At 43.3% G+C, this 57,671-nt stretch carries 53 protein-coding genes, 1 tRNA gene, 1 other RNA gene and 2 other annotated features (1 of these 57 running past the window's edge); of the genes, 10 read left to right on the top strand and 45 right to left on the bottom strand.

All coding sequences use genetic code 11. The annotated features are described in order from the left end of the window. From leuS to G5A70_RS11620, 3 genes are all read right to left on the bottom strand, one after another. Window positions 1–529: the 5' portion of a leucine--tRNA ligase gene (gene leuS / locus G5A70_RS11630; protein WP_173749806.1), read on the bottom strand. Its footprint begins 1,886 nt before the window's first position; the window shows 529 of its 2,415 coding nt (coding positions 1–529); the start codon lies at window positions 527–529; its stop codon lies beyond the left edge, outside the window. Window positions 530–573: 44 nt separating this feature from the next. After that, window positions 574–827, bottom strand: a binding site (T-box leader). Between the two features lie 64 nt (window positions 828–891). After that, window positions 892–2,547 carry a CvpA family protein gene (locus tag G5A70_RS11625; protein ID WP_173749805.1) on the bottom strand — a complete coding sequence of 552 codons (1,656 nt, stop codon included), beginning with the start codon at window positions 2,545–2,547 and terminating at the stop codon, window positions 892–894. A gap of 214 nt (window positions 2,548–2,761) precedes the next feature. After that, window positions 2,762–4,849, bottom strand: coding sequence for an elongation factor G (locus G5A70_RS11620; protein ID WP_173749804.1), 2,088 nt, complete (start codon window positions 4,847–4,849; stop codon window positions 2,762–2,764). Between the two features lie 192 nt (window positions 4,850–5,041). Between G5A70_RS11620 and G5A70_RS11615 the strand changes: the two genes are divergently transcribed. Both G5A70_RS11615 and aroA read left to right on the top strand, forming a co-directional pair. Then, window positions 5,042–6,139: a prephenate dehydrogenase gene (locus G5A70_RS11615; protein ID WP_173749803.1), complete on the top strand. Its 1,098-nt coding sequence runs from the start codon at window positions 5,042–5,044 to the stop codon at window positions 6,137–6,139. Window positions 6,140–6,153: 14 nt separating this feature from the next. Beyond that, on the top strand, window positions 6,154–7,428 hold the full coding sequence (gene aroA / locus G5A70_RS11610) for a 3-phosphoshikimate 1-carboxyvinyltransferase (protein ID WP_173749802.1): 1,275 nt from the start codon (window positions 6,154–6,156) through the stop codon (window positions 7,426–7,428). Window positions 7,429–7,486: 58 nt separating this feature from the next. Here aroA and queA read toward each other — a convergent pair whose 3' ends face one another. The 16 genes from queA to G5A70_RS11530 all read right to left on the bottom strand — a co-directional run bounded on the left by queA (window position 7,487) and on the right by G5A70_RS11530 (window position 24,600). Further along, a complete protein-coding gene (gene queA / locus G5A70_RS11605) occupies window positions 7,487–8,512 on the bottom strand; it encodes a tRNA preQ1(34) S-adenosylmethionine ribosyltransferase-isomerase QueA (RefSeq protein WP_173749801.1) in 1,026 nt (341 codons plus the stop codon). A gap of 81 nt (window positions 8,513–8,593) precedes the next feature. Beyond that, on the bottom strand, window positions 8,594–9,205 hold the full coding sequence (locus G5A70_RS11600; RefSeq protein WP_173749800.1) for a histidine phosphatase family protein: 612 nt from the start codon (window positions 9,203–9,205) through the stop codon (window positions 8,594–8,596). A gap of 13 nt (window positions 9,206–9,218) precedes the next feature. Further along, on the bottom strand, window positions 9,219–11,636 hold the full coding sequence (gene pheT / locus G5A70_RS11595) for a phenylalanine--tRNA ligase subunit beta (RefSeq protein WP_173749799.1): 2,418 nt from the start codon (window positions 11,634–11,636) through the stop codon (window positions 9,219–9,221). 14 nt (window positions 11,637–11,650) lie between these two features. Continuing rightward, on the bottom strand, window positions 11,651–12,670 hold the full coding sequence (gene pheS, locus G5A70_RS11590; RefSeq protein ID WP_173749798.1) for a phenylalanine--tRNA ligase subunit alpha: 1,020 nt from the start codon (window positions 12,668–12,670) through the stop codon (window positions 11,651–11,653). A 59-nt stretch (window positions 12,671–12,729) separates the two neighbouring features. Further along, window positions 12,730–12,968: a binding site (T-box leader), on the bottom strand. Between the two features lie 29 nt (window positions 12,969–12,997). After that, the gene (locus G5A70_RS11585) at window positions 12,998–13,957 is read right to left on the bottom strand and encodes a YihY/virulence factor BrkB family protein (RefSeq protein WP_173749797.1); all 960 of its coding nucleotides are present in this window, start codon (window positions 13,955–13,957) and stop codon (window positions 12,998–13,000) included. Window positions 13,958–14,013: 56 nt separating this feature from the next. After that, window positions 14,014–15,462: a SpoIID/LytB domain-containing protein gene (locus tag G5A70_RS11580; protein ID WP_226853680.1), complete on the bottom strand. Its 1,449-nt coding sequence runs from the start codon at window positions 15,460–15,462 to the stop codon at window positions 14,014–14,016. Window positions 15,463–15,538: 76 nt separating this feature from the next. Next, entirely contained in the window at window positions 15,539–16,603 is a 1,065-nt protein-coding gene (locus G5A70_RS11575; protein ID WP_173749795.1) for an aldose epimerase family protein, read from the bottom strand. A 78-nt stretch (window positions 16,604–16,681) separates the two neighbouring features. Beyond that, window positions 16,682–16,865: non-coding RNA, 6S RNA (gene ssrS, locus G5A70_RS11570), on the bottom strand. Window positions 16,866–16,945: 80 nt separating this feature from the next. Next, entirely contained in the window at window positions 16,946–17,725 is a 780-nt protein-coding gene (locus tag G5A70_RS11565; protein ID WP_173749794.1) for an HD domain-containing protein, read from the bottom strand. A 28-nt stretch (window positions 17,726–17,753) separates the two neighbouring features. Beyond that, the gene (gene thrC / locus G5A70_RS11560; RefSeq protein ID WP_173749793.1) at window positions 17,754–19,241 is read right to left on the bottom strand and encodes a threonine synthase; all 1,488 of its coding nucleotides are present in this window, start codon (window positions 19,239–19,241) and stop codon (window positions 17,754–17,756) included. 14 nt (window positions 19,242–19,255) lie between these two features. Continuing rightward, a complete protein-coding gene (locus G5A70_RS11555; RefSeq protein WP_226853678.1) occupies window positions 19,256–20,101 on the bottom strand; it encodes a cell wall hydrolase in 846 nt (281 codons plus the stop codon). Window positions 20,102–20,243: 142 nt separating this feature from the next. After that, entirely contained in the window at window positions 20,244–21,899 is a 1,656-nt protein-coding gene (locus tag G5A70_RS11550; protein ID WP_173749792.1) for a 2-isopropylmalate synthase, read from the bottom strand. A gap of 109 nt (window positions 21,900–22,008) precedes the next feature. Further along, on the bottom strand, window positions 22,009–22,674 hold the full coding sequence (locus G5A70_RS11545) for a hypothetical protein (protein ID WP_173749791.1): 666 nt from the start codon (window positions 22,672–22,674) through the stop codon (window positions 22,009–22,011). A gap of 9 nt (window positions 22,675–22,683) precedes the next feature. Continuing rightward, complete coding sequence (locus G5A70_RS11540) at window positions 22,684–23,343, bottom strand: hypothetical protein (RefSeq protein WP_173749790.1); 660 nt, start codon at window positions 23,341–23,343, stop codon at window positions 22,684–22,686. Beyond that, complete coding sequence (locus G5A70_RS11535) at window positions 23,340–24,215, bottom strand: ATP-binding cassette domain-containing protein (protein ID WP_173749789.1); 876 nt, start codon at window positions 24,213–24,215, stop codon at window positions 23,340–23,342. Before G5A70_RS11535 ends, G5A70_RS11540 begins: the two co-directional genes overlap by 4 nt. Before the next feature lie 4 nt (window positions 24,216–24,219). Beyond that, window positions 24,220–24,600 (bottom strand): GntR family transcriptional regulator, encoded by a 381-nt coding sequence (locus G5A70_RS11530; protein WP_173749788.1) that lies wholly within the window; start codon window positions 24,598–24,600, stop codon window positions 24,220–24,222. Between the two features lie 223 nt (window positions 24,601–24,823). Between G5A70_RS11530 and G5A70_RS11525 the strand changes: the two genes are divergently transcribed. The 3 genes from G5A70_RS11525 (at window position 24,824) to G5A70_RS16150 (ending at window position 26,907) form a co-directional block, all read left to right on the top strand. Beyond that, the gene (locus G5A70_RS11525; RefSeq protein ID WP_173749787.1) at window positions 24,824–25,408 is read left to right on the top strand and encodes an HD domain-containing protein; all 585 of its coding nucleotides are present in this window, start codon (window positions 24,824–24,826) and stop codon (window positions 25,406–25,408) included. Window positions 25,409–25,764: 356 nt separating this feature from the next. Then, entirely contained in the window at window positions 25,765–26,139 is a 375-nt protein-coding gene (locus G5A70_RS11520; protein ID WP_319017074.1) for a hypothetical protein, read from the top strand. Between the two features lie 525 nt (window positions 26,140–26,664). Continuing rightward, window positions 26,665–26,907 carry a tyrosine-type recombinase/integrase gene (locus tag G5A70_RS16150; RefSeq protein WP_319017073.1) on the top strand — a complete coding sequence of 81 codons (243 nt, stop codon included), beginning with the start codon at window positions 26,665–26,667 and terminating at the stop codon, window positions 26,905–26,907. Between the two features lie 52 nt (window positions 26,908–26,959). On the opposite strand, the gene G5A70_RS11510 is transcribed toward G5A70_RS16150, so the two are convergent. From G5A70_RS11510 to leuC, 3 genes are all read right to left on the bottom strand, one after another. Beyond that, a tRNA-Pro gene (locus G5A70_RS11510) sits at window positions 26,960–27,033 on the bottom strand. Window positions 27,034–27,187: 154 nt separating this feature from the next. After that, a complete protein-coding gene (leuD, locus tag G5A70_RS11505) occupies window positions 27,188–27,676 on the bottom strand; it encodes a 3-isopropylmalate dehydratase small subunit (protein WP_173749784.1) in 489 nt (162 codons plus the stop codon). Window positions 27,677–27,689: 13 nt separating this feature from the next. After that, complete coding sequence (gene leuC / locus G5A70_RS11500; protein WP_173749783.1) at window positions 27,690–28,958, bottom strand: 3-isopropylmalate dehydratase large subunit; 1,269 nt, start codon at window positions 28,956–28,958, stop codon at window positions 27,690–27,692. A gap of 125 nt (window positions 28,959–29,083) precedes the next feature. Between leuC and G5A70_RS11495 the strand changes: the two genes are divergently transcribed. Then, the gene (locus G5A70_RS11495) at window positions 29,084–29,977 is read left to right on the top strand and encodes a LysR family transcriptional regulator (RefSeq protein WP_173749782.1); all 894 of its coding nucleotides are present in this window, start codon (window positions 29,084–29,086) and stop codon (window positions 29,975–29,977) included. 63 nt (window positions 29,978–30,040) lie between these two features. Here the strand turns inward: G5A70_RS11495 and G5A70_RS11490 are convergent, their stop codons facing one another. From G5A70_RS11490 to G5A70_RS11415, 16 genes are all read right to left on the bottom strand, one after another. After that, window positions 30,041–32,476: a beta-mannosidase gene (locus G5A70_RS11490; protein ID WP_173749781.1), complete on the bottom strand. Its 2,436-nt coding sequence runs from the start codon at window positions 32,474–32,476 to the stop codon at window positions 30,041–30,043. Window positions 32,477–32,506: 30 nt separating this feature from the next. Further along, window positions 32,507–35,608, bottom strand: a complete 3,102-nt coding sequence (locus G5A70_RS11485) for an alpha-mannosidase (protein ID WP_173749780.1) — start codon at window positions 35,606–35,608, stop codon at window positions 32,507–32,509. A gap of 90 nt (window positions 35,609–35,698) precedes the next feature. Next, window positions 35,699–37,147, bottom strand: coding sequence for an ABC transporter substrate-binding protein (locus tag G5A70_RS11480; protein WP_173749779.1), 1,449 nt, complete (start codon window positions 37,145–37,147; stop codon window positions 35,699–35,701). A gap of 41 nt (window positions 37,148–37,188) precedes the next feature. Beyond that, entirely contained in the window at window positions 37,189–38,118 is a 930-nt protein-coding gene (locus G5A70_RS11475; RefSeq protein WP_173749778.1) for a carbohydrate ABC transporter permease, read from the bottom strand. Window positions 38,119–38,129: 11 nt separating this feature from the next. Next, a complete protein-coding gene (locus tag G5A70_RS11470) occupies window positions 38,130–39,098 on the bottom strand; it encodes an ABC transporter permease (RefSeq protein WP_173749777.1) in 969 nt (322 codons plus the stop codon). Between the two features lie 27 nt (window positions 39,099–39,125). Continuing rightward, the gene (locus G5A70_RS11465; protein WP_173749776.1) at window positions 39,126–40,133 is read right to left on the bottom strand and encodes a LacI family DNA-binding transcriptional regulator; all 1,008 of its coding nucleotides are present in this window, start codon (window positions 40,131–40,133) and stop codon (window positions 39,126–39,128) included. Between the two features lie 342 nt (window positions 40,134–40,475). Then, window positions 40,476–41,489, bottom strand: coding sequence for a ketol-acid reductoisomerase (gene ilvC, locus G5A70_RS11460; protein WP_173749775.1), 1,014 nt, complete (start codon window positions 41,487–41,489; stop codon window positions 40,476–40,478). A 57-nt stretch (window positions 41,490–41,546) separates the two neighbouring features. Then, window positions 41,547–42,065, bottom strand: a complete 519-nt coding sequence (ilvN, locus tag G5A70_RS11455; protein ID WP_173749774.1) for an acetolactate synthase small subunit — start codon at window positions 42,063–42,065, stop codon at window positions 41,547–41,549. A gap of 207 nt (window positions 42,066–42,272) precedes the next feature. Beyond that, window positions 42,273–42,683, bottom strand: a complete 411-nt coding sequence (atpC, locus tag G5A70_RS11450) for an ATP synthase F1 subunit epsilon (RefSeq protein ID WP_173749773.1) — start codon at window positions 42,681–42,683, stop codon at window positions 42,273–42,275. 23 nt (window positions 42,684–42,706) lie between these two features. Then, window positions 42,707–44,095 carry a F0F1 ATP synthase subunit beta gene (gene atpD, locus G5A70_RS11445; protein WP_173749772.1) on the bottom strand — a complete coding sequence of 463 codons (1,389 nt, stop codon included), beginning with the start codon at window positions 44,093–44,095 and terminating at the stop codon, window positions 42,707–42,709. A 17-nt stretch (window positions 44,096–44,112) separates the two neighbouring features. Next, window positions 44,113–45,006, bottom strand: a complete 894-nt coding sequence (gene atpG / locus G5A70_RS11440) for an ATP synthase F1 subunit gamma (protein WP_173749771.1) — start codon at window positions 45,004–45,006, stop codon at window positions 44,113–44,115. 4 nt (window positions 45,007–45,010) lie between these two features. Further along, window positions 45,011–46,519, bottom strand: coding sequence for a F0F1 ATP synthase subunit alpha (gene atpA, locus G5A70_RS11435; RefSeq protein ID WP_173749770.1), 1,509 nt, complete (start codon window positions 46,517–46,519; stop codon window positions 45,011–45,013). 5 nt (window positions 46,520–46,524) lie between these two features. Beyond that, window positions 46,525–47,028: an ATP synthase F1 subunit delta gene (gene atpH, locus G5A70_RS11430; RefSeq protein ID WP_173749769.1), complete on the bottom strand. Its 504-nt coding sequence runs from the start codon at window positions 47,026–47,028 to the stop codon at window positions 46,525–46,527. After that, window positions 47,009–47,509 carry a F0F1 ATP synthase subunit B gene (gene atpF / locus G5A70_RS11425; RefSeq protein WP_173749768.1) on the bottom strand — a complete coding sequence of 167 codons (501 nt, stop codon included), beginning with the start codon at window positions 47,507–47,509 and terminating at the stop codon, window positions 47,009–47,011. Before atpF ends, atpH begins: the two co-directional genes overlap by 20 nt. A 33-nt stretch (window positions 47,510–47,542) precedes the next feature. Further along, on the bottom strand, window positions 47,543–47,755 hold the full coding sequence (gene atpE, locus G5A70_RS11420) for an ATP synthase F0 subunit C (protein WP_173749767.1): 213 nt from the start codon (window positions 47,753–47,755) through the stop codon (window positions 47,543–47,545). Between the two features lie 28 nt (window positions 47,756–47,783). Continuing rightward, a complete protein-coding gene (locus G5A70_RS11415) occupies window positions 47,784–48,452 on the bottom strand; it encodes a F0F1 ATP synthase subunit A (protein WP_330605628.1) in 669 nt (222 codons plus the stop codon). 529 nt (window positions 48,453–48,981) lie between these two features. Here G5A70_RS11415 and G5A70_RS11410 point away from each other — a divergent pair. Continuing rightward, on the top strand, window positions 48,982–49,875 hold the full coding sequence (locus tag G5A70_RS11410) for an NAD(P)/FAD-dependent oxidoreductase (protein ID WP_226853676.1): 894 nt from the start codon (window positions 48,982–48,984) through the stop codon (window positions 49,873–49,875). A 95-nt stretch (window positions 49,876–49,970) separates the two neighbouring features. Beyond that, entirely contained in the window at window positions 49,971–50,279 is a 309-nt protein-coding gene (gene trxA, locus G5A70_RS11405; protein ID WP_173749766.1) for a thioredoxin, read from the top strand. A gap of 56 nt (window positions 50,280–50,335) precedes the next feature. Here the strand turns inward: trxA and G5A70_RS11400 are convergent, their stop codons facing one another. Then, on the bottom strand, window positions 50,336–51,004 hold the full coding sequence (locus G5A70_RS11400; protein WP_173749765.1) for a Crp/Fnr family transcriptional regulator: 669 nt from the start codon (window positions 51,002–51,004) through the stop codon (window positions 50,336–50,338). 79 nt (window positions 51,005–51,083) lie between these two features. On the opposite strand from G5A70_RS11400, the gene G5A70_RS11395 reads away from it, so the two are divergent. After that, entirely contained in the window at window positions 51,084–51,800 is a 717-nt protein-coding gene (locus G5A70_RS11395) for a GDSL-type esterase/lipase family protein (RefSeq protein WP_173749764.1), read from the top strand. Window positions 51,801–51,810: 10 nt separating this feature from the next. Here G5A70_RS11395 and G5A70_RS11390 read toward each other — a convergent pair whose 3' ends face one another. From G5A70_RS11390 to G5A70_RS11375, 4 genes are all read right to left on the bottom strand, one after another. Next, the gene (locus G5A70_RS11390; protein WP_173749763.1) at window positions 51,811–52,299 is read right to left on the bottom strand and encodes a low molecular weight protein-tyrosine-phosphatase; all 489 of its coding nucleotides are present in this window, start codon (window positions 52,297–52,299) and stop codon (window positions 51,811–51,813) included. A 160-nt stretch (window positions 52,300–52,459) separates the two neighbouring features. Beyond that, the gene (locus tag G5A70_RS11385) at window positions 52,460–53,722 is read right to left on the bottom strand and encodes a tyrosine-type recombinase/integrase (RefSeq protein ID WP_101695363.1); all 1,263 of its coding nucleotides are present in this window, start codon (window positions 53,720–53,722) and stop codon (window positions 52,460–52,462) included. An 86-nt stretch (window positions 53,723–53,808) separates the two neighbouring features. Next, window positions 53,809–54,012, bottom strand: coding sequence for an excisionase (locus G5A70_RS11380; protein ID WP_009243293.1), 204 nt, complete (start codon window positions 54,010–54,012; stop codon window positions 53,809–53,811). Window positions 54,013–54,114: 102 nt separating this feature from the next. Then, window positions 54,115–54,489 (bottom strand): hypothetical protein, encoded by a 375-nt coding sequence (locus G5A70_RS11375; protein ID WP_173749762.1) that lies wholly within the window; start codon window positions 54,487–54,489, stop codon window positions 54,115–54,117. Window positions 54,490–54,528: 39 nt separating this feature from the next. On the opposite strand from G5A70_RS11375, the gene G5A70_RS11370 reads away from it, so the two are divergent. Further along, window positions 54,529–55,182 (top strand): AAA family ATPase, encoded by a 654-nt coding sequence (locus G5A70_RS11370; protein ID WP_330605627.1) that lies wholly within the window; start codon window positions 54,529–54,531, stop codon window positions 55,180–55,182. A 919-nt stretch (window positions 55,183–56,101) separates the two neighbouring features. On the opposite strand, the gene G5A70_RS11360 is transcribed toward G5A70_RS11370, so the two are convergent. Both G5A70_RS11360 and G5A70_RS11355 read right to left on the bottom strand, forming a co-directional pair. Further along, window positions 56,102–56,326: a DUF6718 family protein gene (locus tag G5A70_RS11360; RefSeq protein ID WP_173749760.1), complete on the bottom strand. Its 225-nt coding sequence runs from the start codon at window positions 56,324–56,326 to the stop codon at window positions 56,102–56,104. Next, entirely contained in the window at window positions 56,298–56,924 is a 627-nt protein-coding gene (locus G5A70_RS11355; protein ID WP_202031326.1) for a hypothetical protein, read from the bottom strand. Before G5A70_RS11355 ends, G5A70_RS11360 begins: the two co-directional genes overlap by 29 nt. Between the last annotated feature and the right edge of the window lie 747 nt (window positions 56,925–57,671).

The raw sequence follows: 57,671 nt of genomic DNA, 5'->3' as shown, positions 1-57,671 counted from the left end.
GTTCACATTTGCCGTTTACCACTTCCTCGTTGGCCAAACCTGTCTTACAGGAAGGACACCAGTTAATTGGGAATTCCTTTTCATAAGCCAGGCCTTCTTTAAACATTTTTACAAAAATCCACTGCGTCCATTTATAGAAAGCAGGGTCTGTAGTATTGACTTCTCTGTCCCAGTCATAAATAGCAGCAATGTCGTTAATCTGTCTTTTAATGTTTGCAATATTGTCTGCCGTAGATTTCGCCGGGTGGACTCCCATTTTAATGGCATAGTTTTCTGCCGGAAGACCGAAAGCATCCCAACCCATAGGGTGAATCAGGTAATATCCCTGCATCATTTTGAAGCGGCTCCACACGTCAGAGATTACATATCCTCTCCAGTGTCCTACATGAAGTCCGTTTCCTGACGGATATGGAAACATATCCAGACAATAATATTTTGGTTTGTTTCCGTCCTCTACGTTGACTGGGTGTTCCTCCCAGTTTTTACGCCATTTCTGTTCAATCGCCTTATAATTATAAGGTACTGCCATAATTTCTTCCTCCTTCACATCAAAAAATGCCCTTCCGTCTCCTCTTTAGAGACGAAAGGGCTAATATTCCGTGGTACCACTCTAATTCGCAGACTCTTTTGCGTCTGCGCACTCCTTTTTCTGTAACGGGAAATCCCGCCCGTATCTACTTGTGACTGTTTGGGTCTGTTCAATCCGGGAACTCCGAGGCGAGTTGGGAATCCTGCATACCTGCCTTGCACCACCCGGCAGCTCTCTTTCTCTTCGTTTTCCACGTTTCTATGCGGTGTTTCTTAATACTCCTCTTCAACGCTTTTCCTTATAAAGCTATTACACATTTTACCCAGTGATTGCCCCTTTGTCAACCCCTGCACGCCTTTTTTCTACTCCTGTTCCTCTTCTCCCATGGAAACAACGGAGCACACCGTATTTCCGGGCAGGAAACTAAGGCTTAGGGTATCTCCCGGATTATAAGCAATCACCTCCGGAAACTCGGTAACCGGAATATCAAAAATCAGCGTGCCTTCCAGTTTCTGAGCCCCTTCCTCTGGAGGAGTAAGGACCAAATCCGTATCATCAAAGGTCACATAAAAGTGTGAATTTCCGTCAAGAACAGCCTGGGCAATTTTTTCAATCTTTCCGGTAACTTTATATGCCTCCTCTGTCTTTCCCTTTGTACTTTCACCACCGTCTGCTTCCAGCAGTTTTTCATAATTTTTTTCACACTCTTCCACCGTATCTCCAATGGCCACCGTCTGATATTTCTGAACATTCACCATGGCATACTTTTTCACCAGGCCCGCTCCATCCTTTAAGGCTATAAAGTACGTCGGCTGGTCGGAAATGTTCAGAAGAAGCGGAAAAGCCGCCTCATATTTCAGGTTCTGCACCTGTCCTTCCGCAGAGTCCATGGCAGAACGCTCCTGAGCGCCGTCACACACATAATACCGGGTTTCCATCGTTCTCTGATTCATCAGCACAAAACCTACATTGGACTTGTCACCGCTGACCGAGGTCACGCCTGTGTACACCCACACATCATCCTCTAAGGCCAGGTAGTTAAATCCGTCTGTGGTTTTCAGACATCCCTTCTGTCCCAGAATGCTGTTAAAAAATCCGTTTTTCAGCATACCGTGGTAATTATACAGTTCCAGAAGAAGGTCCGAAGGATAGGCCCGGTCCACCCACTGAGGGCAGTCCTCGATTTTGTATTCTGTCGTTTCTCCTGTCTGAGCATTACACAGTATGACTTTTCCAATAGTCTGACCGCCGAAAAGCCCAATATTAAATTTTTTCACCGGACAAATCCAGTAAGGTGTACCATCGTCATCAATCTCAAAACTCAACTGGTCAAACATATAAGTGGGATACCGGAATCTCAGATGACGGTAAATATTTCGGTTAAAGTATTCCGATTCCGAATATTTAATGGGCTTATCCAGCTTTACCAGTTCCGTATCCTGGGTTGCCATATCAATGCGGATATAAGCTGGAATCCCCTCTTTCTGATTTGTCAGCCATTTAATTCCGTTGGCGTAAACCAAAGGGGAGACACGATAAGGCTGTCCCTGGTAATTAATCTGGGAATACAGACTGCTCACCTCAAACTGTGACACCATGTCCACCATACTTCCCATTTTTCTGTTTCCCAGAAGTTCTGCCGACTCCTTATCCAAAAGGGGAATCTGGTCATAACTGATTTCTTTAATATCTTCTGCAAAATCCCGTTCTTCGGGTGTTACCAGCTTTTGGTATTTCTTTGCATTGATAATAGGGGATGACAAAAGAGCCCCTGCCCCATATACCACTGCAATAGCCAGAATCACAAAGATTCCTCCCTTTAGCACCTTGTTGGTCCGCAGTTCCTGCACACTGGAAATCCGCTTTTTGAATCCATACAGCACCAGCACTGCCACAACCAGGGCTCCCAGAAAGAACCAGAAACCGCTTTCGTGAATGTTGACTGCCGGCAAGGTGACATAGTAATACAAAAATGCCAGAACCAGAAGCGTCAAACCTGCTGCAATTTTCTTTTTCATAGTTTTACCATACCTTTCCAAGCAGATTTTTCTGCTTTGTTCCTCATTGTAGCATGCCCGGCACACAGTTTCAACAATCCGGGGGCAAGTTCCTATAAAGGTTACATAAAGATGACCGAATTTTACAAGACTCTCCTTTAGAAAGCGTTCACGTCAAACGGGACTGCCGCAGCAGCCCCGTTTTTACAATATCACTTCTGTTTTTTGTTGTTTTCTATTCCTCTTCTGCCTTTGCACGGGCTTCAATTTCTCTTTCCTGAATATCAGAAGGCGCCTGTTCATAGCGGGCAAATTCATAGGAGAATAATCCGCTTCCGCCTGTCATGGAACGCAGGTCTGTGGAGTATCCGTAAATGGACAGCATAGGAACGTCTGCTTCTACAATGGTATTGCCCTTATGTGCAGGGTCTGGATTCATGCCGAGCACACGGCCTCTTCTCTTGTTTAAATCCCCCATCACATCACCAGTGAATTTATCCGGTACACTGACTTTCATAGAAACAATAGGTTCCAGAAGAATGGGAGACGCTTCCATAAATCCTTTCTTAAATGCCTGAATGGCAGCAGTCTTAAATGCCATTTCGGAAGAGTCTACCGGGTGGTAAGAACCATCATACAGCGTAGCTTTCACACCCACTACCGGATATGCAGCAACCGGGCCTCTTAACACAGATTCCTGAATACCTTTTTCCACTGCAGGGAAGTAGTTCTTGGGAACTGCGCCGCCAACAACAGTCTGTTCAAATACATACGGTGTTTCCAAATCACCGGAAGGTTCAAAAGTCATTTTCACATGACCGTACTGACCGTGACCGCCGGACTGTTTTTTATACTTGTATTCTACATCTGCTTTTTTACGGATGGTTTCTTTGAAAGGAACCCTGGGCTCAGAAAGCACAATGTCTACTTTGTAACGTTCTTTCAGCTTGCTGACTACAATATCCAGGTGCTGCTCGCCGATACCGTACAGCAGGGACTGATGATTCTGGGAATCGTTTACTGCTTTCAAAGTCAAATCTTCCTGCATCATCTTGGACAGCGCCTGAGACACCTTATCCTCATCACCTTTGTTTACGGTTTTATAGCGTTTATAAGTATAAGGAACGGAAAGTTCTGTTTTCCCATAAAGGATAGGGGTATTTTTTACTGCCAGAGTATCTCCGGTTGCCACTGTATTTAATTTGGCAATGGCTCCGATATCACCTGCATGCAGTTCCGGCACTTCTATGGGTTTGGAACCTTCCAGTACATACAGCTTATTCAGTTTCTCTTCCGTTTCTTTTCCCGTATTGTACAGCGTGTCATCGCCCTTGATAACACCGGAGCAGACTTTGATAAGCGAATATTTACCCAGGAAGGGGTCTACAATGGTTTTAAATACATAGGCAGATTTTGCCTTTGTAAAGTCATAATTTGCCTGATAAATTTCGTTTGTCTTTGTGTTCATACCGGCACAGGCTTTCTGATCCGGACTTGGGAAATAGCCGCAGATGTCATCTAACAGATTGGCTACACCCTGAATGTTTATGGCAGAACCCATACACACCGGAACAATGCTGCCGTCTGAAATGTTGGTTTTTAAGGCAGCGGAAACTTCAGCTACGGAGAAGGCTTCTCCTGCAAAATAACGGTCCATAAATTCTTCACTGATTTCTGCTACGGATTCCATCAGCGTTTCGTGGTATTTCTCCAGATATTCCTCCAGATATTCCGGTACCGGGCATTCCTTCTTCTGCCCTCTTTCAATGTATCTGCGGCCTGCCTGTTTCACGATGTTGACATAGCCCACAAATTTGCCGTCCTCACGGATAGGCATGTGAAGAGGTGCGATTTTCTTACCGTAAAGTTCAGTCAAATCTTCTACCACCTGACGGTAACTGACATCATCCATATCCATCTCTGTCACAAAGAACATTCTGGGAAGATTGTATTTCTCACACAATTCCCATGCTTTCTGGGTTCCCACCTGAATGCCGCTCTTTCCGGAAACCACAATAATTGCAGCATCGGCTGCTGCCACCGCTTCTTCCACTTCCCCCACAAAGTCGAAGTATCCCGGTGTATCCAATACATTAATCTTTACTTTTCCCCATTCAATGGGAACTACAGATGTCGTAATAGAGAATTTTCTCTTTATCTCCTCTTTATCATAATCACTGACGGTGTTTCCATCTGTCACTTTCCCCAAGCGGCTTGTAATACCTGATAAATAAGCCATTGCCTCTGCCAGACTTGTTTTTCCGGCACCCCCATGGCCGAGCAGGACCACATTTCTAATTCTGTCGGTTCTAAAAACGTCCATATGTAATACCTCCCAAATTTATTATGTGTATATTTTACTAAAAATCTTTCAAAATTTCAAGTATTTTATTCAAATTAAACAAGTTATTTTGTTTTTTCGCTTTAACGCGCGAAATCATTGACTTTTTCTCTCACCTGTCATAAAATGATACTGTTTGACAGGATATTTATAAGATAGAAGGAGTTAAAATACATGGAAACCACAACCATTGGTTTTATCGGTCTGGGGCTTATCGGCGGCTCCATTGCCAAAGCAATACGAAAATTTCACCCGGGATATCAGATTCTGGCCTATAATCGTACAAAAGATGTGCTGGAGGACGCGGTCTTTGACGGCATTGTAGATATTGCCTGCACGGAACGTGACACCCGCTTTGCCCTCTGTGACTATATCTTCCTCTGTGCTACAGTGGACTACAATCTGGAGTGCCTCCCCTGGCTGAAGCAGACCATTCGCCCGGGATGTATTCTCACAGATGTGGGCAGTGTAAAAGGAGAAATTCACAAAAAAATTACAGCGCTTGAAATGGCGGGAAATTTCATTGGCGGACATCCCATGGCAGGAAGTGAGAAAACGGGATATGAACATTCCACGGACCATCTTATTGAAAATGCCTACTATATACTCACCCCTTCCGAAGAAGTGGGACTGGACAAAATCGGCAGATACACCGAACTGGTTTCCTCTATCGGCTCTCTGCCCATGATTCTCACCTGGGAGGAGCACGACTACATTACCGCCTGTGTCAGCCATCTGCCTCACATTGTGGCCGCCTCTCTTGTGAATGTGGTACAGAAGCTGGATTCTCCTCTGGAACACATGAAAACCATTGCGGCGGGAGGTTTTAAGGACATCACCAGAATTGCCTCTTCCTCCCCTCACATGTGGCAGCAAATCTGTCTGGAAAATCCGGAACACATTTCCAAAGTTCTGGACGAATACATCCGTCTCATTGTGCAGGCCAAGTACCTGGTAGACCAAAAAGATGCGGATGGACTGTATGATATGTTTGCAAACTCCAGAGATTACCGCAATTCCTTCAGTGACGCCCCCAGCGGTCCTCTGAAGAAGTCCTTTACCCTGTACTGCGATGTGGTAGATGAGACAGGGGCTATTGCTACCATTGCCACCATTCTCTCCATGAACAGTATCAGCATTAAAAATATCGGGATTCTTCACAACCGGGAGTTTGAAGACGGGGTTCTGAAAATTGAATTTTATGATGAGGAAGCCCAGAAGCAGGCGGCAGAACAGTTGAAGAAACGAAATTACATCATTTACGAAAGATAAACAGGAGGTGGCCTATGAGGTTTACAAAATCAGCGCCCTTAAAAGGCGAAATTACGGTTCCGGGAGATAAATCCATTTCTCACCGGGCTATTATGCTGGGTTCTCTTTCTGAGGGTACTACGGCTGTTACCAATTTTCTGGAAGGTGCGGACTGCCTCTCTACCATAAATTGTTTCTGCAGCATGGGCATTGAGATTTCCCGAACGGAAAGTGAAATTCTCATACACGGCAGGGGACTTCACGGACTTCTGGCGCCTGCTTCTGTCCTGAACGTAGGGAACAGCGGAACTACCATGCGCCTGCTGTCCGGTATTCTGGCAGGACAGAACTTCACAACGGAACTGACCGGAGATGCTTCTATTCAGAAACGACCTATGGCCCGGGTTATCACACCGCTGACTTTCATGGGCGGCTCTGTGGAAAGTCTGCGCGGCAATGGCTGCGCTCCTCTTTGCATTACCGGAAAACACTTAAAAGGCATTCACTACCAATCTCCCGTCAGTTCCGCACAGGTGAAATCCTGCGTACTTCTGGCCGGACTTTATGCAGAAGGGGAAACTACGGTGACAGAGCCTTTTCTCTCCAGAAACCATTCCGAGCTTATGCTGCGTTCCTTTGGAGCCGAAATTTTCAGTGAAGGAACAACGGTTTCTATACAGCCGGAGCCAAAGCTTACAGGACAGAAAGTAGTTGTTCCGGGCGATATTTCTTCGGCAGCGTACTTTATTGCGGCGGCTCTTCTCATCCCCGGCTCAGAACTGCTGATTAAAAATGTGGGAATCAATCCTACCCGTGACGGGATTTTGAAGGTCTGCGCGCAAATGAATGCGGATATCCAGGTTTTAAATCCGCGTGTTCAGTGCGGCGAGGACGTGGCTGATTTGCTGGTGAAACACAGTTCTTTAAAGGGTACGGTCATCGAAGGAGCTCTGATTCCTACTTTGATTGATGAATTGCCTGTTCTGGCCGTTCTGGCCGCCTTTGCCGAGGGCACGACCATGATTCGGGACGCACAGGAATTGAAGGTAAAGGAGTCCAATCGGCTGGATATTATGGTACATCACCTGTCTGCTATGGGGGCTGACGTTGTACCTACTGAAGACGGTATGATCATTACAGGCGGCAAAACACTTTATGGAGCTGTTCTGGACAGTCATCTGGACCACCGTATTGCCATGGCTTTTGCCATTGCAGGCATGGCGGCAGAGGGAGAAACAGAGATTGCCAGGGCAGACTGTGTGAATATCTCCTATCCGGGGTTTTATAAAGACCTGGAGAAGCTGGCATAGAAAAAGGGAAAGAAAAAGCGAAGGACTCTGTAAACTGTAAAGTCCCTCGCTTTTTTCTTTATTCTATCAGCATCGCATCTCCAAAACTAAAGAACCGATACCGCTCCTTCACGGCTTCCTCATAAGCCGCCATAATATGGTCTTTCCCAGCCAACGCGGAAACCAACATCAAAAGTGTGGATTCCGGAAGATGGAAATTAGTAATCAGGGCATCTATCATCTTAAACTGATATCCCGGATAAATGAAAATTTCCGTCCAGCCGCTTTTGGCCTGGAGCATTCCGTTTTCATCTGTAGCAGACTCCAGAGTTCTGCAGCTGGTAGTGCCCACAGAAATCACTCGTCCCCCATTTTTTTTCGTATCATTAATGAGTTTCGCCTGCTCTTCTTCTACCACATAAAACTCGGAATGCATATGATGTTTCTCCACATCATCTACCTTTACAGGCCGAAAGGTTCCAAGCCCCACATGAAGCGTCACATGGGCGATGTTTACTCCCATATCCTGGATTTGCTGCAGCAATTCTTTCGTAAAGTGAAGTCCCGCAGTAGGAGCCGCAGCGCTTCCTTCGTTTTTTGCATAGACGGTCTGGTAGCGCTCTTTATCCTGCAGTTTATGGGTAATATAAGGAGGCAGGGGCATCTCACCCAGCTGATCCAGTATTTCTTCAAAAATCCCCTCATAGGAAAACTGAATGAGACGGTTTCCCTCTTCTACAATATCCAGCACTTCTCCGATTAAAAGTCCATCTCCGAAGCTGATTTTTGTGCCCGGCTTTGCTTTTTTACCGGGTTTTACCAAAGTTTCCCAGATATTGTTCTCTTTTCTCTTTAAAAGAAGAATTTCAATTCCTGCATCTGTGCCTATTTTACTTCCGTACAGGCGGGCAGGAATTACACGGGTGTCATTAATCACCAGACAGTCTCCAGGCTTCAGATAATGCACAATATGCTTAAAATCTGTATGCTGGATTTCTCCGCTCTTTTTGTCCAAATGCATCAGCCTGGAAGAAGAACGGTCCACCAAAGGGTCCTGGGCAATCAATTCTTCAGGTAAATCATAATAAAAATCTGCTGTTCTCATGGCTTACTTCCCTTCTTGTATAAAATGCCGCAAAAATATCATAAGAAAAGACTGCTACGCCGCAGTCTCTTCCAAGTTCTCTTAAATCCTATTATAATATACCACATCTTCTGCCAGAAGTATAGCCTTGTTTTCCTTTATTTCTACAATGTTGGCACAGCAGTTGGGCGGCACGCACCCGTGCCAGAAATTTTCTATACCGGCGTCTTCATACACATTCTGCAAAAGTGCTCTTACCATACAGCCGTGGGCTGTAATCAGAATGGTTTTGTCCTGCAGGTCTTCTCTGGCAGTCAGTTCCTTCCAGAAATCTTTTGCTCTGGCACAGGCCTGAACAATTTCTTCGCCGCCTTTTGGTGCCTGATATACCTCAATATGATGAAAAAAATTATCCAGCATATCCTGAGGCAGAAGGGCAGATTCTCTGCCCTCCCATTCTCCAAAAGAAATTTCCCGAATTCTGGCGTCCTCATACACCGGCACCTGGCGATCCCTCAGGATATACATGGCTGTGTCTTTTGCCCGCTTTAAAGGGCTGGTAAAACAGCAGGCAAATGGAATCTCTTTTAATGCCTCTGCCGTCTGTTTTGCCATTTCAATACCCTTTTCATTCAGATTGGTATCCGACACCCCCTGCAGTCTTTTCTGCACATTCCATTCTGTCTCTCCGTGACGGATAATATATAATTTCATGGATGGACTCCTTTTATTTACGCAGTTCGATTCCCAAACCTTCCAGTCCGTTAAGAATCTTCTTCATCGCTGCATTTACATCTGCGTCTTCCAGTGTTCTGTCTTTTGCACGGAAGGTTACAGAGTAAGCAACGGATTTATAGCCGCTCTTAATCTGGCTTCCTTCGTAAATATCAAAAAGCTGATAACTCTCCAGAATCTTGCCGCCTCTTTGGGCAATAATCTGCTCAATCTGTCCGGCCAGCACCTCTTTCGGCACGACCATACTGATATCACGGCTGACTGCCGGGAATTTCGCAATGCCTTCATATTTTCTGTCAAAGGTTGCATATTCCAGAATTGCCGGAATATCCAATACAGCCACATAAGCCTTTTCTCCGATTCCATAAGAAGCAGCTACCGTTGGATGTACCTCGCCCATGTAACCGACAACGGTTCCGTCATAAATAATTTCTGCCTGACGTCCCGGGTGCAGGAACGGCTTTCCAGCCTTCGGATTGTATTCTTCTTTCTTATGCATACCAATTTTATCCAGGAATTCCTCTACCACGCCTTTCATGGAGAAGAAGTCTCCTGCGCCATACATACCCAGAGTAAACATCATGCGCTCTTCCGGAAGCTCCGTAAGAGGCAGGCTCTCTGGCAGGTAAATATTTCCTAATTCATACAAACGCACATCTTTGTTTCTTCTCTTGTAGTTGGTTCCCAGAGAAGTCAGCATACCGTTTAAGGAAATGGTTCTCATAATGCTGAAATCTTCTCCCAATGGGTTGGAAATCACAATGGCTTTTCTCAGTTCATGGTTTTCCGGAATCAGCAGCTTATCAAATACCTTCGGACTCTCAAAAGAATAGCAGTATCCCTGTGAAAAGCCGTTGAATTCTGCCATATCTCTGGCTACCTGCTCAATACGCAGCTTAAAAGGCAGTTTTCCTGTCGTAGCCTCTCCCCTTGGAAGGGTGGTTGGAATATTGTCATAGCCGTAGAAACGCGCCACTTCCTCTGCCAAATCTGCCATGCGGAAAATATCGTGGCGGAACGTAGGAGCAACAATTTCATTTGCAGCTGCATCGTATACCAGTTCTACTTTTTCCAGATATTCCAACATCTGCTCCTTTGTCAAATCCGTACCCAGAAGGTCATTGATTTTTTCCGGATCAAAAGCCACTCTTACGGGTTCTTTCTTTTTAGAGTAAACGTCTACCATACCGCCTACCACTTCACCGCAGCCACATTCTTCAATCAGCTGGCAGGCTCTGTCAATGGCTGCCTGTGCATTGTTAGGGTCTAAGCCCTTTTCAAATTTACCGGAAGCGTCTGTACGAAGTCCCACTTTTTTGCTGGAAAGACGAATATTTACGCCATCAAAGCAAGCCGCTTCCAGAAGTACGGCAGAGGCATTTTCGGTAATCATAGAATTTTCACCGCCCATAATACCAGCAATGCCAACCGGTTTCTTGCCGTCGCAAATCATCAATACGGATTCATCTAAGGTGCGTTCCTGTCCGTCCAGAGTTACGAATTTTTCGTCTTTTTGAGCACGGCGGACAACGATTTCCTGATTTTCAATGGTCGCCATGTCATAGGCATGCATAGGCTGTCCAAACTCTTCCATAACATAATTGGTAATGTCTACAAAGTTGTTAATAGGGCGAATACCATTGGCAGCCAGACATCTCTGCATCCATTTTGGAGAAGGTCCGATTTTTACGTTTTTTACCACTCTCGCACAGTAACGGGAGCACAAATCTGTATCTTCTACACGAACTTTGATATAATCGTGAGCGTCTTCGCTGTTTCCCTTCACCTCCACAACCGGCGGCTGGAAGTTCTTCCCAAAAGTTGCTGCAACCTCTCTTGCAATTCCGATAACGCTGTAGCAGTCTACACGGTTAGAAGTGATTTCGTATTCAAAAACCACATCGTCCAAACCAAGCGCATGAATGGCACTGCTGCCTACCTCTGCATCTTCCGGGAAAATGTAAATGCCGTTTTCCGGTGCTTCCGGGTAAAATTCTGTAGTAGAACCCAGTTCTTCAATAGAGCACATCATACCGCAGGACTGGATTCCTCTCAGCTTTCCGGTCTTGATTTTGATTCCTCCCGGTGTCTTTTTCCCATCATGGCCGCCTGCCACACGTCCGCCATCTAAAACTACAGGAACCTTATCTCCTTCTTTTACGTTTGGCGCACCCGTGACAATCTGAATGGTCTCGGCTCCGATATTCACCTGGCAAATAATCAGTTTATCTGCGTCCGGATGTCTCTCGATTTTCTCAATCTGTCCGATTACAATTTTTTCCAAATCTGCGTCCAGCTTTTCAAAGCCTTCCACCTTTGTTCCTGATAACGTCATTGCGTCTGTATATTCCTGAGCCGTAACGTCCAAATCAGGCACATATTTTTTAATCCATGATAAAGATGTATTCATTCTTCTCTCTCCTCCTAGAACTGACGTAAGAATCTTGTGTCGTTTTCATACAGCAAACGCATATCGTCAATTTCGTATTTCAGCAACGCGATACGTTCCAGCCCCACACCAAAGGCAAAACCGGTGTACTCTTCCGGGTCAATGCCGCACATTTCCAGTACATGAGGATGTACCATACCACAGCCTAAAATTTCAATCCAGCCGGAACCTTTACAAAAACGGCAGCCCTTTCCACCGCATTTGAAGCAGGAAACGTCCACCTCTGCGCTTGGCTCTGTAAATGGGAAATGGTGCGGACGGAATTTCGTCTTTGTCTCCGATCCGAACAATTCTTTGGCAAACTCTTCCAGAGTTCCCTTTAAGTCTGCAAAAGTAATGTGTTTGTCAATTACCAGTCCTTCAATCTGGTGGAAGGAAGGAGAATGGGTAGCATCTACCTCGTCAGAACGGAACACTCTTCCCGGTGCAATCATACGGATAGGCAGTTTTCCTTCTTCCATAACACGGGCCTGTACCGGAGAAGTCTGGGTACGAAGCACAATGTTTTTGTTAATGTAGAAAGTATCCTGCTCATCTTTTGCCGGATGTCCCTCCGGAATATTCAGTTTTTCAAAGTTGTATAAGTCGTATTCCACTTCCGGACCTTCTACCACTTCATACCCCATACCAATAAAGATTCTCTCTACTTCTTCCAGGGCAATGGTATTTGGATGTCTGTGTCCCACTTCCATTTTCTTTGCGGGAAGGGTAACATCAATGACTTCCTCTTTCAATTTTTGTTCCAGAGCAGCTGCTTCCAGTTTCTTCTTGGTTTCTTCCAAAAGTTCTTCAAGTTCTGCTCTTGTCTCATTGACCCACTGTCCAACCTTTGGTCTTTCTTCGGCAGCTACATCCTTCATACCCTTTAATACAGCTGTCAGTTCTCCTTTTTTTCCTAAAAATGCAACACGCACTTCGTTTAATTTGTCCAGGCCATCTGATTCCTGAATGCGCTTGCGGGCTTCCGCTTGAATACGCTGTAATTTTTCTCTCATGATATTCTCCCTTCTGTATCATAACAAAGCCATTTTATGAAACAAAAAAACTCCGCCCCAAAAGGGACGAAGTCAAATTCCGTGGTACCACCCTTGTTCCTGTCAAAACAATCAACAGGCACTCGTATCTGTTTAACGCACAGTCACGTCATTTCTTACTCTTCCGCTTATACAGAATTTAGGAAATGCAACTCCGGTGGGAACTTCAATATCTGTCTGAACTGAAGAGAGCTTTCAGCCGATGACTCTCCTTCTCTGGCAGGAAACAAATATCTACTTACACTTTCCTTGTCTTTGTCATATCTGACCTATATTGTAGCCACTTTCTCAGTTTCTGTCAAGAATTTCTTTTTTCTTTTCTGTTCCTTCTCCGGCAGCTGCCTTTTTCTCCGGCTCTTCTTCCTCCTCCGACCTGGTCAGCTGATAATATTCCCGCCGTATGGCTTCTCTGGCTGCATCATGAACCCTGCGAAATTTTTCTTCAAAATAATGGTTTATCTGCGCCCCAATCATCACAAACATCATACAGAAATACAGCCACAGCAGAACCAGCACAATGGTGGTCATACTTCCGTACATATTGGTAGCGCCGTTGTAAACGTCAATGTAAATAGAAAAACAAAAAGAAAATCCGGACCAACACAAAGAAGAAAATACGGCTCCCGGAAACTGGCTCCAGAAGGTCGCTTTTCTGTTTGGAATAAATTTATATATCAGCAGGAAAACCAGACACAACATGCTTAAGGTAATCACCACACGCATACTGATAATCATTCCCACCAGCTTATCCAGAAACGGAAGGCGCTTACTCAGTTCTCTCTGCAGACTGTTTCCAAAAACCTGCAGCGTCAGGGTCAATACAATAGCAAGGACAAACACCAGCGTATAAAAGACTGCACGGATTCTGGTTACAATATAATTACGGGTCTCTTCCACCTGATAAATACAGTTGAATCCATTGGTTAAAGCCTGAATCCCCTTACCGGCAGACCACATAGCCATAACTGCGGAAACAGGCACAACACCCAGAGACTTTTCATAGACCTCGCCTACAATGCCCCGGATAAAACTGTCAAAATTTTCCGGACATATCTGCATTACAGCCTGTATCACTTCTTCTCTTGTCAAAGGAGTATACTTTACAGAGGTCATCAAAAGCAGCATAAAAGGGATAAAGGAAAGTATAATAAAATAAGCGGCCTGAGCTGCGTAGGCTGTAGTATGATTTCTGCTCATGCTGTTTGTAAAGCCTATAACGGTATCCACCGCTTTTCTGAATCGTTTCATACAGACTCCCCTCTGTTCCTTTTCACACAATTTCGCCAATTATATCACGAATCTGCTCACTTGACAACCTGGTTCAAATTTCCGATTTCAATATCTTTGTAAAAATACTGCAGAATTTCCTCCCAGTTTTTCCCCTGGGCAGCCATGCCTTTCGCGCCGTTCTGGCTCATACCCACACCATGTCCGTAACCTCCGCCGCTTATCTCCCATCCCTCTGTCACACCTTCCGTATTCTTCTGCTCCTGCAAATCAAAATAAGCGCTGGGCAAAAGCGTACCTCCCCTGGCCTCAGAACCATCCTGCCGAATAATGGTTGCTCCTACAGGCGCCAGCAGAGAACGGATGTCATATTCGCTGCGGCACTCTTTTATGCCTTTATCTGTATGGACAGCCAGCTTCAGAACGGCATCTCCCTCTCCTTTCTCCCGGATTTCCAATGCCTCTACGGCTTTTACCTCCGGATAAAGCTTCTGCACATTTGACAAAACGGTTTCTTTTGCCACAGATACCTTCCATTTGTACCAGGGTTCTGCTGCATCATAACTGCATGCCACACTCTGCAGATAAGAGGAGGGGGCAGAAGCCTCCCATACCTCGTCCGTACTGGTCTTTCCGTGAGAGGTAGAAAAATAATAGGCGCAGATGGGCGCCCCGTCACTCAGCAGAATCTTTCCCGCCGTGTTTTCTACTGCTTTGGTACTGCTCTCCGCCTCCGGGCTGTTCTGATACACCTGAAAGGCCACACTGTCGTCTACCTGCGCGCCCAAATCCTCCAGCTTGCTTTCCTGCATCTGTACACTGGCATAGGTACGGGCGCAGACCGCCTGGGCTTTCAGCGCCTCCTCCGGATAGGATGCAGGCATTTCACTGGGAACCACACCGCAGAGGTACTCTTCCAGGGGCAGCGTATTTACCATACGCAGCCCCTTCTCTTCCCGGTATACTGTCAAACTGCCGCGATACCGGGGGTTTCCCTGGCCCCGTTCTATGGAAAGCAGCTCTATCCGGCTGTCTTCTTCTAAAGGCTTCAGGGACAAAGTTCCATCCGAAATCTGCGGGCTGTCTGCATCCAAAGTCAGAATTTCCCCATCGGGAATCTGTTGAGACTCTGCCCCTTCCAGTTCATAATTCCCGTGCACTTTCAAAGAAATCTGTTCATGAAAATAGCTTTGATACCCTGACGTCATGAGCAGTACCTTGATGTCCGGTCCTTTTCCATAGGTTTCCTGCACATCTGCGGCGGCCGACTGTGTCTGCTGACTGTCTTCCTGTGCTGTCTGTTCCTGCTGCTTTTGTGCATGCTCTTCTTCAGCCTGCTGTTCAGGCTGAAATTTTGTCCCTGCGCTTGCCCATTCATTCTCCCTTAAAGCATACTCCTTCAGAATTTCTTTCCCGGCATTTGCTTGCTTCTCTCCCGCCTTTCCTGCACACCACACAATCAAAATTCCTACCAGAGCAGCTCCGATAATCAGGAGTTTCCATTTTAATTTTTCTTTCCAGTTCATATTCCTAATATATGTGGGAAATTCCTTTTCCATACGCCAGAAAGAGTCCCGATTTCGGAACTCTTTCTTTTTTGCTTTATTTTTCTGATGAGAACTTGTACACCGTTACCGTATCGTATTTTTCTCCCGCTTTTAATACAGAACTCTGAAACGCCGGCTGATTGCAGGCATCTGGATAGTATTGGGTTTCCATACAGAAGCCGCCCCGTTTTTCATAAACACAGCCTTCTTTTCCGTTTTCTTTCTCAATGAAGTTACCGATATAGAACTGCATGCCCGGAAGGTCTGTGAAAACTTCCATCTCAATACCGGATTCTTTGCAGACAATTTTTGCCGCCTGCTGCAATTCTCCTTTTTCACGGCAGAGGGCATAATTATGGTCATAGCCGCCCAAAAGTTTCAGCTGTTCAAAGTCAGCTTCCACATCCTGTCCAATGGTCTTTGGCTTAGTAAAGTCCATAGGTGTCCCTTTTACCGGAAGAATTTCTCCTGTAGGAATGGCTTCGCTGTCGCTGACCGGTGTGTATTCCGGTGCAAAAATCTGCACCACATGATTCAGCATAGCCTCTGCACCTGCTTTATGTCCGGCCAGATTGAAGTAAGAATGATTGGTCATATTCACAACCGTATCCATATCCGCACTTCCTTCATAATGCAGCACAATCTCATTTGCTTCTGTCAGCTCATAAGTCACATACCCGGTATAATTTCCCGGAAATCCCTGGTCACCGTCCGGACTTAAAATTCCGAAGGTAACACTGTTTTTTTCTTCATTGATTTCTGTTACATTCCATACACGGGTGCGGTACCAGTTGGGACCGCTATGTAAATTGTTTTTATTGTCATTGACGGCCAGCTGATATTCCTTCCCATTGATGGTAAATTTTGCAGCTTTGATACGATTTCCGTTTCTTCCCACCACGGCGCCGAAATGCCCTGGATTATCATAGTATCCTTCTGCACTGTCATATCCCAATACCACATCCCGAAGGTGTCCGTCCCTATCCGGCACCAGTACTTTTACCAGCGTGGCTCCAAAGTCACTGACCGCTATAGTCATATGATTCTCATTTGTAATCTCGTATAAAAAAACCTCCCGGTTGTCCGGACTTTTCCCGAATAACTGTTTCTGAATCCCCATGTTTCTCTACCTGCTTTCCTGTTAATGTTTAAAAATTCTGTTTTTTCATATGAAAAAAACCCTTTTCAGGGTCTTATTTTTTATCCCAGAGTGCCGTTTCCCATCTTCTGACTCCTAGCTTATGCTAGGTGGGCAACCGCAGCCGAATCTTCTGTCTTCCGCTGCACAATGACGGCCTGACATCTGAGACGGCAATATAGGAATCCCGTTTAAAGTAATGTAGGTTCAAAATAAATGGGAGCCTCGTACACCCCAGGACTTTTCTTAATTGTTATTATACTCTAGTATATGAAATATTTCAACAAAAATGCGCCAATTCACACAGAAAAATTTAACAACTTTTTAACCACGACTGCGCTTTTCCAGATATTCCAGGCAAATATTTCTGATTTCTTCCATTCGCCCTCTGGTCACTTCTGACGCATATGCCATGCGGTCAATGTTGTGATTTACATAGTCATGCTCCAGAATATATCGGAAACTGGAGGGAAAGTTCAAGTCAAAAATAAAGGCCAGGTAAGAAATCCACATATCGAGATGTGTGGTTCGCTCTCCTCTTAAAATGCACCGGTTTTCTCGGATTGCTTCCAGAATATTATCGGAAACCGTTTCTTTCTCCACAACCTCCTTTGACACATCAAAATGTGCTTCGAGGCTTTCTGTAGCCTTCACCCGGAAATTGTCCAGTTTGTCCGCATCCCGGATAATCCTGCAGTGAAGAAGCGCTCTCTCATCTGCAATTTCAGGCAGCGCATAGCGGGAATGATTGGCAATGGCCTGACGGATAAGCTCATCATATTCCTGAGTCTCAAGGAACTTCCGAATCATACCCTCCTGAAACAACACCTGCACACCAAAATCCGCATGATCCATAATGTTGTCATCATAGCTGTTGTATTTCTTCAGCTGCTCAAACCGGCCGATATCATGAAGCAAGGCAATCAAAAGTGCCAGCTGCGTATCCTCTTGGGAAAGCCTCTCATGCCTGCAGATATATTCCGCTGCGTCCACTACACAGAACGTATGAATTCTCTTTAATTTGATTTTTTCATCCTTCTGGTCATAGGACTGCAGATATTCCCGAAAACTTTTCTTCGCATACTCCAGGTCAATTTTTTCCATATTCTCTCCTCTTTCTGCCGAAGCATTCTCATACACCCAGGATTTCTTTCACAGCCTGCGGCATTTCCTCTGCTGCGATTACCCGGTCATGGAGAACCGGTGCTGTGCGAATTTCTTCAATAGCTTTTGGCACTCTTACTCCGGCAATCCGGGACAACTGGTCTACCAGCTCAAAATCAGACAGGGCGTCGTATTTTCCATCAATGGAATTCATCACACTTCTGGTAAACTTAAACGGACTTGCTGTAGAAGCGATTACGGTCTTTGTCTCGTCTTTGGTCTCCTGACGGTATTTTTCGTAAACCGCCTCAGCCACTGCCGTATGGGTATCCATAACATAACCTGTTTCTTCATACAGTCTGCGGATAGCCCCGGCTGTTTCTTCCTCTGTGGCATAGTTTCCGTAAAATTCCTGAAGATTCTGCTTCATTTCATCCGTAATTTCATACTTTCCGTCTTTCGCCAGACCCTCCATAAGCCGGCTGTTTTTCTCTGGGTCATTTCCGGCAATACGGTAAATCAGCCTTTCCAGATTGCTGGAAATTAAAATATCCATGGAAGGTGAATTCGTAAGCATAAATGCTCTGTTCCTGTCATAGCAGCCAGTGGAAAAGAAATCATAAAGAACTTTATTTTCATTGGAGGCACAGATAAATTTTCCAAGGGGCAAACCCATAAGTTTTGCGTAATAAGCTGCCAGAATATTTCCAAAATTTCCGGTAGGCACTACCACATTGATTTTCTCACCCTCATGGATTTTTCCTTCTGCCAGAAGTTTTCCGTAAGCATAGACATAGTATACCACCTGTGGAACTAGACGGCCGATGTTAATCGAGTTTGCAGAAGAAAACTGAAAACCTGCTGCATCCAGCTGCGCTGCCAGTTCTTTGTCGTTAAACATTTTCTTCACACCAGTCTGGGCATCATCAAAATTCCCGGTAATTCCCACTACATAAGTATTTTTCCCCTTCTGTGTCACCATCTGCTTTTCCTGAATAGGGCTGACGCCATTCTTGGGGTAAAACACAATGATTCGGGTACCCGGTACGTCTGCAAAGCCTGCCATAGCCGCTTTTCCGGTATCTCCTGAAGTAGCAGTGAGAATTACGATTTCATTCTTCACCTGATTTTTCTTTGCCGCTGTTGTCAGCAGATGAGGAAGAATGGAAAGCGCCATATCTTTAAATGCAATGGTTGCTCCGTGGAACAATTCCAGATAAAAAGTGCCGTTTTTCTCAACCAAGGGGGCAATCTTTGGGGTGTCAAATTTTTCATCATAAGCATTCTCTATGCACTGCTTTAATTCCTCTGCTGTAAAATCTGTGAGGAAACGGCGCATAACCTCATAAGCAGTCTCCTGATAGGTCATGCCTGCCAGTGCGGACAACGGCAGATCCAGCTTTGGAATCCTGTCCGGTACAAACAGCCCGCCGTCTTCGGAAAGTCCCTTTAAAATTGCCTCTGATGCTGTATATGCTTTGTCTGTTCCTCTTGTACTTCTGTATAATACCTGCATATTTCCGTCCTTTCTTACGGATATGTATAAAAATCATGTACTCCGTATTTAAACAAAAATTTCAAATCTTTTTTAAACCATGCAACATTGCCTTTATCTGCATACGCCTCTTCTACAAAAAACAAAGCACCCTGGGAATAGTCCTCGCCGTCAATGGCCCGGTTTACGGCTTCTCTGGTTTCTTCAGAGACCGTTACTGTGTAAATCCTGCCATCTGCTGTAGGGGAAAACTGAGGACTTCCCGCTACATTCTCCCAAACCACGTCTGTCACGGTGGATGGAAACTGAGGGCTTTTTACACGGTTAAAAATCACATTAGCCACCAGAATCTTTCCTTTCATATCTTCGCCTCCGGCCTCTGCCTCTACGATTTTCAGCAGGGTGTTGTAATCCTCATCCGACATAGGTAACTGTTCTTCCGATATCCCTATGGATTTATCCTGAAGCTTTTCCACTTCCCGGGCACCCTGGTCACTGAAATCCAGTTCTGAAGCCAGTTCTCTTCTTCCCATGCGCTGCCCTACCAGAACCACTTCAAAGGAAGTTCCCAGTTTTTCTACTTCTGTCTGGGTATTCTGACTGATGAAAACACCTTCCACAATGGAATCCAGCCCGTAAGTGCTGTTCTTCTCCGGCTCATCCTCATCCTCTTCTTCCGATTCGGCTGCATAGACTTCATGAAATCCTGCGGCATGTACCCCGTGGCAGGCAAAATCCAAAGCAGCCACGGCAATAACACCTAACAGAAAGATTGCTTTTTCTCTTCTGCTCTTTTTGGAAATCTTGACTCTTGCCGCAAATCTTTCCATCTTCTCCATAAGGTAATGAAAACCGGTTAAAATTGCACATATAATGTCCATACGTTTTTCCTTTAGCCTGTTGTATTTTCTAACACTGATTTTCTGAAATTATAAAGGACTTTCGATACCAAAGTCAAGCTGATACCTTGTTTTTAGGAATTCTGCACAATTTCATCTTTGTTTTTCGTATAATATTCTCTGTTTATCGATTATTAATCGCCGTGACCAAAGCGTCAATAGAAGCGCTGATAATGTCCGCATCAATTCCTGCTCCCCAAGCCAGTGTTCTGTCTGGCTTCTGGATTCCCACATAGGCAATGGCTCTGGAGCTGGAGCTTTTTTCCAGAGCATGCTCCTGATAAGTCACCAGTTCAAACTGCAAATCATAAGCCTGCTTCAACGCATTGCTCACAGCGTCCAGACGTCCGTTTCCTGCTGCCCGGGTCGTAATGGTTTTTCCGTTAAAAGAAGACGTCACTTCTGCCTTCATGCTGTCTGCTGTCCGGTTAAAGTGTACCTCACGGACAGAAAATGGAGAAACTTTATTTTCAAAAGTTTTCTTAAACAGTTCAAAGATTTCCTCCGGCATAAGTTCCTTCTGGGTGTGGTCAGAAACTGCCTTTGCCGTATATCCCATAGCCTCCCGCATTTTTGCAGGAAGATTCAGTCCAAATTTTGTTTCCAGAATATAGCCCACACCGCCTTTTCCGGACTGGCTGTTAATACGAATCACATCTGCGTCATAATTTCTGCCCAAATCGGTTGGGTCAATGGGCAGATAAGGAACCGTCCAGTGTTCCGGCTTCTTCTCATCCAGCCAGTGCATGCCCTTTGCAATGGCATCCTGATGAGAACCGGAAAAAGCAGCAAATACCAACGCTCCGCTGTAAGGACTTCTCTCGTTAATTTTCATGCCGGTAAAGTTCTCATACTGCTCACAGATATCTGTCATATGGGTAAAGTCCAGATTTGGTTCTACCCCCTGGGAATACATATTTAAAGCCAGGGTTACAATATCCACATTTCCGGTTCGCTCTCCGTTTCCAAACAGGGTTCCCTCAATACGGTCTGCTCCGGCTAAAAGCCCCATTTCGGAATCTGCCACACCACACCCCCGGTCATTGTGCGGGTGCAGGGAAACTACTACGTTTTCTCTGTATTTCAGGTTTTTACACATATATTCCACCTGGCTGGCATACACATGAGGCATGGAATGCTGTACCGTAACCGGCAGGTTTATAATGGCCTTTCGGTCTGCCTGAGGTTTCCATACCTCCAAAACTGCATTGCACACTTCCAGAGCATACTCTGGCTCTGTTCCCGTAAAACTCTCCGGGCTGTACTCAAAACGGTACTGTTCTCCCGCTTTCTCCGTAAGCTCCTTTAACAGTTTTGCTCCCTCTACGGCAATCCGCAGAATTTCTTCTTTGGATTTTTTAAACACCTGCTCTCTCTGCGCAAGAGAAGTGGAGTTATATACATGAACAATGACGTTTTTGGCGCCTTTTACCGCTTCAAAAGTTTTTTTGATAATATGCTCTCTGGCCTGCGTCAGAACCTGAATTGTCACATCATCTGGAATGAGATTTTCTTCAATCAGGGTACGAAGGAAAGTGTATTCTGTTTCAGATGCGGCAGGAAACCCTACTTCAATTTCTTTAAACCCAATTTTTACCAGTAGTTTAAAAAATTCCACCTTCTGCTCCAGATTCATGGGAATGACCAAGGCCTGATTCCCGTCTCTTAAATCCACACTGCACCATACCGGCGCATGGTCTACATAGTCCTTCTCTGCCCAGTCCATACACTTTACCGGGGGAAGGAAATACTGTCTTTTGTATTTGCTGCTGTTCTTCACTTTCTAGCTCCTCCCTTTTTCACATAAATAATTTCTTATTACGATACCATTTTAAAGTGTAAACGTCAATCGCAAATTCCATAAAATATGGAAATTTCTTTGCCTTTATCTAATTCACCGGGGCTTTTCTGAATCTCCAAATCCAGATTCCGCAGCACATGACACCCACCAGCAGAGTGAGCATGCTCTGCAGCAGTTCAGAAGCGTTCTGCAGCCTGCCCGTCAGGTTTTCTATTTTCAGAGTCTGCCACAAATCGCTGTTCCAAATCCCAAGGCACAGAAAAACCAACATCATCAGTGCAGTAGCACCCTTTATGCCAAAACGGTGCAACACCAGCGCACATATACCTCCTATCCCCGTAAAAAACACTGCCCATGCAGCAATTTTTAAAAGCACCATACTTCCGGATACAATCCCCAGCTCTATTCTGTCATATTTTCCCGCTATTATAGGAAAAATCTCGTTTAAGAACCGGCTTTCCAAAAGCAGCAAAAAAGTTCCTGCCACATATACCCAGACAGTTCCCAGAAGATATTGCCTTCTGGTTCTGCCAAATCCCACAGCCCAGTCAAAGCTCATATACAAATCTGCCACTATCCATGATACGGCTACAAATCCAGCTGCTATCCATGGAAATTTCTCTGCACTTATGCGCTGGCTGAAGCCCAAACATTTATCCAGTCCCAACACAGCCAGAAAGAATACCAACAGAAACAAACCCATTGCCAATAAATCTGTTTTCTTTATCCTCCACTCTGTTTTTATCTCTCTCATAACAACCTCCTAGATGTGTACTTCCGCTTTTCTGAAAAATTTCCAGGAAAAGAATACCAATAAAATTGTTCCCAGTAAAAACACCGCTGCCCAAAGCAGCCAATTTTCTAAAACTCCTGAAATCGGCCATTCCATGTGAATTTCTCCGTTTTTTATAAAATCCATTGCCATAAAAGCCACCACAAATCCAATAATTCCAGAGATACACAAAATGGAAACCAGCATCAGTCCCTTGTATCTCATTCCCAAAATGGACATACATTCACAGATACTCTGCAAGAACAGCAATAAAAGCCCCCAAAACAACAATTCCTTTAAAAAAATCCTGCTGCGTTCCTGTCCGGATAAGAAAAAAGAGAGAATACCTGCAGTAAACAGCGTTGCAATTTTCATTGCCTGCATATCTCTAAATACCTGTTTTCTTGTGCATCCAAAACTGATTTTCAAAGGTTCTGTACTCTCGTACAGAAGAATCACATTGAAAGCGCCCAAAACCCCGGCTAGAACAATTCCGGGTAAAGAGAAATAATTATGAATGACCGTTTTGGCACTTTCCCAGGAAAATTCTTCTCTCCTTACAGCTATAAGCACCAGCAAAATACCCAGAAACAAGGCCATACCGCACAAATTGTCGGCTGCATGATAAAACCAGGACTTCTTCTTTCTCATACGCGTTCCTCCCCTCCGCACAGGACCACAAAGATTTTCTGGAGATTGACTCCCTGCAGGGTAACGCCCTCTCCCCCGGAAAGCCGTTCTCCCTCCCGTAACCGCACCAATGCACTTTTGCTTCTTCCCAGAACTTCCGGGCAGTATATCTGCTTTCCCTGAATAAGCCTGTCTACGGCTTCTGTCTTGCCGCTGACATACACACTGTGTTCCAAAAGGTCCTGGGTATTCTCTTTCAAAAGAATTTTTCCCTCATGCAGAAAAATCACTTCTTCAAAAATATCTGCGGCTTCTTCTATAATGTGAGTAGAAATGACAAATGTTCTTTCTGTTTCAGTAAATTCTTCCAGTAAGAGCCTGTAAAACGCTTCTCTGGCCACCACATCCAGACCGGATACCGGCTCATCTAAAAAAGTGAAATCCGCCTTGCTGGCCAGCGCTACTACAATTTGCAGCATAGACACCATTCCCTTTGACAGTTTCGTAATCCGCTGTTTCCTGTCCAGGTGAAAAAGTTCTGTCAGGCGTTGAGCCATATCTTTGTCCCAGCGGGGAAGATAGGTTTCTGCCAGCTTCAAGTATTCTTTCACTTTCAGCCCGGAAGCATTGCTGTTGGATGAAGTGATAATCTCTCTGGCAAAATAAATATGGCTTAATGCCTCTGCATTTTCCCAGATTTCCCTGCCATCCAGGAGAATGTTTCCAAAAGATGCCGGATTCTGCGCGGACAAAATGGACAACAGCGTCGTTTTTCCTGCTCCGTTTCTTCCAATCAGACCGTAAATTTTTCCTTTTTCCAATACCAAGTCGATTCCCTTTAAGACTTCTTTCTTTTTATAGTTTTTTCTGACATCCCTGCACTCTATCTTCATAAATTCATACCTCCTGCTGGTTTCCTCTTTCTGTTGTAATCATGTCAATCAAATCTTCTTTCGTAATGCCCAGACTGGCTGCTTCTGTCAGCATACCCTGAATATAAGTTTCAAAGAAATTTTCTCTTCTGCGCTTCTGTATGGTCTTTTTGGCTCCTTCTGCCACAAACATGCCGATACCCCTTTTCTTATACAAAATACCTTCGTCCACTAACAAATTTACCCCCTTTGCCGCTGTCGCCGGATTAATAGCATAGAGTTTTGCCAGTTCATTGGTACTGGGTACTCTCTCCTCCTCCAGCAGAATATCTCTTAAAATATCAGTTTCAATCATTTCTTTAATTTGTATATAAATAGATTTTTCCTGATTGAGCAATTCCTGCAATCTCTTTCACTCCCTTTCCTGCTGTAGAAAATTTTTTATCGGTTTTCCAATGAATCCCCCTTACTTATATGGTTCATTACTTATGTAATTAACCATATCACCAATCTTTGCGATTGTCAATATCTTTCAGGAAAATTCAAAGCTGTTTCTTTATCACTCTATTGTGTCAGTTTGAAAAACAGTGTATACTAACTATAACATTAACTGGAAGGGGGAATTCCATATGCTGCCTACAAGAGAGGAAGCCAAAAGACTGCTGCAAGAGGGAGAATACTGCAACCCCGGTCCATGGGGCAATCACAGTCGTATTGCCGGGGACTGCGCACAAAAAATCGCTCAAGCCTGCGGCAATCTGGACTCCGAAAAAGCCTATGTTCTGGGATTGTTGCACGATATTGGCAGAAAATTCGGCATCCGTCATCTGGGACATGTTTCTGACGGATATTCCTATATGATGTCTCTCGGATATGAAGAAGCTGCACGGGTATGTCTCACCCACTCTTTTCCCAATCAGAAACTGGAGGACTATGTAGGGAAATATGATACTACGAAAGAAGAACTGACTCTGATTCAAAACACTCTGCAGAAAATTTCCTTTGACGAGTACGACCGCTTGATTCAGTTGTGTGACGCTTTGGCTGGAAGTGAGGGCGTTCTGGATATAGAAATCCGCATGGCAGATGTAAGGCGCAGATACGGCTTCTATCCTGAGGAAAAGTGGAAAAGAAATTTAGCACTGAAAAAATATTTTGAAGAAAAAATCGAAAGAAATATTTATGATGTGGTAAAAATTTCTGGTCAAAAATAAACTTCTTGATTTAAAAGCAAATCTCTGCCTTGGGTGTTTTGTTACGCAAGAAAACATTGATATTTCTATTACACAAAATACATCCAATGTAAATGACAAATTGCAGGAAATATTTCACAACATCGATTTAATAGAAGGTGATAACCATGAAGAGGATACTCCATAATCCTATATTTAAAATATTTTTTACTAAGAGATTTATAAAAAATAGCACCTTTTTGAATGTACTTTAATTCTTACAACGGTAAAAACAAATTAAACTGCCCTGCCAATGCAGAAGCAACACCTTGACAATATAATATACTTACTCAAAGAATCATTGGCGTTTTAACACATACAGAAAAGAGGTGAGATAAATCATAAATAACAAAGTATTCCCCGTTGCATCTTATAATAAAGAATTTAATAAATATCTACCTGTGCATTTTGAACAGGACTTTATATATCAATCCTTGGGGTTAGAAAAACATATAGCGAAACGACATCCTGAGTGTCTTCCTTATCTCAGATTTATCTCCTCTATTATCTCATCTCCTGATTATATCGGAGTAAATCCTAATGAGATTGGTGATAGTTTCGAGCTTGTTAAGATTTTTAATGAAAATATCCAAATTGGAATAAAACTTGATATCAAAGAAATTTATCTATATGTTGCTACGCTACACACCATTACAAATGGCAAATTAAAGCACGGTATAGAAAATGGTCGCTTAAAAAAATTTGACAGATAGTATATTTTCCGCTATAATGGTAATACAATAAATTGAGTCGCAAAGGTCGGAAAGGCTCCCGACACACTCACAAGAGTACCTGAGATGCTGGATACGCCGCCCAGCTTGTGATTCAATTTAAAACCGAAGGTGTTTCCATTGCGGAAGCACCTTTTGTTTTTATCCCAAAATAGAACAGGTAACTATCACGCTTTAGTGGTCTTAAAGATATACCCGGAGTGTCATCCGGTTGGATAACACATAATTGTTCTTTTATTGAATAACACCTTGATAATATAATAATACTTACCCAGGGAACTTGGGGACGTGCTCTCACCTATTCCGAGACCTTACGGAAGGCGGTGATTATTATGAGTAGATATGAAGAATGAAGTCTAATCGTAAGCGTTGCTTTACTGATTGTTGCAATTCTAAATCTTACACATAAGAAATAGCCGTCCTGCTCCTGAGAAAAGTAGACGGCTATTTCTTCTTATCGCACTGTACACGCTCCTGATTTCGTTATACAACGACTTTCTGGCATAGATGGAAAAATTTCTAAACATGAAGCCGTATAATGTAACCAAGGCACTAAAACGAGCGTTAAAGAAGAATGCTCTCCCAGATTTTCGTTTTCATGACTTACGTCATTATGCAGCGTCTATCCTGCATGCTATCGGAATACCGGATCAGTACATTATGAATTATGGTGGATGGAAGACAGATTATGTCATGAAGAGTGTATACCGAAATACTATTGATGAAGAAACACAAAAAATGCAATATTAAGAACTATGCAACACGAAATTAAAAACCCCTTGATTTACAAGGGGCTTAGGTATCGGGGCAACAGGATTTGAACCTGCGACCTCACGGCCCCCAGCCGTGCGCGCTACCAAGCTACGCCATACCCCGGAACGAGTTATATATTATCAGATTACAAAGAAAAAAGCAATAGTTTTTCAAATTTTTTTCACAATTCTTAACATGCTTAACAAAAAGACTCAGGCGAACACTCCAATAAGCCGCTTGTCTTTTACAAAGACAAGACGGCTCATGGAGTTTATTCTCATTTCTGTCCGTTGATATAGTTCACCAATCCCTCAGCCTTTATGATTTTCTGCATAAATTCCGGAAATGCCTGTCCCTGGAAGGTGGTTCCCTTTGTCTTATTGGTAATCACACCGCTGTCAAAATCCACTTCCACTTCATCTCCGTCTTCGATGCCTTTAGCCGCCTCCGGGCACTCCACAATAGGCAGACCAATATTAATGGCATTGCGGTAAAAAATCCGGGCAAAGGTTTCTGCAATCACACAGCTGACTCCTGCTGCTTTAATAGCAAGAGGCGCATGCTCTCTGGAAGAGCCGCAGCCAAAATTTTTATCTGCCACAATCATATCGCCTTTTTTTACTTTTTTCACAAACTCTTTGTCAATATCTTCCATACAATGGGCTGCCAGTTCTGCCGGGTCTGAAGAATTCAGGTATCTGGCAGGAATAATTACGTCTGTATCTACATTGTCACCATATTTAAAAACTTTTCCTGTTGCCTTCATTTACACATCCTCCTTATAACCCTAATTCCTGAGGCAGAGAAATCTTCCCTGTCACTGCGCTGGCTGCCGCCACTGCAGGACTCGCCAGATAAACCTCTGATTTCACATGTCCCATACGTCCTACAAAGTTTCTGTTGGTAGTGGAAATACATCTTTCCCCTTCTGCCAGAATTCCCATGTAACCGCCCAGGCACGGACCGCAGGTAGGAGTACTTACTACAGCGCCTGCCTCAATAAAGATTTTCAACAATCCCTCTTCCATGGCCTCAAGATAAATCTTCTGGGTCGCCGGAATCACGATACAGCGAACCCCCTTCTTTACCCTGCGTCCTTTTAAAATCTCTGCGGCACAGCGCAAATCATCAATTCTGCCGTTGGTACAGGAACCAATGACCGACTGGTCAATCACCACATCCTCCTTAAGATCTTCCACCACTCTGGTATTGGAAGGAAGATGGGGGAAAGACACGGTGGACTTCAAAGTGCTTAAATCAATGGTATATTCTTCCTCATAAACCGCATCCTCATCTGCCTCGTACACCGTATACGGGCGCATGGAATGTTCTTTCATGTAAGCTACTGCAAGGTCATCTACCGGAAAAATACCGTTTTTGCCGCCTGCCTCAATAGCCATATTGGCAATGGTAAAGCGGTCATCCATGGATAGATTCCGAATCCCCTCTCCTGCAAATTCCATAGATTTATAAAGGGCGCCGTCCACACCAATCATACCGATAATATGAAGAATTACATCTTTTCCGCTGACCCACTTAGCCGGCTTGCCCACCAGATTAAACTTAATGGCAGAGGGTACCTTAAACCAGGCCTTTCCCGTTGCCATGCCTGCTGCCATATCTGTGCTTCCCACACCTGTGGAAAATGCCCCTAAAGCGCCGTAAGTACAAGTATGAGAATCCGCACCGATAATCACGTCTCCTGCCACAGTCAGACCCTTTTCCGGAAGAAGCGCATGTTCAATTCCCATTTCTCCCACGTCAAAATAGTTGGTAATCTCGTGACGACAGGCAAACTCTCTTACACATTTGCAGTGTTCTGCGGATTTAATATCTTTATTAGGAATAAAGTGGTCCATAACCAATGCCACTTTGTCTTTATCAAACACGGTATCCACCGTCATTTTATCCATTTCGTGAATAGCCACCGGAGAGGTAATATCGTTTCCCAGTACCAAATCCAAATCTGCTTCAATCAACTGTCCTGCTTCTACTTTATCCAATCCGGCATGAGCTGCCAGAATTTTCTGCGTCATTGTCATTCCCATATGTTCTCTACCTCCTGCTATTTCTGCTATTGCCATTCTATCATATGTATTGTTATAATAGAAATACATAAAAAGTATGTCAGACATAACTTTGATTTATAAATATACAGAAAGGATAAAACTTTATGGACCAGAATCTTTCCCTGTACAAAGTTTTCTACACCGTTGCCAATACCGGCAACATTTCCAAAGCTGCTGCAGAGCTTTTTATCAGCCAGCCAGCCATCAGTAAATCCATCCGCAAGCTGGAACAAAATCTGGAGGTCACTCTTTTCTCCAGAAATTCCAGAGGGGTTCAGCTGACCGAAGAAGGGGAGATTTTATACGATTATGTACAAAAAGCTTTTTATTCCCTTCAGTTAGGAGAAGCCCAGTTAAAAAAGATCAATGAGCTTGGCGTAGGACATCTGCGAATCGGCGTTTCCACCACACTCTGCAAATATGTGCTTCTGGATTACCTGAAGGAATTTACCATTGCCCACCCCCATATCCGGATGACCATCGAATGTCAGTCCACCAACCACACCCTCCAGCTCCTCCGGGAAAATAAAATCGACCTGGGTCTGATTGGAAGACCGGAACGGCTGCACCATGTGCGTTTTGCATCTGTAGGAGAAATTGAAGATATTTTCGTCAGCACAAAATCCTACCTTGAAAACCTGGCTTTGAGAACCAGCCAGCAGGACGATATTCTGAGGACGTCAGCCCTTATGCTTATGGATAAAGAAAACATTACCCGGCAGTATATTGACGACTATCTGTCCCTGCATCACATTGAAAACAACAATGTACTGGAGGTATCCGCCATGGACTTGCTCATTGAATTTGCCAAAATCGGCCTGGGAGTGGCCTGCGTCATCCGTCAGTTTGTAGCGCAGGAACTGAAAGAGGGCACACTGGTGGAAATCCCTCTTGAAATTCCCATACATAAACGCGAAATCGGCTTTGCCTACCTGGCAGATTTTCAGGCCAATCCCGCTATTCGGGAATTCATAGATTTTTACAGAAACCGCTCTTAAACTGCACAGCAACATATGAAACAAAAAAGGCTGCCCCAAGGACAACCTTTTTTGTTTCGTTCTTTATCTTGCTGCAATATCATAAATACTTCTTACCCGAATTTCTTTTGCATCTCCGGAAAGAATCCGCACTCTCTTTTCTCCGGCTTCCATATCAAAGTAATTGTCAGACAATACCCAGTCCTCATTTTCATTTAAAAGTTCCACGGAACCGGCATACTTTTCTGCCCGTACCAACAGTTCGTCCCCTTCCCGCTCTACCGTAAGGTTTGGATTTGCATACTGATAGAACTTTGGCATGGAAAACAACACGCTGCCTTCTGAAATCACTTCTCCATTCTGCAGGCAGCTGTAGAATACATGGTGTTCCTGCAAATCGGCCTGAGGATACTCTTCTTTCTCCAGCCATACGCCGGAAAGAGGTTTGACGCAAACTTCCCGCTCCTTTTCTTCCCCTACAATCCGGGATTGGCTGTCACGCAGACTCCAACGCACCAGAACCTTCTGCTCCTGCAGCGTTTCGTTTGCCACGTGCAGACGAATACTCTTCTCCACCTCATAAGGTCTCGCGTTCACGTTCGGATCCTGAGAAAGCAGACCCTCTTCATGACAGGAAAGCAGAACAGGTGCAAAAAATCTCTTTTCAAAGTAGTGCAGAGCCTTCCATCTTCCATAATAATCAATGGAAGACCAGGAAGCTACCGGCCAGCAGTCATTGAGCTGCCATACAATAGCGCCCATGCACTCGCCTCTGTTTCTTCTCCAATGCTCTACCCCATAGCGCATAGCCTGAGCCTGCATAAGCTGGGAGGCGTATACAAGATGGGATAAATCCTTTGCATAAGGGAAATACTGCGCCATGTAAACCATCATTTTAGCGTACCCATTTTCACTTCTCTGGTGTTTTTCCATCACATAGGAAAATACATTTCTGTCCTCCGGAAGCGTAAAGCTTTCAATGGTTTTCATAGCCGGAAGAGATTCAAAACCAAACTCGGAGGCATAACGGAAATTATGCTTGCGGTATCCGGTAAAGGGTTCGTATCCGTGCCATACTTTCCAATAATGGGCATCTCCCCTGGTTTCATCCTGAGGGTCATCGAAATCCCCTCCTGAAGATGGACTGGATGGCCAATAGAAAGTATCCGGGTCCTCTCGCTTTACAATTTTCGGAATCACATAACTGTACATTCTGGTATAATCTCCCAGAAGTTTCGGGTCTTTTGTGTAGCCTTCTACAATCATGCCTTCCATTTCATTGTTTCCGCACCAAAGACCCAGGCAGGCATGGTGGCGGATACGTCTTACATTGTCCTCGATTTCTCTAGAAATATTTTCTTCAAAAACTTCGGTCAGCTGATAGGTGGAGCAGGCAAACATAAAGTCCTGCCAGATTAAAAATCCATATTCGTCGCACAAATCATAGAACCAGTCCTCCGGATAATAAGCGCCGCCCCAGACACGAATGGCATTGTAATTTGCCAAAGCGCACTGTTCCAACAGTTTTTTCGTCTTTTCTTTACTGGTTCTTGGCAGAAAACAATCTTCAGGAATGTAGTCTGCACCCATGGCAAAAATGGCAACGCCATTGACTTCATGGGCAAAGGATTCTCCCCACTGGTCTTTTTCCATGTGCATTTTCATAGTGCGAAGTCCGATTCTTCTCTCCCACACATCTTCTGTCTTATCCCCGTTTAAAAGTTCCACCCGCACAGTGTAGAGAGCCTGCTCTCCATAACCTCTTGGCCACCAGAGTTTTGGATTTCCTATGACCAGTTCTTTTGGAGAATTTTCTTCTGTCAGAACGCTTCCATCCGGTGCCGTCACGGTAACACGATAGCGAACCCTCTCTCCCCTGTGAGTTTTCAGTGTATGAACTCCAAAGGAAAGCGTCACCTGACCATGCTCATGGCTCTGACGCACACAGACATCTTCCAGTCTGTCCTCATCTATGCCTTCCAATATCACATCACGGAAGATTCCCATGTCCGGAAGCTTGGGCGCCCAGTCCCAGCCAGACATACAGTTGGATTTTCTCAGATACGGAAATCCGTCTATGGTATCTGTGTTACAGGGAATTTTCCCTTGCAGCCGATTCTGTTCTTCCATATAAAGAATCGGAGAGTGAAACCGGATTTCCAGCAGATTTCCCTTTTCTTTTAATAACTCCCTGACGGAAAATTCCCAGGTGCGGTGCATGTTATAAGTATTTCCCACATGGGTTCCATTGAGATAAATATCTGCCAGAGTATCAATGCCGAGAAATTTCAGCCTTATCTGGCTGTTTTTCATCATCTGCTCTGTCACATCAAACTCTGTCTGATAAGTATAGTCCTCCCGGGACAACAAAAGAGCTTCCTTTTCATTGTCCCGGTAAAACGGATCTTCTATCTCCCCATGGGAAAACAAATCATGATATACGGAAAACGGTACCTGTGTATCCAGAGTTTTCTCTTTCCACAACAGGTTCCAGCCCCCATTCAAATTCTGTCTTTCCATTTCCTTGTCTCCCATCTTATTTCAGCAGTCTTATTTCAAAATGACTCTGTAAGTCTTGATTTCAAACGGCTTGATGTCAACGTCAAAGCCCTTGTCCGTATGTGCAATCTCGCCTGGTATCTCTTCTTCCATCAAATTACATTCACAAACTGACTCAATTTCTTTGCCCATACCCAGAGAAAGCTCTGCATGCGTCTTTGTATTTTCGTACTCATAAGCACGGATAATCATGCCGTTTCCATCTTCTGCCAGTTTCACAGTCTCTACCATAACATTTTTCTTATCCACAGTTAAAAGAGAAGCCTTTCCTGCTGCCTGTGTCTGTTCTTTTGCCAGCACCGGATAATTGAGGCAATAACTTTCTCTTACCGTATCGCAGTCCCGAAGATTCCCTTCGTGAGGATACAGAGAATAGGTAAAGTAATGCTCTTCCTGGTCTGTAACCGGATTTGGCTCAATACCGGATTTGATTAAGGTCAGTCCAATCACAGAATCCTTTACAGAATGTCCGTATTTGCAATCGTTTAACAGACTGACTCCATAATGCCCTTCAGAAAGGTCTATCCATTTCTGTCCGCAGGATTCAAAACGGGCCATATCCCAGCTTGTGTTGGTGTGCACTTTTCTGGTCAGATTTCCAAACTGCACATCAAAAGCAGCCTCATCTGTATGAATATCTACCGGGAAGTGCACTTTCAGAAGGTGCTGGTGTTCTTTCCAGTCCACATAGGTTTCAAAATCAATTCTTGCAGAATCAGCATAGAAATAAATCTTCTGCTTAATCACAGAATTGCTGGCCTTGCGCTCCAGCTCCAGAACTGTGCAGACAGGACCTTCCTCTTTCCATTCCATACGGGACAGTTCTGTAATTTCCCAGGATTTCTCGGTGTAATAAATATCAATATCCCAGTTATCGTAATAAATCGGTTTATCCTCATACATACAGAAGAGATTTCCCTTTTTGCCCTGCTGCAGCACTTCCCTTTTGTTTTTCTTATCAAACACAGAGGAGAGAAGACCATTTTCGTCCACCTCTACTGTATAAAACGGTGTTTCCAGACAGTTACCCTGGCGTCTGAATGAAGATGGCGCTTTGGCTGTGCTTTCCACCTTAAAGGATTCATAGCCCTTAGAAGGCAGATTTTCCACATAAGCTACCCCACGGTCTTCCAGTGTCTGAATGGGATATACTTTTCCGTTCTCTGCTACCAGCGCACCGGAAACTTCTTTTGGAAGGCTGACCACATCACTGCGTTCAAAACCAAGGGTATTAAACAGAGTAACGTTTTCTCCTTCTCCTGCCACTGTTTTCATAGAATCTCCAAGAAGTGCACATCCCTGTTCTTCCAGTTCTGCATACTCCTTTTTTGTCACTTCATATACTTCATGAATGGATGAGCCGGGAAGAATGTCGTGGAACTGATTTAACAGAATGACTTTCCACATCTTATCCATTTCTTCTTTTGCGTAAGCAGCGCCCTTCCAGGAAGCCAGAAGTTCCAGAAGTTCCAGATTCATCATCAGCACTTCGCTCTTTCTGTTGGAGCGTTTATTTCTCGCCATGGAAGTGTAAGTACCTCTGTGGTATTCAAAATACAGTTCTCCCTCCCAGGTAGGAAGTCTGCGGTTGTCCTTTAATTTTTCATACAATTCATCAAAATAAGTTCTGGAAAATTCCTGACGTACTTTCGGAAGTCCCTTGATTCCTTTTTCCATACGCAGAGAGGTTTCCAGCATTTCTCTTGTAGGACCGCCGCCTCCGTCTCCATAACCGTAGGAAATCAGAATGTCGTTGTTGATATCCTTGTTCTGATATCTCTTCCAGCCGCCCATCAGCGCGTCCGGGTGCAGAATTCCATTGTAGGTTGTAAAGAAATCATCTTCGCTCTGTCCCACGCCCAGGGTCGTTACCAGGTGAGTAAAGACAGAACTTCCGTCAATGCCCTTCCACATAAAAGTATCGTAAGGCATTTTGTCAATCTGATTCCATGCCAGCTTTGTGGTCATAAAGTAGTCAATACCGCTTTTTTTCATAATCTGCGGAAGCGCACCGGAATAGCCGAATACGTCCGGCAGCCACAGAACCTTGCAGTCTACGTCAAATTCGTCTTTGAAGAATCGTTTTCCATACAGGAACTGACGTACCAGAGATTCTCCTGACGTCAGATTGGTATCTGCTTCCAGCCACATACCGCCTTCCGGCTCCCAGCGTCCTTCTTTTACCCGCTCTTTGATACGGTCATACAACTTCGGATAACGCTCTTTTAAAAATTCATAAAGCTGGGGCTGGCTGGACATAAACTTGTAATTGGGATATTCGTCCATTAATTTCAAAACGGTAGAAAAGCTTCTTGCCACCTTTTCTCTGGTCTGCTCTACGGTCCACCACCAGGCCACATCAATATGGGTATGTCCGATACAGGTGGCAATCACATCACTGTAGCCTGCCATATCTTCATACAGAGCCTTTTCCAGATAAACCTCTGCTTTTTCCACACTGTCATAAAACTCCGGCGAATAGGGATTTCTCAAATCCAGCAGATTTACGGCTTCGTTCATGACATGTTCCAAATCCATACGGTTTTTGTCATCTTTATCCATACGGCTAAATGCCCAAAGCGGAACCATCAGGTCATAGTACAGCTTTTCAATCCGTGTGTCTGCCACCTGCATTTCCATAATCATGTCAAATTCTGAATGAAGTATTCCGGTATAGGCCTGAATATCCAGTCTCCAGGTCTCTCCCCCTTTGGCCTCTGCAGCCATCTGCACAATGCGGTGGTTCATATCCATACCCTGCGTTTCTTCTCCGTTGACAAATAGTAAAAACTGCGGATTTTTCGCATCATCCCATTCTTCAATCTGGGTTTTCACATGAAGACGCAAGGTTTTTCCGGCTAATTCTTCCGGCACGGTATAATCTGCGCGGAACCAGTAATGTTTATCCGGTCCGTACCATTTCATGGTCTTTGGTGTAAAGTCCTGCCATGCCTGTTCTGCTTTTTCCGCTTCGTCCGGGTAAAAAAAGCGTCCTTCTTTATAAAGAATATGTTCCATTGGCATGTTCTTTACCGTAATTAATTTTTTCAGTTCATCACAGATGACCTGTATTCTCTTGTCAAGAAACCACATATATTCTTTTCCTCCTGGTTTTTGTATTTTATAGAGAAAGGGACATTCTCTCCATTTGTGAAAATGCCCCTCTTCTTACCATTGTACTTTTTATTTTGCAGCATCTACCTGCTTCTGAGCTTCCTCACGGATAGTATCCCAGCCGGCAGCTTCCAGTTCATCATGAATGGTTTTTACCAGTTCTCTCGGATCCTGTGCGCCTGTGAAGAATTCAGATTTATATTTTTCGTATACGGAACGGCAGTTTGCAAGTTCTGTTTCTACGTTGCTTGTATCCATATCAAATCCAAGCATGATAGATGGTGTTGCTTTTTCGTTCAGTTCTTTTACTTCATCCCACTGATTTACTTCCTCTGTAGCAAGCTGTGAAACATCAAAGTAACTGCCCTGTGTATAACCAGCCATAGGCCAGTCTGTATTCAGTTTGCTTACCTTCTTATCATCTGTATACTCAAAGTTTTCGCCTTCTACCCCATAGTACAGCCAGTCACGGACTTTGGTATCTGTGTTTACAAGCTGTAAAAATTCCAGCGCTTTTTCAGGATGTTTGCAGCCGGAAGAAATTGCATTAATAGAACCTCTAACACTTGCATTGGATACGATAGTATCTGTAAAAGCCACTGCTTCACAGTCATCAATACCATTGCTTGGGCCCCATGTTGTCTTTGCAGCCTGGCTCCATCCCTGTGCTGTAAAGAACGTTTTGTATTTGCTGGAATCATCTGCTGTCGGTGCATCACCGTTGATGATGCCTTCTTTGTACATTTTATGTATAATATCAAGCTGAGCCAGCATTTCTTCATCCTCTAAAGGATTTACAACTGTTTTAGTCTCGTCATCATAACGAATACCCAGAGCCGGAAGACCTGCGCCTAACTGGTCAAAGTATACGGTATTTAAGAAATCAGCACCGGATTTTGACATATAATAGGGAGCAGTTCCTTCCCCTTCTTTGATTTTCTTTAATGCAGGATACAAATCTTCATAAGATTTAATGCTGTTAATATCAATGCCGTACTTGTCAGCAACTGCTTTGTCCCATACAAAGTACTGCGTTACAGAACTGTCTTTGTAGGTAGGAACACCATAGATTTTTCCATCGATTTCCATTGCTTCCCAGTAATCTTCAGGAATCAGCTTTTTCAGCTCCGGGGCGTTTTCATCCAGTATATCTGTCAAATCCAAAAATGCACCTGTGTTTACTTCTGCATTGTAACGTGTCTGGTCTGTAAAAAGAATATCGAAATCTTCTCCTGAGTTTGTGATAACACTTCTTCTGTTATCCCAATCTGCCCATGGAACAATCTCCATATCGATATTGACACCAATTTTTTCTTCCAGATAAGGATTAATCTGTTTCAGCCATGCATCGTAATTATCCGGCATACTGCCGCCTACCTGAATCCATTTTAAAGTAACCACATCTCCATCATTTTTTGCGGTTTCGCTACCGCCTTTTTTGGAATCGCCGCAGCCTGCCAGGAGTCCTAACCCCATAACAGAAGCCAATACCAACGCTGTTGCCTGTTTCGCTTTCATAAAAATCCTCCTTTTGTTTTTGCTTGTTTTATTTTTTTATATCAGCCCTTTACAGCGCCTACAGTCAATCCGGAAATAAAGTATTTCTGGAAGAACGGATAGCTACATGCAATCGGGATAATAATCAAAATGGCCATTGCCATTCTCGCCCCTTCTTTCGGCATACTATTGATATACTGCGTCATAGTTACGCCAAGAGACGGGTTGTTTGCCATTACATCAATACTTCTCTGGATACTGTCCAGGAGGGCCTGTAAAGAGTACAGTTTCTTATCTGTGATATACAGAGAGGATTGAAACCAGTCATTCCAATAACCAAAAGTTAAAAATAATGCAATCGTTGCCATCATAGGTTTAGACAGAGGCAGCGCGATTTTTCCGAAAATCGTAAATTGTGAAGCTCCGTCAATCTGTGCAGATTCAATGACAGATTCCGGTATATTGGTCTTAAAGAACGTCTTACAGATAACAACGTTAAACGAAGAAACACAAAGGGGCAGAATCAAGGCCCAAATGCTGTTTTTCAAATGCATAAACTGTGTATTTACCACATAAGAGGAAAGCATACCACCATTAAAAATCATAGGTATAAACACCACCATGGTAAAGAAATTCTGCATTTTATAATTTCTTCTGGAAATCACATATCCCATCATGGTTGTAAGCATAACGCCCAATACTGTACCTATTACCGTTACCATTACCGAGATTCCAAGAGAAGACAGAATCATTTTTCCCTCTCTGAGCAGGAATGCGTAGGAATCTATGGAAAACTTCTCCGGTATAAAGCGATAACCATTCATCTGAATCGACTTTTCAGATGAAATAGAAATCATGAAAACAAAAACAACCGGAATAATGCAAATCAAAGCCAGTATGATAAAGATGATGTTAAAACACACATCTGTCTTTACTGAAATCCTGTTTAATTTCGAAACCTCTGCGGCTTCTTTTTGTCTATTCTTTTTCATTCTTCCGCCTCCTATATAATTGCACTGTCCGCGTCAATTTTCTTTACAATCGCGTTCGCCACCAGAATCGTGATACAACATGCTACAGACTGGAAGAATGTTGCTGCTGAAGTCATACCAATCGGTGTGGAGGACTGGATTGCATTATACACAAAGGTATCAATCGTTGCCGTCGTATTGAAGATCGAACCGCTTGCTCCCTGTGAAAGCTGGAAGAACAACCCGAAGTCTGAATAAAAAACCTTACCTACATTTAAGATAAACATCATAATAATGACATTTTTCAGGCATGGCAGTGTAATATAACGAACCTGCTGCTTCTTATTCGCACCGTCCATAACGGCTGCCTCATACAAAGTTGTATCAATTCCGGAAATACTGGAAAGATAGATAACCATGTTGTAGCCAGTTGATTTCCACAAATACATGAAAATCAGGATTGCCGGCCAGACACCCGCTTTCATATACCACTGAATCCCTTCACCGCCACCGTCGCGAAGCATGCTGTTAATCAGACCATTGTCCTGATTCAAAAAGGCATCCAGAAAATATGCTGCTACAACCCATGACATAAAGTACGGAAAAAACATCAAAGTCTGATATACTTTTGATTTTCTTTTGCTGTGAAGCAGGCTAATCATAATGGCCAGCCCAACAGAGAAAATCATCCCCAGTACAATGAAAGCCAGATTGTAAAGTATCGTGTTTCTCAAAATCACAAACAAGTCATTAGACTTAATTAAAAATTCAAAGTTTTTAAACCCTGACCAGTCACTATGTATTACATTGTAAATAAAACTTCTTCCGCCTGCAATTTTGTAATTCTTAAAAGCGATAACCAATCCAAACATTGGCAGGAAACAAAACAGTACATACCAGACCGTGGTCGGCAGTGCCAACGCTGTCAGTTCCGAATCATTTTTCGTCCATTTCGGTTTTCTGACTTTCTTTTCTTTCGGGGACTTTCTTACTTTCTCCAAGGCTGTTGCCCTCCTTTTCTTCTTGTCTTATTCCTTGATTTCTTTCACAGAATCTCTGTAAATAATTTTACCCAGTATTCTAAATACTTCTCCCGGCCTGCGTCTGGTTCTTTCCATGTAGCGCATCATACGTTTTGCAGCAACTTTTCCGATTTCTTCGATATTAACCGCCACTGTTGTCAGCGCCGGCTCGCAAAGTTCCGCATAAATATCGTCGTCAAACCCTACAACAGAAATATCCTCCGGCACCCGTATGCCTTTGGCCTTTAAGGTTTTCACCAGCCGAAAAGCAGTTTCATCACAGTTGCAGACAAAGGCAGTCGGAAGTCTCTCCGGAAGCATCAGTTCAATAGCTGCTCCATCCTCATTCCTGTCCGGAATCACCCATTCCTGATTCGGCGCTCTACCGGTTTCCAGAATACCTCTCATAAATCCCAGGTAACGGTCTGTAATACTGGTGGTTCCTCCCACCGTTCCCACAAATCCAATGTCTTTATGTCCCTTTTGTATCAGATAATCTGTCAGCTCATAGGCACTGTATATATTTTCGGTTACTACAGAATCCGATTTGTGTGTCACATCGTAAACATCTACATAAACCTTGGGCAAAGGAATGGTATCTACTGCATCCCGCACTTTTCTGTCCAGGATACCAAGAAGAATCAATCCGTCAACCGTTCCTTTTCGTTCCAGCATATCCAAATCGCTTTGAAGACTTTCCCGGGTCGGAGTAATCATCATGCTGGCACACATAACCTTGCGCAGTTCTGCGATAATTTTCTCGTACATCCCCATATAGAATTTTCCGGCATCTCCGGAATTAAAGCGGTCGCTCATAACAATTCCCACTTTTTTTGCCCTGCGCTGTCCATAATCGGGAAGTATATAGCCATGTTCCTGCGCACTCTGGAAAATTTTCTGTTTCAGTTCCTCCCCTACTCCGTCTTTTCCATTCAGCGCCTTAGAAACAGTCACCTTGCTGATTCCCAGCTCATCTGCAATATCCTGCATAGATACTGTTTTTTTTCCAGCCACTTTATATCCTCCCTTCTTATCCGTTTCCATTTGTTTCTTAACATTTCTTAAATATAACTTAACACAAGTTTTTCTTCTTGTCAACGATTATCGGTATTTTATCTGTTTTTACTATATATAATATGTATTTTTTGTAGATTTTTACTATATTATAGTTTCTCTTTCCAGTTCTTTCAAGTATTCTGGTGGATTTCTTTCCTATTTTCTTCTTATCAAGCACAACAAAAGGTTACTTAACACTTTAAAATCCTGCTGCTGTAACTTTTTGCACAGCAAAAAGGACAGTGAAAACCTCTGTTCCCACTGCCCTTTTTGCTTTTTATATTCAGTTTTATGTATCTCTTAGTTATCAATCAGTTTTTCTTTTCCGTTCCAGCTATACAGTTTACGAAGCTCTGCGCCAACTTCTTCTAACTGATGTTCTGCTTCTCTTCTTCTCATAGCGCCGAAGTGCATACAGCCGGACTGGTTTTCCAGAATCCAATTCTTTGCAAAAGTGCCGTCCTGAATATCGGAAAGAATCTGCTTCATGGCTTTCTTTGTTTCGTCTGTTACAATCTTAGGTCCTGTGATATAATCACCGAACTCTGCTGTATTGGAGATAGAGTATCTCATGCCCTTGAATCCACTTTCGTAAATCAAATCTACAATCAGTTTCATCTCATGGATACATTCAAAGTAAGCATTTTCCGGAGCGTATCCTGCCTCTACCAGAGTTTCAAATCCGGCTTTCATAAGAGCAGTTACACCACCGCAGAGAACAGCCTGCTCACCGAAAAGGTCTGTTTCTGTCTCTACTTTAAAGGTCGTTTCCAGAACACCTGCTCTTGCGCCGCCTAAAGCTGCTGCATAAGCCAGCGCTTTGTCTTTTGCTTTTCCTGTGTAATCCTGCTGTACCGCTACCAGACAAGGTGTACCGCGACCAATCTGGTATTCGCTTCTTACAGTGTGTCCCGGTGCCTTCGGAGCAATCATAGTAACATCTACATTTGCAGGTGGTTTAATCTGTCCGAAGTGGATTGCAAAGCCGTGAGCAAACATGAGCATGTTGCCTTCTTCCAGGTTTGGCTCAATGGATTCTTTATACAGTTTTGCCTGCTTTTCATCATTGATAAGAATCATGATGATATCTGCTTTCTTTGCTGCTTCTGCCGCTGTATAAACTTCAAATCCCTGTTTTACTGCTTTGTCCCAGGATTTAGAACCTTCATACAAACCTACAATTACATTACAGCCTGATTCCTTTAAATTTAATGCATGGGCATGACCTTGGCTTCCATAACCAATAATAGCAATGGTTTTCCCCTCTAATAAAGCCATGTTACAATCTTCCTGATAATAAATTTTTACTGCCATTTTTTCTTCCTCCTATTTTTTTTATGTATGTTAGGGATAAAAATCTCTAATAACCGTTTAAAATTCTTCCTCCTCATCGGAAGGGTAGAAAATGTCATCTGCGCCCCTGGAAAGACCTGCAATACCGGTTCTCGCCAGTTCCAGAATCTCATAACCATCTAACAAATCAATAAAAGCCTCCAGCTTTGACTTATTTCCCGTAAGCTCTATAATCATAGATTCTTTGCCCACATCAATAATATTGGCTCTGAAAATATCTACAATGGCAGACACGCCTGCTCTTTGTTCCGGTGTGACTTTCACCTTTACCAACATCAATTCTCTGGTAACACTCTGCCCGTCCTGCAGCACCTTCACGGAGAGAACATCTTCCAGCTTCTCCACCTGTCTGGTAATCTGCTCCAGAATCAGTTCATCTCCCTTACACACTACAGTCATACGGGTGTAATTGGGGTCTGTGGTAATACCTGCAGATAAGCTGTCAATATTATATCCCCGGCGGCTGAATAATCCGGAAACCCGGCTCAGTACACCGGCTGTATTCTCAACCAGAATAGATAATATCCTTTTGTTCATACAGCACCTTCTCCCATGCCTATCGGCTAACTTTTGTTGACATTCTATCAACTATTTTTCCCTTTGTCAATGCATACTGCACGTTATAACTAATTACTATGCAATGCATAATTACAAGTAATATTATTTTCATTCTCTTTGAAGCTAAAAACAGAGCCAGTCCCCTTCCGGTTCCTGACTCTGTTTCTACCTTATTATATATCGTTATTAAATTCCTTTATCTCTTGCCGCTTTCATACGAGCCATAGCTCTGGCCAGAGAAGCCTTGGAAACATAGTATTCCTGCAGACTCTGCTTCTGACGGAGCTGTTCCTCTGCACGTTCTTTGGCATCGCGAGCCCGCTTCAGGTCAATATCTTCCGGCTTTTCAATACTGTCTGCCAGCACGGTTACGCGGTTATTGATAATCTGCGCAAAGCCGCCGCCTACAATAGCAGTATACCAGGTATTGTCTTCTGCCTGAAAGCGCATTTCTCCCGGAACAATGGCAACCATCATATCTGCATGGTGTGCCAGTATGGTAATGGCGCCATCTTTTGCAGGGAGTGAGATAGATTTTCCTCTGCCATGATAAAAATCCTTATCACTGGCAATGACATTCAAACCAAATGTATTCATAGGCCTTCACTCCTTACAGCTTCTCAGGATTCCTGTTTTGCTTTTTCGATTACCTCGTCAATGGTACCCACATTAAAGAAAGCATTTTCCGGATATTCGTCCATCTCTCCGTTTACAATCATCTTGAACCCACGGATAGTTTCCCTTAACGGTACATATTTACCCGGAATACCGGTGAAGACTTCTGCCACATGGAAAGGCTGGGAAAGGAACTTTTGCACCTTTCTGGCACGGGCAACTACTTTCTTGTCTTCTTCAGACAATTCTTCCATACCCAGAATCGCAATGATGTCCTGCAGTTCTTTGTATTTCTGCAGATATTCCTGCACCTTTCTGGCTGTCTCATAGTGTTCTTCTCCCACTACATCTGCTTCCAGAATACGGGAACTGCTCTCCAGAGGGTCAACCGCCGGATAAATACCCTGCTCTACAATCTTTCTGGACAAAACCGTGGTGGCATCCAGATGCGCAAAGGTGGTGGCCGGCGCCGGGTCTGTCAAGTCATCGGCAGGCACATAAACAGCCTGTACAGAAGTAACAGAACCATTTTTTGTGGAAGCGATACGCTCCTGCAGTTCACCCATTTCCGTTGCCAGCGTCGGCTGATAACCTACGGCAGAAGGCATACGTCCCAAAAGGGCGGAAACTTCTGAACCAGCCTGCGTAAAACGGAAAATATTATCAATAAAGAGCAACACATTCTGATGTTCTTCATCACGGAAATATTCTGCCATGGTAAGCCCTGTTTCCGCTACACGCATACGGGCACCAGGGGGCTCATTCATCTGCCCGAACACCAGAGCTGTCTTTTCCAAAACCCCGGATTCTTTCATTTCTGTCCAGAGGTCATTTCCCTCACGGGAACGTTCTCCAACACCGGTGAAGATGGAATATCCGCCGTGCTCGGTAGCAATATTGCTGATAAGTTCCTGAATCAACACCGTCTTACCTACACCGGCACCGCCGAAAAGACCGATTTTACCACCTTTTGCATATGGCGCCAAAAGGTCGATAACCTTAATACCGGTTTCCAGAATCTCTACTACAGGACTCTGTTCTTCAAACGTCGGCGGGTCTCTGTGAATAACCCAGTGCTTTACATCATGCAGCTGTTCGCCTTTGTCTATGGTTTCACCCAGAACATTAAAAAGACGACCCAGAGTTTCTTTTCCTACAGGTACGGAAATACCTGCTCCTGTAGCAGTAACCTCCATATCCTTGCTAAGTCCGTCACTAGAAGCCAGCATAATACAGCGCACCGTATGATTTCCGGTATGCTGTGCCACTTCCATAACAAGCTTTCTGCCGTTTAACTCTACAGTCAAGGCGTCTTTGATGCTTGGGAGGTTCTGATTTTCAAATTCTACGTCTACGACAGGTCCCATAACCTGTACAATTTTACCTTTTTCCATCAAAAGGAAACCTCCTTCTACAGTTTTTTCTTCTGTGCTTTAGCTCCGCTGATAACCTCAGTAATTTCCTGGGTAATCGCCGCCTGACGCACACGGTTATATTTAATAGATAAATCCTTCAGCATATCCCTGGCGCTGGATGTTGCTGCATCCATAGCCATCATACGAGAATTGTGCTCGCTGGCATAGGATTCCACCAGACAGCCGTAAATCATACCGCGCAGATAGTTGGGTACAATACTGTTCAGCACCTCTTCTGCGGAAGGAATCATTTCGATTTCTTCCTGATGAATATCTACCAGCTTTTGTACAGAGGTATTGAAAGCAGCCTTCTTCAACGGCAAAAGCTGCTTCTTTTCCGCTACCATAGTAGCGGCATTAGCCATACGGGTGTAAATAATATGAACCTCATCCAGTTCACCCTCCAGGTACATAGCTATCATCTTTTCAGAAATCACTCTGGCCCTGTGCATGGTCGGTTTCTGCACCGTAAAGCGAAAATTCGTATCCACGTCTACGTCTTTTTTAAAAAAATACTGCCTTCCCACTTCCCCCAGCACAAAAAGCTGGACGTTTTCGCGGTTTTCCATACAGTCTTCAGCAATTTTAAAAACATTGTGGTTATACGCACCAGCCAGACCTTTATCTGCAGAAACTACAATATAACCGATTTTCCTGGCTTCCGGTGCGATTTCCGCTCTTTCATCAAAATATTTATGCTCCGTGTCCTCCATGTGACGCAGAACACGTCCTATGGCTGACTGCAGAGAATAAAAATATGGTTCTGTATCTGCCAGGGTCTTCCTGGCTTTCTTCAGTTTTGATGAAGAAATCATGTACATGGCACTGGTAATTTTCATAGTATCCTGGATACTTCTCATACGGCTTTGTATTTCTTTTGCACTTGCCATCTCATCACCTGTTCCTGTTCTTAAATTCCTCTGCTACCTTTAAAATCTTTTCGCCCAGTTCATCGGAAAGGACTTTTTTCTCATTGAGTTCATCTCTGATTTCCGGATATTTAACATCAAAATATTCCAGCATGTCCATCTGGAATTTCTTCACTTCTTTCACCGGAATTCCTGTCATGATTTTATGAGTCGCTGCCCACAATGTAATTACCTGCTCATGAGAAGCAAGCGGTCTGCAAAGGGGCTGCTTTAACAATTCCATCAAACATTTTCCATAATCCAGCTGCGCCATTGTAGCATCGTCCAAATCTGAAGAGAACTGTGTGAACACTTCCATCTCACGATACTGCGCCAAATCAATACGCATGCTTCCGGACGCCTTTTTCATAGCTTTTGTCTGTGCCGCGCCACCTACACGGGATACGGAAAGACCTACATTTACGGCCGGGCGCACACCCGCATTAAATAAGTCACTTTCCAGGAAAATCTGTCCATCCGTGATGGAAATTACATTCGTCGGAATGTATGCGGATACATCTCCTGCCTGTGTCTCAATAATAGGCAGTGCGGTAATAGAACCGCCGCCTGCTTCTTCGCTCAGACGACTGGAACGTTCCAGAAGTCTTGAATGCAGATAGAAAACATCACCCGGATAAGCCTCACGTCCCGGAGAGCGTTCCAGAAGCAAAGACAAAGCACGATAAGCCACTGCATGCTTGGACAAATCATCGTACACAATCAGCACATCTTTCCCCTGATACATAAAGTATTCCGCAAGGGCTGTACCGGAATAAGGCACAATATACTGCAACGGCGCACAGTCGCTGGCCGTAGCAGAAAAGACCGTGGTGTATTCCATAGCACCGTATTTTTCCAAAGTTCCTACCAGTTTTGCTACCGTAGAAGCTTTCTGTCCAATAGCCACATAGATACAGATAACATCCTTGCCCTTCTGGTTTAAGATAGTATCTACAGCAATAGAAGTCTTACCCGTCTGACGGTCTCCAATAATCAACTCACGCTGACCGCGTCCAATAGGGAACATGGAGTCAATGGCCAGAATACCGGTTTCCATTGGCACAGATACGGATTTACGGTCAATAATCCCCGGCGCTTCCTGCTCTATAGGCCGGTAATCCTTTGCTTCGATTTCTCCTTTGCCATCAATAGGCGCCCCCAGGGCATCTACGATTCTTCCAACGAAGTTCTCGCCTACAGGAATACCTGCCTTTTTCTTTGTACGGGCCACTTTAGTGCCTTCCTTGATTCCTGTGTCTTTTCCGAAAATGATAACACCGATTTCGTTTCTCTTAATATCCTGCACCATTCCCTTGACACCGTTTTCAAAGGTCACAATTTCGCCGTACATGGCATGGTCAATCCCGTAAACAGTCGCAATTCCATCACCCACCCAAATAACGTTTCCGACTTCCCGGACACCTGCTGTGGTATCGAAGTTTTCAATTTCTTCTTTCAGAATGGAAATAATTTCTTCTGAATTGATTGAACTCAAACCGTTCACCTCCAGATTAATTTTTGTTGTAATGCATTGATACGGCCTTTTAAGCTGTAATCAAATTCCTGGTCTTCTACCCGGAGAATAAATCCTCCCACCAGACTTTTATCTTCTTTTAGTTCCAACGCTGTATCCTCTGCACCGTATTTCTGCTCTAAAAATTTCTTTATCTCCTCCAGTTGTTCTTTGGCAGGAGGAGTTACATAGTAAAGTACAGCGTTTAAAATATGATTCTGTTCGTTATAATATTCCTGATACGCCTGAAAAATCTCAAAGAGAAGTTCTGCATGACGATATTTGCAGAGAACACAGATAAAGTCTGCCAGTTTCTTTTCAAAGATTCTTCCGACTGCTTTTTCTTTCTGTAAAAGAGGCACCACCGGACTTTCCAATATCTGTAAAAGCTGTGGCGTCTCTTCCAGGACTCGTTTTGCATCTTTGATGCTTTCCGGGGTAACGGAAAGTTCATAGAGCACTCTTGCATAATTAATGGAGGTCTGTGTCATTTGCATCACCTGCTTTTGCTAAAAATTCATCATAGAGCATATGGTTTCCCTTGTCACTGCTGCCATCGGAAAGCAATTTCTTTGCTGCCTCCATAGCCAGGCCTGCGATTTCTGACTTTGCACCCTGCATGGCATTTTTTTTCTCCTGCTCTGCAGTATTTTTTGCTGTTTCTATGATTTTTGTCGCCTGCAGATTTGCATTTTTTACAATGCCTTCACCCATTCGTTTTGCATCTGCTTTTGCACCTTCAATAATCTGCGCAGATTCTTCTTTTGCAGAAGAAAGGGCCTGTTCATACTGTCCTTTTAATTCATCTGCTTTTTCCTGAACTGCCTTTGCATGATCAAATTGGCTTGCAATGAGCGCTTTTCTCTTTTCCATAATTCCCATTACCGGCCCGATAAGGAATTTTTTCATCAAAAGATAAAGAACAATCAGGTTTATAATCGTCCAGACAAGGTCCCAACCTAATTTTAGCACCTTTCCTGCACCTGCCTTTCTTTTAATGATAGATTATAAGAATAAGATTAACAAACCAATAACGAAACCGTAAATAGCGGTTGCCTCTGCAAGTGCACAACCCAGAAGAAGTGCTTTGCTGATTTTACCTTCTGCTTCCGGCTGTCTTGCAATAGCTTCCGTCGCTTTTGATGTTGCTATACCGATACCAAAACCTGCTCCAATACCTGTTAATACTGCAATACCTGCACCAATTGCTGCTGTCATAATTCATTTCTCCTTTTCTTCTTAAGTTTTAGTCTTCTATCTGCTCTTTAATAAAGAGAGAAGTTAAAAAAACAAATACATAGGTCTGAATCAGACCGTCAAAAATATCAAAATATAAGCTGAATGGAACTGGCAGAACTGCCGGCATAATTATTTTCAGCAATTCCATAATAACAAAGGAACCAATAACATTACCAAACAGTCGCATACACAAAGATATAGGACGAATGGCGATTTCCATAATGTTAATCGGCGTCACAATAGGCATGGGCTCTGCAAAGCTTTTCAGAAATCCCTTCGTGCCCTTCTTATGGAATCCGGCATAATAAATAAGGAATAAACTCATAATGGCAAGGGCTGCCGTTACGTTTAAATCCTTAGTAGGGGGCTTAAAGCCAAGCAAACCGATAAGGTTCGCCACTCCGATATAAATGGCTGTGGAAATCAGATACGGAATATATCTTCTGCCTTCTTTGCCCAGAATATCTGTAAAAAAATCATCCAGGAAACTGATAAAAGCTTCCAGGGCCAACTGCTTCTTTCCCGGATTTTCCACTTTCAGATTTCGAACAAACACAATGGCCAGAAGGGTAAGCACCGCCATGATAATCCAGGTAACCACCACAGATTCTCCTATCGGAATCCCGCCGAAGATGGGAATGTTGAATACGGTTTCACAATTTAATTCTTCCGTAATTCTTTCCGCTATGTTATTCGTAGGACATCTCCCCTTTCTGTGTTAATGAATTCTTGACTTTCTCCTTTCCGTTTTCTATTGTTGCTGTGAGCAATAAAACAGATATGGCACTTGTTTTTTGTGTCTTCTTATTAATTGCTTTTAACACATTACTGCTAATTAATTGATTTGTCAATCTTTCTCTTTTTTGAAAAAAATGGCTGGAATTTCGTCACTTTTTCTTGTAGTTTTTTAAAGTTTTCTTCTCTTTTTGTGTGATATTCCATGGTTTTAGTATACCGTTTGGTATATACTGGTTCTACCACTTGATTTTTTCACAATTATTTTATAATTTTATTATTTATTTTTATTATTTTTTACCATTTGTATTCATAATAAAAAGGAAAAGATGTTTTAAATGTCCAATAAAACCACTTTTCCTTTGGCCATTCTGTGAACAGGTGTGCATTTTCCTATTCTCTGCGTTTTTACTTTTCTTCTCTTTATTCTTGTGCTATGCTTATCTTACCTAAAAGGAGGTGCAACCCATATGAAATCATCTACGGAAAACACCCTGCAAAAGCTGATTATTGCAGGCGCAGGCCCGGCAGGTATATCTGCTGCGTTATATGCGGTCCGGGCAGGTATTACGCCTTTGATTCTCTATAAAGACGGCGGCGCGTTGGAAAAAGCTGTAAAAATCGAAAATTACTATGGTTTTTCCCATCCCATTTCCGGAAAGCAATTATATGAAAATGGCTTGCTTCAGATACAGGCTCTGTCTGTTCCCACTTTACAAGAAGAGCTTCTATCCATAGAATATGACGGAGACTATCTGATTCATACAGCCCTTCATACCTTTCGTGCAAAATCTGTCATTCTGGCCACGGGCACAAAAAGAAATACCCTGTCCTTAAAAGAGCTGAAAAAATATGAAGGAAACGGCATCAGCTACTGTGCTGTGTGCGACGGTTTTTTCTACCGTCAAAAAGAGGTTGCTGTTCTGGGGAACGGGCCTTATGCCTTGCACGAAGCCAGAGTCTTAGAGCCTCTGGCCAAAAAAGTCACCATTCTCACAAATGGATCTGAACCGGCATTTGCCGCCGAAGAACTGGGAAGTATCCGCGTGGAAGAAAAAAAGATACTCTCCGCCAGAGGCGACACCTCTCTGTCTCATCTGGAATTCGAAGACCATACTCTCTTCCCTCTGGATGGACTTTTCGTGGCCCTTGGGACTGCTGACAGCACGGATATCGCCCGGAAACTGGGACTTTTCATGGAAGATAATCATATTCTGATAGAAAAAGATACCAGCACCGCCCTTCCCGGACTTTTTGCAGCCGGAGACTGTACCGGAGGCTTACTGCAGATTTCAAAAGCCGTTTACGAAGGTGCTCTGGCCGGTACAAAAGCTGTAGACTATCTGCGGAAAGAACTGCAATAGAAAAAATCAGGAAAATGTAACTTTGTCACAGACATTTTAACGTTTCTGCGTTATAATAAAGACAATTTCAGAAAGACGAAAAGGAGATTGGAATTATGGCAATGGAATTCACAACGGCAAATTTTGAACAGGAGGTCTTAAACTCTGAGGTTCCGGTACTGGTAGATTTCTGGGCTACCTGGTGCATGCCCTGCAAAATGCTGGCACCTGTCATCGAAGAACTGGCAGAAGAAGCCAATGGGGCTTACAAAGTGGGAAAGGTGGATGTCGACGCTTCCCCGTCTATTGCAGCACAATTCGGCATTATGAATATCCCTACGGTTCTGCTCTTCAAAAACGGTCAGGTAGCCGGTAAATCTGTAGGTGCCGTTCCGAAAGAAAAACTGCAGGATTTACTCCGGTAAATCTGCAGCAACTTTCCCTGCATAAGTGCCGGAAATCACTCTATCAGCTTTTATGTTTACAAAAGCTGATAGAGTGATTCTTTTCTCTCTAGTTTAATTTCTCCCCGATTCAAAGAAATCGAACCGGTCTTGGCCAGTTGTTTCAAAGTCCGGCTCACGGCTTCTCTGGCACTCCCAATGATTTTTGCAATCTCTTCATGAGTCATAGCAATGCTGGAAGAACCTATTTTGGCAGATTCATCTAACAGAAAAGAAACCACTCTCTGGGTCAGACTTAAAAAAATCATCTGCTGCAAAGCCTCCACCACATCGGAAAAACGCTTTGCCGCTTCTTTATACATAAAGTTGTCCATATATACATTCTCCCTGGACATGGCCGCCAGAAGCCCCGCTGGAATCACCAGAGCCGCACACTCCGTCTGCGCTTCAATTTCCACGTCAAAAGTAATGGCAGAAAGCACGCAGGAAGCTGCCAATATACAGCAATCCCCTTCCCGCAGACGATAAATTGTCACCTCTTTCCCCTCATCGGAAAGCAGGTATGTCCGCATAATTCCCTCCAGAATAAACACAGCCCCCAGACATTCTCTTACGCTGGAATAAATGCTGTCACCGGCCTGATACCGGACAATCCGGGATTCCCGAAGCAGCAATTCTTTCTGAATCTCCGTCAAATGTTCCCAAAACGATTTTTTTCGCAAAATTTCTTCTTTCTTCTCATTCATTTGTATCCCTGCCTTGTATTTTTTATCAACACCTTTTACAATTATCTCTATAACTAAGCATACAGCAAAGGAGTCGCTTATGAAAGCTAAACATCAAAAAATAAAATCCATTTTCCTGATTTTGATTCTTTTTCTCATAACCACCTCGCCAATTCTGCTTTCCGCTTTGCAAAAAAACTTTGCCATACGGGTGGCCTGCGTGGGTGACAGCATTACCTATGGAGCCAAAATTGAAGACAATTTCCTCAATTCCTATCCAGCCCAGCTACAGCTGTTTTTGGGCAGCGACTATCTGGTGGGGAATTTCGGCGCCAGTGGATACACACTGCAAAAAAGCGGAAATTTCCCTTATTGGAATCACCCTGCTTTTCAGGAAAGCTCTGCTTTTCAGCCAAATATCGTGCTGATTATGCTGGGCACCAATGATACCAAGCCCTATAATTGGACGGGAACGGAAAATTTCCTGGCAGACTACCGGGAATTGATTGCCCACTACCGTTCTCTGAAAAGCCAGCCTCAGATTTATCTCATGACACCGGCCACTATTTTTCCGGAGAGTTTCAAACCCGCTAACGGCTACAAAATGCAGGCTGACGTGGCAGATTTGGTATCCAATGCTGTAAAAGAACTTGGAGAAGAAGAGCATCTGCCTGTCATTGATGTACATGCCTACACCCGGACGCACCCGGAATACTTTCTCCTGGACGGCGTGCATCCGGATGCCTACGGCGCAAAGGCCATTGCCCGGCTTACTTTTGAAGCTCTTCGAGAAAACGAAAGCAGTTTTCAAAAATAAATTCCTGTACTCAGGATTCTTCTATTTTTCCCTGTTTTTGCAGGTATTCCAAAAAGGCCTTACAGCCGGTTACGATGTCTCGGTATGTATCATCAAATTTTCTGCTGTACCAGGGGTCTATGACAGAAGCTGTGCTACCTGTGTATTCCAGCAACATTTTGATTTTTCCGCCTCTGTGTCCGGTGATTTTCTCTATGTTGCGAATGTTCATGGTGTCCATGCCGATAAGATAGTCGTACTTGTCATAATCTGACTTCTTTAACTGCACGGCTCTTTTACCTTCACAGGAAATACTGTGACGGGCCAGTTCCTCCCTGGCCGGCGGATACACCGGATTGCCGATACCGTTCCAGATTTCTTCGGTGCTGGTAGCGGCAGAGGCGATTTCAAACTGAGACGCAAGGCCCTGGGCCTGCACCATGTCTTTTAAAATGAATTCTGCCATGGGGCTGCGACAGATGTTGCCGTGGCAAATAAATAGTACCTTTATTTTCTCCATTTTATCTCCTCATATCCTCTCAAAGCCTTATAAATACTGGCTTTTCAGCCTTTGTGCATTTTTTACTTGAAAGGTTCTTTTTCTTATAAATTCTTGTATTTTCTCATGTTTTTTCGGGCATTTGTGGTACAAATGGGTTATTTTTAAAGTCCCAAATTCCTTATGAGATAAGGCTTACATGAGTTGTTTGTGCATGTTTTTGGGTTATAAACTTTTTCTTTTCCAGTTCATCCCTTGCTTCTTTTAATCTGGCAAGTTCTTTCTTTGCATCATCATAGCCGGTATGCGTATAAATATTAAGTGTTACAGATACATCTGAATGCCCCATCAGATATTGCAGTGTCTTTGGGTTCATCCCTGAATTGGCCATATTTGTACAATAAGTATGCCTGCATATATGTGGAGTAACTGGCGGCAATTGCAACAAATTCTCACGATTATATTTTTCTCTTGCATGCTGCATGTACTTTTCCCAATGAAGTGCAACCATTGGCCTTCCATTCTTGTCCAGAAACAGAAATCCTCCATATCCGTCTACCATTGGCTCACGTTTTGGTTTCCTTCTATTCTTCAAGATTCGAAGAAATGCCTCTTTTACATCCGCTTCCATTGGAAGTAACCGAGTACCACTTGTTGTCTTTGTAGATACGATGATATACTTCATTTCTCGAGTTCTTTGCAACTGATGATTCACATTGATAATATCTTCTTTAAAGTCCAAGTCTTTTACAGTAAGCCCACAAAATTCAGATATTCTAAGACCTGTCTTGAATAAGATATAAAATGCATCATAATACTGATTATAATGTGGATCATTCTTTACAAACTCGAGAAATTTTGCTTCATCTTCCGGAGAAACAGCGTGTCTTTTCTGACTGTCATTAACAAGTACTGTACCTAATTCAAATCCAAATGGATTTTTTAGAATCAAGTCATCATCCACAGCCATTTGAAAAGCAGGTCTTAAAACACCTCTGATGGAATGAATGGAACTATATCCTCTACCATCTCTTTGTAGTTTTATCAGAAAAATCTTTGCGTCAGAAAGTTTCACATCATCCACTTTCTTATAAGCGAATTCTTCCTTTTTCAATACATTCACCACAAATTTGTAATTCGCTAAAGTATTATGCTTTACTCCTGTTTTCAGGGAAAGATATCGTTCCACAAGTTCAAGCACTGTAATGTTACTTCCTGTAATCCCTTGCATCTGTAAGGACTGAACTTTTCTTTCTTTTTCCCTGAGAGAAAGATCTGCCCGTTTACCTTCCGGCATCTTATCTGCTTCTGTCAATCTCCAACTATATAATATTTTACGCTTACCAAGTGAATCTGTATATTTATAGCGGTAACGTCCACTTGGTTCCTGCCATTCTCCTTGCTGGAGAACTCTGCCTTTATCATCACGTCTCTTTGAAATCATATCCTACCTCCAAGGGGACGCAACATGATATTGTTAGTATATCATGTAACCCCTAATTCGAACACCTCCTTCTTTTAAATTTCATTTTATATCGCACTGAGTGTATCAATAAATTTTTCAAATCTTGTTCGTTTTATCTGTACACGATTCCCATTCCAAAGCAAATACTCTGCATTTGGATTGTCACTGACTAACTTACGAAGCTTTCCTTCTCCAATACGAAAATAGGATGCTGCCTCTTCAATGGATAATGTATACTTCTTCCAATAAGGTATATCATAACTTGTCATTTGTATGCCTCCTTCTATTATCTTTGTTTTTGACATTGGCGGCTGGCAAAGGTATCTATAAAGACTGCCAATGCCAAAGTATTTTTTTGCCAATGTCATCTTTTATTCTGTGATTAACGCAACTGTTTTTCTTCCCTGACACCAGTCATAGCTTAATCTACTTTCCAATTGCTTTCTTGCATCTCTTCCTGTTCTGGAAGAAATCCCATAGGCTAGTAGTTCTGCCTCTAATTCTTCTAAACACATTACTTTCCGTTTGGTTAATAACTCCAGAATCAACTTCTGTGCCTTTTCCAGTTTCGTTTCCTTTTTCGTTCCTGCTTTCCCCATCAGCAGATCTTCAATGGATATATCGTATTCTCCTAACCATTTTAAGCCTTCTTCTCCTAAAGAAAACGCTACCGGATTTTCCTTCTTAGCAAGAGAATCCTTTTGCTGATATACCACTCGGATATCCTGTTCCTTCTCTTTTTCCACCTTTTCTACAAATAAGATGCTTCGTACTGCCGCTGCGATATCAATGGATCCCAGGGAACGGTAATCACTCTGACTTCCTCAGGACTGAACACTTCCCTTTATAAAGTGGTTTACTCCAGTCTTTCTACCCTAACTGTAAATGATTTTTACCGGAACCTTGCCACTGAGCTCGGAGCTCAGCCTGCATTCCGCAAGACCGATAACTTCAAGATCATCCAGGATGAGATCAACCGTCTCGTACTTGAGAAACGACAGACGCCTGTCATCATCATAGATGAAGCGAACTATATTGGAAACGCAGTGCTCAATGACTTAAAAATGCTGTTCAACTTTGAAATGGATTCCAAAGACCGGGCGGTTGTTCTTCTTTCTGGTCTGCCACAGCTCAACAGCACCCTGCGCCTGAGCATCCACGAACCTTTCCGCCAGAGGATTGTCATGAATTATAACCTGGAAGGTATGACAAAAGCAGAAGGACATTCCTATGTTACTGCCAAGCTGAATGGCGCAGGATGCACACAAACGGTATTCGAAGAGAATGCACTGGAAGCGCTCCTCAATGCAGCGAATGGAACTCCACGTATGATCAACAAGCTGTGTAATGCAAGTCTGCTGGTTGGAAACAGCTCAAATTTAAATATCATAACCGCCGATGCCGTCATGCAGGCAATCAATGACTGCGAGCTCGGATAACTTTAGAAACCATCATGTAAAATAATCTGCATGATGGTTTTTTACATAAAACAGTGTGACGGAATCGTCCAAAACTATGTGATTGATACCGTTGTCAGGCACTATAAAAGATCTATTTTAATGTGACGGAAGAGGCAGTGTTTAATTTGCTGAATAACAGACAGTCTCTGACCAGATCAGCCCATTCACTCAGACGGATTTGCTGTGCAACTAAACTTGTGTGAGATTTCATGACTCACCTCCTGTGATAAAGTCTAAAAAGTTGAGTACTAAACTATTTGGACTTTGTAGTGATGAGTCTATTATCTCACATTGGATGATTTTGAACAGGTACTTGCTATTTTGCGTTTACTCTTTTCCATGTCATAAACTCAGATATTTTATGAAAAGTCAGCTTAATTATACCAGTTATCTAAAGATTTTGCTCATTATAATTCAATAAAATCAAGGAATTTTAATGTCCGGTGGAATTTACCACTGCACTGGAATTTAAAATTTCAAGTCAGCGTTTTCGTTAGTAAATCTCATCCATTTCACCGGTTCAAACAACCCTACTCATTCATCTTTTTTATTACATTGTAATTCACATTAATGCACGATTATCAAAAAACGCCCCACACTTGCAGGACGTTCCTCTCTCAAATATTCACTTAACTCTCACCTGTAGTAGTCTCCCCGTAGAACCCTTTTAACGATTTCCCCAAGGGGTTCACTTCTATATATACTCTCTTAACGATAACTGTTACACAATCCACTTTAACTCGCCTGAGAAGTAGTCTTTCAGTAGTTCCGTGGCACTATGACTGCCGTACTATGCCCAGTTCTGCGCGACTTTTCACTACACATTCGGTAGTCCGTTCACCCTGCCGTGGCAAACAATCAATTCTTGTTATCAAGTCAACGGTCTACACATAAGCAATTATAATCTTTTCACTGCCTGCTCAAATTCCTGCTCTGTATCAACAAACCGATACGGTTCATATTCTCCATATGCTGATGGGCGGCTAATTGTAACTAGTTGCACTTTATCCGTTCCTATTTCGGCAATTAACTTTCTCTTAAAATCCACTAAATGCTGACCGTGAGCCGTCTGTAAAGCCAAACAGCCAATATCATTAATTTTTTTTGCAATCAGATAACACACGCTCCAACACCTCCTTGAACTCATTTTCTGTTCTGATTCTACCACTTTCATATTCTTTTCGCAACGAACAACCAATCCAATTGTCATAATTGCGTTTATATACATATTTATGAAGCCAGTTATTTAATTGCCGGTCATAATATGTATTGTACTGAATTTCTATAGGATAGTGATAATTACTTAATTGAAAATAGACATGAATTCCTCTATATCCATCGTCATGTGCTTTTCCTTCTGACATATCAGCCATACGAAGATTTTCACAATTTCTAAGAGTCAAAATCTCTTCATAATTATCACATAATGCCCGAAAACCTAACATATCATCAAAAACTTTTCTTGCCTGATGATCCGGAAAATATCGTTCATATTTTAACCGAGCAGACTGTATGCTCTTAATTCTATAATCTGTTGCAATATCATGTAAAATGCTACAAGAATCATACCACTCATTAATCTTATCTAATTCTTCAAACAAAGCTTCCTTATCAAAATAATGCAAATTCTTTTTCAAATGAATGCCTAGATTGGAACGATATGAAAGCTTCTTTAATTTTTCTATGGACAATCCATCTTTTTTCAAAATATCTTCTATCAAAACCTCATCTCCTACACAGATATTTTTATTAACTTTTCCTTGTATTTTATCATATCGGAGCATCTTTCAAAAGTTGTAAAATCGTTGTAAAAGTTCTTCCTGCTGCCTGTTGCGTTAGTTTGCCCTGCTTTGCCGCGATTTGCCAAGTATGTAGCTGCCGCTGAGATTGTTAAAGCAATCACAGAATAAGCAAAACGAGGCAAAATGTGGCATATTGAGGCCGTCAAAAGTAGTAAAAACGTAGTAAGAATGGGGGTGTGTTACTACTGTGGTGATAAGGCAAATATTAATTATCTTGCTTTAACCAAGAACCATTCACACATCCATTTTCAATGATTTCTCTAGCATATTATTATTTAGAATATCTAAATCAGACACAAATTTCAACGCCGAGTGATAACCTCATCACCGAACTCAATGCAGCCAACTTTCTGCCTTGCCACAAGCAGCTCATGTCCAGCTTTCGTATGTATCCCCCTGTCAATGTCGGAACCAATGACAGGGTTAAAAAAGCATAGGCGACCTCCAAATTCAAAAGCAGGTCGGTTAATCCTGCAACATATTGATTTTGAACATTTCATACACATCTTATGTCATCGGAAGTTTTCTTGTTCCCGCATTCGTTTTTGTAGATTCGATGTGATATTCCATGTGGTTTGTTCTCTGTAGCTGATGATTGATTGGTTCATCTAAGTCAGCAACCACCAGTTCAACTGGTGGTTTGATATTAGCCCTCAAAAGGGCTTT

The organism is Blautia hansenii (genome assembly GCF_013304445.1).
Classification (GTDB): Bacteria; Bacillota; Clostridia; order Lachnospirales; family Lachnospiraceae; genus Blautia.
This window is presented reverse-complemented; position numbering and strand designations above follow the sequence as displayed.

What these genes read in the sequence shown, in the direction of transcription:
- G5A70_RS11410 (WP_226853676.1), top strand. Translation starts at nt 48,982, where the DNA reads ATGAAATCATCTACGGAAAACACCCTGCAAAAGCTGATTATTGCAGGC.
- G5A70_RS11620 (WP_173749804.1), bottom strand. Translation starts at nt 4,849, where the DNA reads ATGGACGTTTTTAGAACCGACAGAATTAGAAATGTGGTCCTGCTCGGC.
- G5A70_RS11480 (WP_173749779.1), bottom strand. Translation starts at nt 37,147, where the DNA reads ATGAAAGCGAAACAGGCAACAGCGTTGGTATTGGCTTCTGTTATGGGG.
- G5A70_RS11390 (WP_173749763.1), bottom strand. Translation starts at nt 52,299, where the DNA reads ATGGAGAAAATAAAGGTACTATTTATTTGCCACGGCAACATCTGTCGC.
- G5A70_RS11475 (WP_173749778.1), bottom strand. Translation starts at nt 38,118, where the DNA reads ATGAAAAAGAATAGACAAAAAGAAGCCGCAGAGGTTTCGAAATTAAAC.
- G5A70_RS11535 (WP_173749789.1), bottom strand. Translation starts at nt 24,215, where the DNA reads ATGAAGATAGAGTGCAGGGATGTCAGAAAAAACTATAAAAAGAAAGAA.
- thrC (WP_173749793.1), bottom strand. Translation starts at nt 19,241, where the DNA reads ATGCAGGTATTATACAGAAGTACAAGAGGAACAGACAAAGCATATACA.
- atpD (WP_173749772.1), bottom strand. Translation starts at nt 44,095, where the DNA reads ATGGAAAAAGGTAAAATTGTACAGGTTATGGGACCTGTCGTAGACGTA.
- pheT (WP_173749799.1), bottom strand. Translation starts at nt 11,636, where the DNA reads ATGAATACATCTTTATCATGGATTAAAAAATATGTGCCTGATTTGGAC.
- leuD (WP_173749784.1), bottom strand. Translation starts at nt 27,676, where the DNA reads ATGAAGGCAACAGGAAAAGTTTTTAAATATGGTGACAATGTAGATACA.
- G5A70_RS11580 (WP_226853680.1), bottom strand. Translation starts at nt 15,462, where the DNA reads ATGAACTGGAAAGAAAAATTAAAATGGAAACTCCTGATTATCGGAGCT.
- G5A70_RS11400 (WP_173749765.1), bottom strand. Translation starts at nt 51,004, where the DNA reads ATGAATGAGAAGAAAGAAGAAATTTTGCGAAAAAAATCGTTTTGGGAA.
- trxA (WP_173749766.1), top strand. Translation starts at nt 49,971, where the DNA reads ATGGCAATGGAATTCACAACGGCAAATTTTGAACAGGAGGTCTTAAAC.
- pheS (WP_173749798.1), bottom strand. Translation starts at nt 12,670, where the DNA reads ATGAGAGAAAAATTACAGCGTATTCAAGCGGAAGCCCGCAAGCGCATT.
- G5A70_RS11575 (WP_173749795.1), bottom strand. Translation starts at nt 16,603, where the DNA reads ATGGGGATTCAGAAACAGTTATTCGGGAAAAGTCCGGACAACCGGGAG.
- ilvN (WP_173749774.1), bottom strand. Translation starts at nt 42,065, where the DNA reads ATGAACAAAAGGATATTATCTATTCTGGTTGAGAATACAGCCGGTGTA.
- G5A70_RS11555 (WP_226853678.1), bottom strand. Translation starts at nt 20,101, where the DNA reads ATGGACATTATATGTGCAATTTTAACCGGTTTTCATTACCTTATGGAG.
- atpE (WP_173749767.1), bottom strand. Translation starts at nt 47,755, where the DNA reads ATGACAGCAGCAATTGGTGCAGGTATTGCAGTATTAACAGGTATTGGA.
- G5A70_RS11585 (WP_173749797.1), bottom strand. Translation starts at nt 13,957, where the DNA reads ATGAAACGATTCAGAAAAGCGGTGGATACCGTTATAGGCTTTACAAAC.
- G5A70_RS11540 (WP_173749790.1), bottom strand. Translation starts at nt 23,343, where the DNA reads ATGAGAAAGAAGAAGTCCTGGTTTTATCATGCAGCCGACAATTTGTGC.
- G5A70_RS11625 (WP_173749805.1), bottom strand. Translation starts at nt 2,547, where the DNA reads ATGAAAAAGAAAATTGCAGCAGGTTTGACGCTTCTGGTTCTGGCATTT.
- atpC (WP_173749773.1), bottom strand. Translation starts at nt 42,683, where the DNA reads ATGAATACATTTGGTTTGAATGTCATTGCCAGTGATAAGGATTTTTAT.
- G5A70_RS16150 (WP_319017073.1), top strand. Translation starts at nt 26,665, where the DNA reads ATGGAAAAATTTCTAAACATGAAGCCGTATAATGTAACCAAGGCACTA.
- G5A70_RS11545 (WP_173749791.1), bottom strand. Translation starts at nt 22,674, where the DNA reads ATGAGAGAGATAAAAACAGAGTGGAGGATAAAGAAAACAGATTTATTG.
- G5A70_RS11615 (WP_173749803.1), top strand. Translation starts at nt 5,042, where the DNA reads ATGGAAACCACAACCATTGGTTTTATCGGTCTGGGGCTTATCGGCGGC.
- G5A70_RS11490 (WP_173749781.1), bottom strand. Translation starts at nt 32,476, where the DNA reads ATGGAAAGACAGAATTTGAATGGGGGCTGGAACCTGTTGTGGAAAGAG.
- G5A70_RS11565 (WP_173749794.1), bottom strand. Translation starts at nt 17,725, where the DNA reads ATGGAAAAAATTGACCTGGAGTATGCGAAGAAAAGTTTTCGGGAATAT.
- G5A70_RS11495 (WP_173749782.1), top strand. Translation starts at nt 29,084, where the DNA reads ATGGACCAGAATCTTTCCCTGTACAAAGTTTTCTACACCGTTGCCAAT.
- queA (WP_173749801.1), bottom strand. Translation starts at nt 8,512, where the DNA reads ATGAGAACAGCAGATTTTTATTATGATTTACCTGAAGAATTGATTGCC.
- leuC (WP_173749783.1), bottom strand. Translation starts at nt 28,958, where the DNA reads ATGGGAATGACAATGACGCAGAAAATTCTGGCAGCTCATGCCGGATTG.
- G5A70_RS11525 (WP_173749787.1), top strand. Translation starts at nt 24,824, where the DNA reads ATGCTGCCTACAAGAGAGGAAGCCAAAAGACTGCTGCAAGAGGGAGAA.
- atpG (WP_173749771.1), bottom strand. Translation starts at nt 45,006, where the DNA reads ATGGCAAGTGCAAAAGAAATACAAAGCCGTATGAGAAGTATCCAGGAT.
- G5A70_RS11380 (WP_009243293.1), bottom strand. Translation starts at nt 54,012, where the DNA reads ATGACAAGTTATGATATACCTTATTGGAAGAAGTATACATTATCCATT.
- G5A70_RS11600 (WP_173749800.1), bottom strand. Translation starts at nt 9,205, where the DNA reads ATGAAATTATATATTATCCGTCACGGAGAGACAGAATGGAATGTGCAG.
- ilvC (WP_173749775.1), bottom strand. Translation starts at nt 41,489, where the DNA reads ATGGCAGTAAAAATTTATTATCAGGAAGATTGTAACATGGCTTTATTA.
- G5A70_RS11385 (WP_101695363.1), bottom strand. Translation starts at nt 53,722, where the DNA reads ATGATTTCAAAGAGACGTGATGATAAAGGCAGAGTTCTCCAGCAAGGA.
- aroA (WP_173749802.1), top strand. Translation starts at nt 6,154, where the DNA reads ATGAGGTTTACAAAATCAGCGCCCTTAAAAGGCGAAATTACGGTTCCG.
- G5A70_RS11485 (WP_173749780.1), bottom strand. Translation starts at nt 35,608, where the DNA reads ATGTGGTTTCTTGACAAGAGAATACAGGTCATCTGTGATGAACTGAAA.
- atpH (WP_173749769.1), bottom strand. Translation starts at nt 47,028, where the DNA reads ATGACACAGACCTCCATTAATTATGCAAGAGTGCTCTATGAACTTTCC.
- G5A70_RS11395 (WP_173749764.1), top strand. Translation starts at nt 51,084, where the DNA reads ATGAAAGCTAAACATCAAAAAATAAAATCCATTTTCCTGATTTTGATT.